The following is a 55,411-nucleotide window of genomic DNA, read 5'->3' on the forward strand; positions in this document are numbered from 1 at the left end:
CCGTAACCAACCCCGCGGCCCCCCCCCCCCCGCCCCCCCCGGCCCCCACCCACCCGCCCCCCGGCGCCACCCCGGCGGGGGGGCGGGGCCCCCGCGGGACGTCCGGGGGGCGCCCCGCCAGAGCCGGGACCTGGTCGTCCTGATGGGTCTGCGAGGTCGCTCGGCTTCTCTTAACGGAAGCTTGACGCCCACGGCGGCCTCATCCGTGGGCCTGTGCGTCACTCTCTGCATACGCTGATGCCGCCGTCCGCGTGATGGCCGGAAACCGCATGCCGAGCCGGACATCTGGAGCACGCCGATGGCCACCACCGAACACCCTCCGCCCAGTCGCCTGCGCGCCTGGATGCTGGAGGGGCTGTCCGACATGGGCAAGGGCCGGCAGCCGGCGCCGCGGCCCGCCGAGCCGGAGCCCGTGCACAAGGGACAGCGCTGGTGGCGGGTGATGTGCCTGACCGGCGTCGACTACTTCTCCACGCTCGGCTACCAGCCGGGCATCGCGGCTCTCGCCGCCGGGCTGCTGTCACCCGTGGCCACCATCGTGCTGATCGTCGTCACGCTGGCGGGCGCGCTGCCGGTGTACCGGCGGGTGGCCGAGGAAAGCCCCCACGGCGAGGGCTCGATCGCCATGCTGGAACGGCTGCTGACCTTCTGGAAGGGCAAGCTGTTCGTCCTGACCCTGCTCGGTTTCGCCGCGACCGACTTCCTGATCACCATCACCCTGTCGGCCGCCGACGCCTCCACCCACCTGGTGGAGAACCCGCATCTGACCGACGCGCTGCACGACAGACAAGTGCTGATCACGCTGGTACTCATCGCTCTGCTCGGCGCGGTGTTCCTCAAGGGCTTCCTGGAGGCGATCGGCGTCGCCGTGACGCTGGTGGGCCTCTACCTGGCGCTCAACGTGGTGGTCGTGGTGACCGGGCTCTGGCACGTGGCCACCGAGGGGCATGTGATCAGCGACTGGTCCACCGCCCTGACCGCCGAGCACGGAAACGTTTTTGCCATGGTGGGCGTGGCCCTGCTGGTCTTCCCCAAGCTGGCGCTCGGCCTCTCCGGCTTCGAGACCGGCGTGGCGGTCATGCCGCACGTCAAGGGCGACCCCAGTGACACCGAGGAGAACCCCGAGGGCCGTATCCGCGGCACGAAGAAGCTGCTGACCACGGCCGCGCTCATCATGAGCGTGTTCCTGATCGCGACCAGCTTCATCACCACGCTGCTCATCCCGGAGAAGGAGTTCCAGTCGGGCGGCGAGGCCAACGGCCGCGCGCTCGCGTATCTGGCGCACGAGTACCTCGGCAGCACCTTCGGCACGGTCTACGACGCGTCCACCATCGCCATCCTGTGGTTCGCCGGCGCCTCCGCCATGGCCGGGCTGCTCAACCTCATGCCCCGCTATCTGCCCCGCTACGGCATGGCCCCGCACTGGGCGCGCGCCGTCCGCCCGATGGTGATCGTCTTCACGCTGGTCGGGTTCCTGGTCACATGGATCTTCGACGCGGACGTCGACGCGCAGGGCGGCGCGTACGCGACCGGCGTCCTGGTCCTCATCAGCTCGGCCGCGATCGCGGTGACCATCGCCGCGCGCAAGGCCGGCCAGCGCAACTGGACCGTCGCCTTCGCCGTGATCTCGGCGGTGTTCCTCTACGTCACCGTCGCGAACGTCATCGAACGCCCGGACGGTGTGAAGATCGGCGCCTGCTTCATCGCCGGCATCATCCTCGTCTCCCTCCTCTCACGCCTCGCCCGCGCCTTCGAACTCCGCGTCACCAGCGTGACCTTGGACGGCATGGCCCAGCGGTTCGTACGGGACATCGCCAGCCGCCGGATCCGGTTCATCGCCAACGAACCCGACAACCGCGACATCACCGAGTACCGCGAGAAGATCGAGCAGATCCGCGCGGACAACGACGTCCCGGCCCAGGAGGACTTCGTGTTCGTCGAGGTCACGGTCCTGGACCCGTCGGAGTTCGAGGCGGGCCTGACCGTACGCGGCGAGGTCCTGCACGGCCGCTACCGCGTCCTCACCCTGGAGTCGTCCTCCGTCCCCAACGCCCTGGCCGCCCTCGTCCTGCACGTCCGCGACACCACCGGCTGCATCCCGCACATCTACTTCGAGTGGACCGAGGGCAACCCCTTCACCAACTTCCTCCGCTTCTTCCTCTTCGGCCAGGGCGAGGTCGCCCCCGTCACCCGCGAGGTCCTCCGCGAGGCGGAACCGGACCGGGCGCGACGGCCGCGGGTACACGTCGGCTGAACCGGCCCGGGCCTGCGGCACCGGCGTACAACTGCCTGAAGCCGGTCAGCCGTTGCGGTACAGAGCGGTGAGCAGTTCGATCGCCGCCTGGGTGGCCGGGTGCGGGTCGTCCCGCCACCAGGCGAGGCGTACGGCGATGGGCTCGGCGTCCCGGACCGGGCGGTAGACGATGCCGGGCCTGGGGTACTGGTGGGCGGTGGACTCCGCCGTCAGGCCGATACAGCGGCCGCTGGAGATCACGGTGAGCCAGTCGTCGACGTCGGACGTCTCCTCGGTCGCCGGGCGGGCGTCCGGCGGCCACAGTTCCGCGGTGGTGGTGCCGGTCCGCCGGTCGATCAGCAGGGTGCGCCCGCCGAGATCCGCGAGCCGGACGGAGCGGCGCCCGGCCAGGGCGTCGTCGGCGGCCAGGGCGCACAGGCGTCGTTCAAGGCCGACGATGGCGGAGTCGAACCGCCGGTCCTCCTCCAACGGCCTGCGCACGACCGCGAGTTCGCAGGCGCCTTCCGCCAGACCGGCGGTGGCGGAGTTGACGCGGACCAGCCGCAGGTCCGTCTCCGGTTGCGTCTTGGCCCAGCGGCGCTGGAAGGCCGACGTGTGGCGGCCGAGCGCCGACCAGGCGTACCCGATCCGCAGACGCGTGTGCCCCGACCTGGCCTCCTGGACCAGATCGGCCACCTCGCCGAGCACCCGCCGGGCGTGGGCCACCACGCGCAGCCCCGCCGGGGTCGGCGCCACCTCGCGCGAGGTGCGGCGCAACAGCCGTACTCCCAGGGCTCGTTCGAGCGAGGCCAGGGTCCGCGACACGGCCGCCTGGGAGACGCCGAGCGCGATGGCCGCGTCGGTGAAGGTGCCCTCGTCGACGATCGCGACGAGACAGCGCAACTGCCGTAGCTCCACATCCATGACTGAAGCGTATAGATAATTCACCAGGTGCATTTTGCGCAATGGTCGCCGTGTCACACGATCGAAGCATGCGAGCCGCTCCCGCACCTGGCACCACCGCCTCCGTACACCCCCCAGCCGCGCCACTGCCCGCGGCGCCCCCGCGCCGGGCGGCGCCGGATCTCCCGGACCCGCAGCCGGCCGGACGCGCACGGCAACTCGCCGGTGTGGCCACGATGATCGGCAGCGGTCTGTCCACCCAGACCGGCGCCGCGATCGGGTCCCTCGCCTTCCCCGTGCTCGGTCCCGTCGGGGTCGTCGCGGTCCGCCAGTACGTCGCCGCGGTCGTCCTGCTGGCCGTCGGCCGACCACAGCTGCGGTCGTTCACCTGGTGGCAGTGGCGGCCGGTGCTGCTCCTTGCCCTGGTGTTCGGGACGATGAACCTGTCCCTCTACAGCGCCATCGACCGCATCGGCCTGGGACTGGCGGTGACCCTGGAGTTCCTGGGCCCGCTCGCCATCGCCCTCTCCGCCGCGCGCCGCCGCGTGGACGTCTGCGCCGCGGTCGTCGCCGCAGCGGGCGTGGTGACGCTGATGCGCCCGCAGCCTTCGACCGACTACATCGGGATGGCCCTGGGCCTGCTCGCCGCCGCCTGCTGGGCGTCGTACATCCTCCTCAACCGGACCGTCGGGCAACGCGTCCCCGGTGCGCAGGGCTCGGCCGCCGCGTCGGGGGTCTCCGCCCTGATGTTCCTGCCGGTCGGCGTCGTCCTGGTGCTCCGGCACCCGCCGACCGCCGAGGCCGTCGGTTACGCCGTCGCCGCCGGGGTGCTCGCCTCGGCGGTGCCGTACCTCACGGACATGTTCACCCTGCGCCGCGTTCCGGCCCAGGCCTTCGGGCTGTTCATGAGCGTCAACCCCGTCCTCGCCGCCGTGGTCGGCTGGATCGGCCTCGGCCAGAACCTGGGCCTGCCGGAGTGGGCGAGCATCGGGGCCATCGTCGCCGCCAACTCCCTCAGCATCGTCACGCGGCGCACCTGACCGGTGCGTGATCCTCACGTGTCGTCCACCGGCCACGACGACCGAAGGAGTACGCGTGTTCGGTCGGAGGCAGAGCCCGCGGACGTCGCACCACCTGCAACTCGAAGCCGGGTAGCCTCTGTTCACGTCAAGCGGAAGCTCGTGGACCACCGGCTCGTGACCCTTCGAGGCAGCGAAGGGGGGCGGAGTGCCGACCGAGGGGAGACAGCCAGATGACGGAGCCGTCGACAGGCGACTTCGATGCCACCGCCGGTGGGGTTGGCGACAGAGTCGGCCGGTATCGGCTGCTCAGAACCCTCGGCGCGGGCGGTATGGGCAGGGTCTGTCTGGCGCGTTCGGAAGGCGGGCGCACGGTCGCGGTCAAGCTCATCAAACCGGAGCTGGCCGCCGAACCCGAGTTCCGCGAGCGCTTCCGGCTGGAGGTGGCGGCGGCGCGCAGGGTGAGCGACCGCTGGACCGCACCGGTCCTCGACGCCGACACCGAGGCCGAGACTCCGTGGGTGGCCACCGGCTACATCGCGGGGCCCTCGCTCGAACACATCGTCTCGCCCGACGGGCACGGGCCGCTGCCCGCCCCGTCCGTACGCACCCTCGCCCATGGACTCGCCTGTGCCCTGCTCGACATTCACGGCGCGGGACTGGTCCACCGGGACCTCAAGCCCTCCAACGTCCTGATCACCATCGACGGCCCCCGGGTCATCGACTTCGGCATCGCGCGGGCGCTGGACGCGGTACCCGGGTCGACGCCGACCAGCTCGGGCGCGCTGGTCGGTTCGCCCCGCTTCATGTCGCCGGAGCAGCTGAGGGACGAGCCGGTGGGCCCGGCCGCCGATGTCTTCTGCATGGGCACGGTACTGGCGTACGCGGCGACCGGGCAGACGCCGTTCGGCGGTGGCGGTTCCGGCGGGGTTCACGCCGTGATGTTCCGTATCGCGCAGGAGGAGCCGGACCTGACGGGGATCGAGGAGCCGGTACGGGGACTGATCGCCGACTGCCTCGCCAAGGATCCGGCTGCCAGGCCGACTCCCCAGGAGGTGGTCGCACGGATGCGACCGGCGACGACCGACACCTCGTCGCCGCCGTGGCTGCCCGCCCGGATCATCGCCGAACTGGGGCGCAGCGCCGTCCAGTTGCTCGACACGGACACGCCGCCGCACGCGAGCGCCATGGCCGCGCCGGCCACCTTCGTGTCGTCGCCCGCACCGGCCGCACCCTCGCCGTCGTCCGCCGCCTCGCTCGTGACCTGGGAGGAACCTCCCGCGTCGGAGCGGTCGGAACGGTCGGAGTGGGGAACCCAGGTCGTGCCGAAGCCGGACCACGGGCGCACGGAGTCGACCCCTTCGCCGGGCCCTCGCCGGGCGGGCAGGGGCCGACGGGCCGCGCTCGCGCTGGCGGCCGCCGCCGTGGTGGCAGGGGGCGCGTACGCCGCGTCGGGCGCCGATCTGCCGCTGCCGTCCGGGGAGTCGGAATCCGACTCTGTCTCCGGCTCCGGTGAGAACGGCGGCGGGACATCCGATGTGCCCAAGGCGTTCGTGGGCATCTGGGCGGGCGAGGTCGAGCGGGACGGGAAGCCGACCGATCAGTTCCGTCGGTTCGTCGTCTCGTCGGGGCAGGTGGGCGAGGTCGTCGCCACCAGCATCAGCCTCGGCAAGGAGTACGAGTGCAAGAGCGACGGCAAACTCGCCGCCGAGCCGTCCGCCGGCGGTACGTCGCTACGGCTGGACACCAAGGTCGTCAGCAGCGTCCCCCCGGGCTCGTGCTCGGCCCTCGGCGACCATGTACTTTCCCGGGCCGACGGTGACTCCCTCCGCTGGGAAGCGGCGGGGCGCACCGCCGAACTGCACAGGATCGAGGGTCCGGAGAAGCTGCCCGAGGACCTGCTCGGCACCTGGCAGCGCCCGCTGGCCAACGGTGGCACGCAGCGAATGACCATCGAACGGACACCGGTGGGCAGCCCGGCCGCCACATTGGTCTCGGACAGCGGCGACGAGCACTGCGAGGCCGACATGGACCTGGTCTCGGTGGGGGACGCTAACGACCCGGCACGCTTCGCACCACCGGCGATCGACCGGTCCGCCTCCTCCGGCCCCTGCCTGCGCGGCGGCTCCTCCACACTGCGCACCGAGGGCGACACACTCGTACGCGAACTGTCCGACGGGCGACGGCTCACGTATACGCGGGTCTGAGGAGTGACCCTGATGGCCGACGCCCATGCATGCCCGGCGTCCGGTCGGCGTGGCTCAACGGCCCACGTCCATGCGCTGCGTGCCGATGACCGACAGCAGTCGCAGCGCCTCCTCGGAGGGTGAGCCGGGGGTGGCTGTGTAGATCACGACCTGCTGGTCCCGGCCGGTGATGTCGAGGGCGTCGCAGTTGACGGTGACCGGGCCGACCAGCGGGTGCTGGAAGGTCTTGCGCAGGGTGGGCTCGGCGCTCACGTCGTGGGAGGACCACAGCCGGGTGAACTCCTCGCTTCCGGCGAGGAGTTCACCAACGAGCCCGGTGAGTTCGGGGTCTTCGGGATAGCGAGCGGCGGTGGCGCGCAGCCGCTGTGTCGCGTTGCGGGCGAAGGCGTCCGCGTCAGACACTCCGTACAGCCGCCGCCCCTGCGGGTGCGGCCCGAGGAAGACACGGCGTACGAGGTTGCGGTCGCGCCGCGGAACGGCGGAGAAGTCCTCCATGAGGGCGGCCGCCAGCTCGTTCCAGGCGATCACCTCGAACGACGCGGAGGTCACGATCGCGGCGGCCCGGGGCAGCCGGCTCAGCAGGTCGAGGATGCTCTGCCGTACCTCGCGCGAGGGCCCGGGCGGCGGGCCGGGCGGTGCGCCGGCCAGGTGGTGGAGGTGGTCGCGCTCGGCGTCCGACAGGCGAAGGGCCCGGGCCAGCCCGGCCAGTACCTCGCGCGACGGGCGCGGGCCGCGGGCCTGCTCCAGGCGCGTGTAGTACTCGGCCGAGATGAAGGCCAGCTGCGCCACCTCCTCGCGGCGCAGTCCCGGCGTGCGGCGGCGCGGCCCGGCGGGCAGCCCCACGTGGGCGGGGGTGATCCGCTCGCGCCTGCTGCGCAGGAAGTCCGCCAGTTCTCGTCTGTCCACACCCCCAGTGTGCGCGGGTGGAGTGGGCCCATCCAGGTACCGCCGGTGCCTGGATGGGCTCCAGGGACCGGCGCAGGCTCGAAGCCATGGACAACACACCCACCACCGACACATCCGCCGCCCCCACCGCTCTTGGCCTGCTGGACGGCAAGGTCGCCTTCATCACCGGCGCCGGTCGCGGTATCGGCGCCGCCGCCGCGCGGCTGTTCGCCCGGGAGGGCGCCCGGGTGCTGCTCGCGGCCCGGACGGAAGCCCAGTTGAAGACGGTGACCGAGGAGGTCCGGGCGGCAGGCGGCGTCGCGGACCACGTCGTGTGCGATCTGGCCGACGCGGCCGCCGTACGCGCCGCCGTGGACCGCGCCGTGGACCTGTACGGCCGGCTCGACGTCGCCTTCAACAACGGCGCGGCGTTCGTACCCCCCGGCCCGATGGACCAGGTGACCGAGGCCGACTTCGATCACCTCTACGCCGTGAACCTCAGGGGCCCGTGGCTGGCCATGGTCGCCGAGATCGCCGCCATCCGGGCCACCGCCCAGGCGGGGGCCATCGTCAACAACTCATCCGTCGGCAGCCTGACGGGCAACCCCCAGCTGCCCGCGTACGGTGCGATGAAGCGAGCGGTCAACAGCCTCACCGAGTCGGCTGCCATCACCTACGGCCCGGAAGGCATCCGCGTCAACGCCATCGCCCCCGGCAACACCCTGACCGAGATGATCCGTACCTGGGAATCGGATTCACCCGGCCTCCAGGAGCGCCTCACGGCGCACACTCCGCTGGGCCGCGCGGCCGACCCCGAAGAGATCGCCCAGGCCGCCGCCTGGCTGCTCAGCGACCGCTCCTCGTTCGTGACCGGCACGGTCCTGCGGGTCGACGGCGGCGCACGAGCCTGAACCGGGGGCGCTGTAAACACAGAGGCTCCGCCTCCGCCACCGCCATCTGTCGTTCGGAGCCTTCAGCAGGTGCGCCGGCCGTTCACCGGAAGGGCCCGGGAGAACGGGCACTAGAGTGAAGGGTCCCTGTCAGAACGGTTCCTGCCAGAAGGATCCGGCCCGGAACCGTCCAGGCGAGAATTGGTGAAGGAGACACGGTGACCCTGCGCGAGAACGATCCGCGGTCCGTCGGCGGCTATCGGATCGAATCGCGGATCGGGACCGGCGGCATGGGCGTCGTCTATCTCGGCAGATCGGCCTCGGGGCGGGCAGTCGCCGTCAAGGTCGTGCACACGAGGTATGCCGACAACGCCGAGTTCCGGGCCAGGTTCCGGCAGGAGATCGTGGCCGCGCGCCGGGTCAGCGGTGCGTTCACCGCGCCGGTCGTGGATGCCGACCCGGACGCGGAACGACCGTGGATGGCAACCGCGTTCGTTCCGGGCCGCACACTCACCGAACGGGTCGCCGAGGCGGGTCCGCTGGATCGGCGGGCGCTGCGCCGCCTCGGCACCGAACTCGCCGAGGCGCTGCGTGAGATCCACCGCGCGGAGGTCGTGCACCGGGACCTCAAGCCGAGCAATGTGCTCCTGCTGGAGGGTGAGGGCGACGACGGGGCCGCGCGCGTCATCGACTTCGGCATCTCGCGTGCGGCCAGCAGTGACGTCCGCACGCAGACGGGCATGGTGATGGGCTCGCCTCCGTTCATGGCACCGGAGCAGTTCAGCCGCCCCCGCGAGGTCGGCCCCGCCGTCGATGTCTTCTCGCTGGGGGCGGTACTCGTGTACGCGGCCACCGGGCGCAGCCCCTTCGAGGCGGAGAACGCCTATCTCGCCGCGTACAACACCGTGCACAGCGAGCCCGACCTGCGCGGGCTGCCGGAGTCGCTGCGCCCGTTGGTCTCGGCCTGTCTGACGAAGGAGCCGGCGGACCGCCCGACGTCGAGCGAGGTGCTGGAGGCGCTGACCAGGCTGCCGGCGGAGCCGACCGACGAGGAGTCCGATTCGGACGAAGCGCCGTCCCGGATCCCGGTGACCGTGCAGCCGGAAACAGGGACGCTGTCGCTCTCGGGCCCGAGACGGAGACCGGCCGAACCGAAGCGCCGTAGAACCTGGCTGTGGACCGCCCTCGTCGGCACGGTCGTCCTCGGCGTGGCTGGGGCGGCTTCGGTCACCGTGCTGAACGACGGCCCTGGAAGCACGGTCGGCCATGCCGACGCGCAGGCGACGCCCCGTGGTTCGGTCCCGGCCGGCTGGAAGCCGTGGCACAACGCGCTGGAGCCGGACGAGGGCAAGGGCGAGCCGACGCCCTTCGGACCGACGTGCGTTCCGGACGCACTCGGCGTCTTCTGCTCCTCTCCGCAGGTCGCCCTGATGCGACTGAGCTCCGCGACGGGCCGGGTGGAATGGACCAAGCCCATGAGCCAGAAGAAGGTCAGCGGTTACACGCTGCGCGAGCCTGTCGTCCATGAGGGTGTGGTGTTCGTCAACAGCTCGGACCGCTCCGAGGGAGTGGACGCCTTCGACGGCAGGACCGGCGCAAGGCTGTGGCATGTGGACGGCCCGGTGGGCGACTTCGCGTACCTGAGCGGAGTGCTGCTCGTACGGCTGGACGAACTCGGGCCTTCCGACACCGCGCGCTTCGCGGCGTACGAGCCGCGCACGGGTGAGGAACTGTGGCAGCGCAAACTGGCTTCCTCGTCGGCGAACCCGTTCCACGAGGGGTCCAAGGGGACCCTCTACGCCGATCTGCGCGACGGCTCCGGCGGCATAGCCCGCCTCGACGCGCGCACCGGCAGGACCCTGGGCAACGTCGAGGCGCCCAAGGGCGATCTGTGGCTGGCCACGGTCCACGACGACAAGGCCTATTACGCGCGCTGGGACGACAACACCGGGCTCTCCGCCGCCTTCTTCGTCCAGGATCTCGGCAGCGGCAAGACGCGCCGAATCGACTTCCCCTGGAGCGTCGAGCCGGAAGCGCCGCCGCTGGTGCACGGCGACACCATGTACATCTTCGACTACGGCAACGAGACCCTGCTCGCCCTCGATCTGAAACGCGGGAAGCCGCTGTGGACCAGCTCGCGTGACCTGCGCGTCTTCAGCGAACCGGCCATCCACGACGGCCGGTTGTACGTGACGATGCCGGACACCAGCATCCTGGCGCTCGACCCACGCACCGGCAAGGAGATCGGGCGTACCACCTCGTCCTTCGACACGAAGAGCCGCTCCTTCGAGGAACTGACACCGAACTCGGTGCCGCCGCTTCTGGTGGGCGGTGTGCTGTACGGGGTCAGCGCGCCGGGGGTCTTCTCGGTCGCCGACGTTTCCTGACCGCCGAGGTCTTCAGGGATCCCGTGCCCGGGAAGCACCGGACCATGCGGTACGAGCAGTCCCGCCCAAGGAGCATCCGGCCCTGCCGCCCATCGCGACCGAGCGACCGAGCGACCGAGCGACCGAGCGACAACGCCCTTGCCCAGCCCCCGGCGCCCACCTAGCCTGAGTTTGTGCCGCTAATAAACAAATCCCGAACGCACAACGACGTGCCGGGCCACAGCAACGACCTCACCCGACTCCGTATCGCCCTCACCACCTTCTTCGCCCTCGACGGCTTCGTCTTCGCCGGGTGGGTCGTCCGCATTCCCGCCATCAAGGAACAGACCGGCGCCTCCGCCGGCACACTGGGGCTCGCCCTCCTCGGCGTCTCCGCGGGAGCCGTCGTCACGATGATGTTCACCGGCCGGCTCTGCCGCCGCTACGGCAGCCACCCCGTCACCGTCGTCTGCGGCATCCTGCTCTCCCTCAGCGTCGCGCTGCCGCCGCTCACCCACTCCACCTGGGCACTCGGTGCGGTCCTGCTGATCTTCGGCGCCGCGTACGGCGGTATCAACGTCGCCTTCAACAGCGCCGCCGTCGACCTGGTGGCCGCGCTGCGGCGGCCGATCATGCCCAGTTTCCACGCGGCCTTCAGCCTGGGCGGAATGATCGGCGCCGGCCTCGGTGGACTGGTCGCGGGCTCGCTGTCGCCGACGCGGCATCTGCTGGGCCTGACCGTGATCGGCCTGCTGGTGACGGCCGTCGCGGGACGCGCCCTGCTGCGGCACGAGTCTCCCGCACCGCGCCCGGCTCCCGGGCAACCCAGAGAGCGCACACCGCGCCGACCGGACTCCCGTACACGCCGGTTGGTCGTCGTCTTCGGTCTGATCGCCCTCTGCACGGCGTACGGAGAGGGAGCCCTGGCCGACTGGGGCACGTTGCACCTGGAGCAGGACCTGGACGCGCACCCGGGCGTCGCGGCCGCGGGTTACTCGTGTTTCGCGCTCGCCATGACGATCGGCCGACTCTGTGGGACCACGCTCCTGGAGCGGCTCGGGCGGACCCGGACGGTGGTCGCGGGCGGCGCCATGGCCGCCGTCGGCATGCTCGTCGGATCGCTCGCCCCCTCCGTGTGGGCGGCCCTGCTCGGCTTCGCCGTCACCGGGATCGGCCTCGCCAACATCTTCCCGATCGCCGTCGAACGGGCCGGCGCCCTGGCCGGCCCCAGCGGCGTCGCCATCGCCTCCACCTTCGGCTACGGCGGCATGCTCCTCGGGCCGCCCGCCATCGGCTTCATGGCCGACTGGTTCTCCCTGCCCATCGCCCTCACCAGCGTGGCGGCCCTGGCCGCGGTGGCCGCCGTCATCGGCTATGGGACACGGCGGGCGACGGCCGGCTGACGGCCCCGTCGGAGCCGCAGCCACAGCAGGGCAGGGCAGGGCACAGTGGTAACCGACGCACCATACGGATCAGGAAAGTTGATGTCATGACCGACAAGCTCACCGTCAGTGTCCTCGGCACCGGGATCATGGGCGCCGCGATGGCCCGTAACCTCGTCCGCGCCGGACACACCGTCCGGGCCTGGAACCGTACCCGCGACAAGGCCGAACCCCTCGCCACCGACGGCGCGCACGTCGTCGACACCCCCGCGGAGGCGGTCGAGGGCGCCGATGTCGTCCTCACCATGCTGTACGACGGCCCCGCCGCGCTGGACGTGATGCGGCAGGCGGCGCCCGCCCTGCGTACCGGCACCGCGTGGGTGCAGTCGACGACCGCCGGGATCGATGCCGTCGGTGAACTGGCCGACTTCGCCCGCGAGAAGGGCCTGGTCTTCTACGACGCGCCCGTTCTCGGCACCCGACAGCCCGCCGAGGCCGGTCAGTTGCTCGTTCTGGCCGCCGGTCCGAGCGACGGCAGGGAAGCCGTCGCACCGGTCTTCGACGCCGTCGGCGCCCGTACGGTGTGGACGGGTGAGGACGGTGCCGCGGGCAGCGCCACCCGTCTCAAGCTGGTGGCCAACAGCTGGGTGCTCGCCGTCACCAACGCGACCGGTGAGGTGCTGGCCCTGGCCAAGGCTCTTGACGTGGACCCGCAGAGCTTCTTCGACGCCATCGCGGGCGGCCCGCTCGACATGGGCTATCTGCACGCCAAGGCGGGGCTCATCCTGAACGACCAGTTTTCGCCGGCCGCCTTCGCCGTGGCCACCGCCGCCAAGGACGCCCGTCTGATCGTCGCGGCGGGCGAACGGCACGGCATCCGTCTCGACGTCGCCGCCGCGAGCGCCGAACGCTTCGCCCGCGCCGCCGCCCAGGGCCACGCCGACGAGGACATGGCCGCCGCCTACTTCGCGAGCTTCGACGAGAAGGAGGCGAACACCGGCGGCTGACCGCGCGGTTGGCCACGCCGACCCAGGCCGAGTCGCGCACGAGGATCCGCCCCGGCGTCGTGGCGATGTCCAAGGCGTCGCGGCGCCGAGGCATCGCAGCCGAGGACGACACACGCCTCACGGCGTTCGCGGGCCTCGACGTCGATACGGACCTCGGCGAGCGTTCGCGTGGCTGGGTGCCGCACTCGGCGTCGTCGACCACGCCTCCCTCCTGAAGCCCGCTCCATCCGGCACACTCCCCTGTATGGAGATTGCCGAGTTCATTCGAAGCCTGGACCGGGAAGGCGGGTTGCTCGCCGAGGCCGCGGCGGAGGCCGGGGCCGGCGCCAAGGTGCCCACCTGTCCGGAGTGGCAGGTGCGGGACCTGTTGCGGCACACCGGGATGGTGCACCGCTGGGCCACGGCGTTCGTAGCCGAGGGGCACACCTCGTACCATCCCGACGGTGGCCTGCCCGAGTTGGACGGTTCGGCCTTGCTGACCTGGTTCCGGGACGGGCACCGCAGGCTCGTCGACACTCTCTCCACCGCCCCTCCCGACGTGGAGTGCTGGAGTTTCATGCCCGCGCCCTCACCACTCGCCTTCTGGGCCCGGCGGCAGGCCCACGAGACGACCGTGCACCGGGTCGATGCGGAGTCCGCCCGCGGCGGCACCCCGACCGCGGTCCCCGTGGACTTCGCGGTCGACGGCATCGACGAACTGCTGCTCGGCTTCCATGCCCGCGGCAGGAGCAGGGTACGGACGGACGAGCCGCGCGTCCTGCGGGTACGGGCCTCGGACTCGGACGCCGTGTGGAGCGTACGGCTGTCGGCCGAACCCCCGGCGGCCGAGCGGGGCGAAGTGGCGGACGCGGACTGCGAGTTGACGGGGACGGCCGCCCAGCTCCACCTGGCGCTGTGGAACCGTGCACCGTTCCCGGGCGTGACGGGAGACTCGTCGATCGCGTCACTGTGGCGGGAGAAGTCCGCGGTCACCTGAAGCTGAACGGCGCGCGCCGACGACAGCAACGAGCGGCCGGCCTCATCGGCGACTCACCCGCCCAGCCACCTCACCCGGCGGAGCCACCCGCCAGCATCCGCCCCAGCACCGCCCGCTGCACCGGCAGCACCTCGCCGTGCAGCGCGCGCCCCTTCGATGTGAGGGCGACCCGAACCCCTCGCCGATCCTCCGGGCACATGCAGCGCTCCACGAGACCGTCCTTCTCCAGGCGCCCGATCAGCCGGGACAGGGCGCTCTGGCTCAGATGAACCCGCTCGGCGATCTCCTGGACGCGGTACGAGAGGTCGCCGTCGTCGCTGGGCGTGGTCGCGGCCAGTACGTCGAGGACCTCGAAGTCGCTTGCGCACAGGCCGTGTTGGTGCAGAGTCCGGTCCAGTTCGCACAGTGTGCGCGCATGCACCGCGAGGATGTCGCGCCACTGGTCCACGAGGCCGCGCTCGGCCTTCTCGACAGCCACCATGGCCCGCACCTTAGCAAAAACCCACTTTTGTTGCATCCACATTAAATGCGCTTGCATTGAATGCATGCGCATGTACTGTCGGCGCATGACCTCTCCGCTCACCACCTCCGCGGCGCCGTCCTCTGCGGTTCGCTGGACGCCTCGCCTGTGGGGCACCCTCCTGGTGCTCTGCGCCGCGATGTTCCTGGACGCGCTGGACGTGTCGATGGTCGGCGTCGCCCTGCCGTCCATCGGTTCCGAACTCGACCTCTCCACCTCGACCCTGCAGTGGATCGTCAGCGGCTACATCCTCGGCTACGGCGGCCTGTTGCTCCTCGGCGGACGCGCCGCCGACCTCCTCGGCCGCCGCCAGGTCTTCCTGGTGGCGCTCGGCGTCTTCGCGCTCGCCTCGCTGCTCGGCGGGCTCGTCGACTCCGGCCCGCTGCTCATCGCCAGCCGGTTCATCAAGGGCCTGAGCGCGGCGTTCACCGCTCCCGCGGGCCTGTCGATCATCACCACGACGTTCCCGGAGGGCCCGCTGCGCAACCGCGCGCTCTCCATCTACGTCACCTGCGCCGCGACCGGTTTCTCGATGGGCCTGGTCCTGTCCGGGCTGCTCACCGAGGCGAGCTGGCGGCTCACCATGCTGCTGCCCGCGCCCATCGCGGTCATCGCCCTGATCGCCGGTCTGAAGCTCATCCCGCGCAGCGAGCGCGACCGCACCCACCGCGGCTACGACATACCGGGCGCCATCATCGGCACCGCCTCGATGCTGCTGCTCGTCTTCACCGTCGTCCAGGCGCCCGAAGTGGGCTGGACCTCGGCCCGTTCGCTGCTGTCGTTCCTCGCGGTGGCCGTCCTGCTGACCGTGTTCGTACGCGTCGAGCAGCGCAGCGCAAGCCCGCTGATCCGGCTCGGCGTACTACGCTCCGGCAACCAGATCCGGGCGCAGCTGGGCGCCATGGCGTTCTTCGGCTCGTACATCAGCTTCCAGTTCCTCGTCACGCTCTACATGCAGTCGCTGCTCGGCTGGTCGGCACTGCACACCGCGCTCGCCTTCCTGCCCGCGGGCGCGCTGGTGGCGCTGTCCTCGACGAAGATGGGCGCGATGGTCGACCGGTTCGGCACGCCGCGGCTCATCGTGGCCGGCTTCGCCCTGATGGTCGTCGGCTACGTGCTGTTCCTGCGGGTCGACCTGGATCCCGTGTACGCGGCGGTGATCCTTCCGTCGATGCTGCTGATCGGCGCGGCCTGCGCGCTGGTCTTCCCCTCGCTCAACATCCAGGCCACCAACGGCGTGGACGACCACGAGCAGGGCATGGTCTCGGGTCTGCTCAACACCTCGGTGCAGGTGGGCGGCGCGATCTTCCTCGCGATCGTGACGGCCGTCGTGACCGCGAACACCTCCGAGAGCTCCTCGCCCCAGGCGGTCCTCGACAGCTACCGTCCCGGCCTCGTCGCCATCACCGCGATCGCCGTGGTGGGCCTGCTCATCACGGCCACCGGACTGCGCGGGCAGCGGACGCGGCGGACGACGGTCCTGGTCGCCAAGTCCGAGGACGTGCGGGAGGACGAGCGGGTGCGGGAGGACGAGCAGGTGCAGGGGAACGCGCGGGTGTCGGCCCGCGACTGACACCTTCCATCGCGGCGACGCGCCCCCTGAGGGCGTCCTTCCCTCGGTCCCTCGCGACGACGTGCGCCCGGCGGGCTTCCTTGCCCCGCCGGGCGCGCCTTTCCTTGCCCCGCCGGGCGCTCCCCTGTGAGACTGCCGGTATGGGACAGACCAGGGGGCGGCGGACTCAGTCCGAGCGGGACGAGATGACCGTCGAGATCGGATACGCGTTGTTCAGTGCCGCGTTCGCCGCTGCGGTGGCGTTCGGGGCCGTGGCCGGACCGGCACTGCTCTTCGACCTGCCCGTCACCGTCGAGAAGGTCCAGCTCGCGGCCGGTACCTCACTCGCGGCCGTGCTCTTCGTCTTCCGGGTGGCCAGTGTGCTGGTCCGTTTCCGGCAGGCGGCTCAGCCCAGCCAGCCCGGCCGCACCAGCCCCGACTCGTAGGCGAGCACGACCAGTTGGGCCCGGTCGCGGGCGCCCAACTTCACCATGGTCCGGCTGACGTGGGTCTTCGCGGTCAGCGGGCTGACGACCAGCCGGCGCGCGATCTCGTCGTTCGACAGCCCGATGCCGACCAGCGCCATCACCTCCCGCTCCCGCTCGGTGAGTTCGGCGAGCGCGCCGACGGCCGCGGGCTCCTTGGAGCGCGCGGCGAACTCGGCGATCAGCCGACGGGTCACGCCCGGTGACAGCAGCGCGTCGCCCTCGACCACCGCCCGCACGGCTCGCAGGAGTTCCTCCGGTTCGGTGTCCTTGACGAGGAAGCCGGACGCTCCGGAGCGGATGGCCTCGAAGACGTACTCGTCCAGCTCGAAGGTGGTGAGCATGACGACCCTGACGTCGTTCAGGCCGTCGTCGTCGGTGATGCGGCGGGTCGCGGCGAGGCCGTCGAGCAGGGGCATGCGGATGTCCATCAGGACGACGTCCGGCCGCAGTTCACGCACCGCGCGCAGCGCCTCCTCACCGTCGGCGGCCTCTCCGGCCACCTCGATGTCCGGCTGGGCGTCGAGGAGCGCCTTGAAGCCGGCGCGGACCAGTGACTGGTCGTCGGCGAGCAGTACGCGGATCACCGGTCCTCCTTGAGCTTGAGGGATTTCCCGGTCCCGGCCGATGTCCCGGCCGATGTCCCGGCCGATGTCCCGGCCGATGTTCCGGTCGACGTCCCTGACGACATTCCGCCGGTCTGCGTTCCGGTCTGTGTCCCTGACGTCCCGTGCGAGTTGTTGAGCGGCAGCAGGGCCAGCACCCGGAAGCCTCCCTCCTCGCGCGGTCCGGCCTCGATGGTGCCACCCAGGGCCGCGGCCCGCTCCCGCATTCCGGCCAGCCCGTTGCCGCTGCCGCCCGCGTCCTCGCCGGTCGCGGGTCCGTCGTCGTCGATACGGAGCGTCAACGCGTCGCGCGCGTAATCGACCCGCACGCGCGCGTGCCGCGATCCGGAGTGCCGTACGACGTTGGTCAGTGCCTCCTGGATGACGCGGAAGGCGGCGAGGTCGGCACCGGGCGGCAGGGTCCTGCGCTCGCCCCCGCTCTCGACGTCGACCGTCAGTCCGGCGCCCGCCGCCTGCTCGACGAGTTCGGGGAGCCGGTCGAGGCCGGGCGCCGGCGCGCGCGGCGCGTCTCCGGGTGTACGAAGCGTGTCGAGCACCTGGCGCACCTCCCCCAGCGCCTCCTTGCTCGCGGCCTTGATCGTGGTGAGCGCGGTGCGTGCCTGTTCGGGGTCTGAGTCGAGCAGCGCGAGGCCGACACCCGCCTGGACGTTGATGACGGAGATGCTGTGCGCCAGGACGTCGTGCAGTTCCCGGGCGATCCGCAGCCGCTCCTCGTCGGCACGCCGCTTGGCCGCCTGCCTGCGTTCCGCCCGGTCGCGATCCCACTGTTCACGGCGTACGCGGGCGAGTTCGGAGACCGCGAGGATGGCGATCATCCAGGCGGCGATGGCGACCTCCTCGCCCCACGAGGAGACCGGGTCGCCCTTCGGCGGCAGCCACCGGTAGAGCCAGTGACCCACCAGGAGATGGACCACCCACAGCGTGCCGAGCGCGGTCCAGGCCTCCCAGCGCCGCCCCGCTACGATCGCGCTGAAGCAGGCGAGCGCGACCGTGAGGAAGATCGGCCCGTAGGGATATCCGGCGCTGAAGTAGACGAGGGCCGTGGCCGCCGTGCCGAACACCACGGCCACGGGATACCGCTGCCGCCACAGAAGCAGAGCGGCGCCCCCGAAGAGGAGGAGCCGCGCGAGGACGTCGAGATCTTCCCGATCCGGCTGTTGCTCCGCGGCGAAGTTGCTGCCGACGAGGACGAACACGGTGAGGAGCAGCGTCGAACGCCACGGCCAACCCGGACGGCCGCCGCCCTCATCCTCCTGGTCGCGGCGGCTCCACCACGGGGGTCCTTGCCACCGGCGACGCGGCGGGCCGCCCCCGGCCCAGGGGGGTCCGCCCCACCGGCGTGTGCGCTGCTCTTCCATGCCTGCCACGCTAGACGCCACGGGTCGCCGAAGGCGTCAGCCGAGCGTGGTGATCACACGTACTCCCGGCGGAGTACCCGCTCCGGCTCGGGCTCGGCGGCCTCCCTGATCCCGAAGGGGCGCAACGGCTTCGGCGCCCACCGGTTCGCGCGCCCCGCGAGCCGCACGGTCACCGGCAGCGGGACCACCCGGATGAGGGTCGCGTCGACGAGGATCATCAGGGCCGCGCCGATGCCGAGCTCCTCGGAGTACGTCCATGAGCTGGTCCGGCTCGTCGCCGCGCACCCGCTGCGGGAACGGCTCGTGGAGCTGCGGATGCCCGCGCTGTACCGGACGGGCCGTTCCTGGGACGCGTTGGCCGCCTGCGAGGCCGCACGGCAGCAGCGGCTCGCCGAGGCGCTGTGCGCTGGGCGCGGACCCGGGGCCGCCGCTCCGGTCACTGCACGCGCGGACGCTCCGTCAGGATCCCGCCCTGCCGCCCCGGCCGCCCGTACCGGTGTCCTGTGGGAACACGAGGCCCACACCATGGCCGAGTCGGTCGACGGCGTGCCGGAAGAACGTCGCCCGGTCCTCAACGACTCGGTTGAACTGCCCGAACAGCTCGAAGCTGACGAGCCCGTAGAGCTGCGCCCATGCCGCGACGAGCGCGGTGACCACCGCGGGCGGCAGGTCCGGGGCCAGGTCATGGGCCAACCTCCGCGCCTCGGGCCCGAGTTCGGCGGGCAGCGGGGGGAGGGCGACACCGGCACCCTGGTGCGCGTCACGGACGATGCCGATGAGGAGCAGCGCGACACGGGACGCCGGCGGCACGGTGGTGTCGGGGGCGGTGTATCCGGGCACGGGCGAGCCGTAGATCAGCGCGTACTCGTGCGGGTGCCCCAGTGCCCACTCGCGCACCGCCTCGCACACCGCGGTCCAACGGTGGATCGGTCCGGTGTCGGCCACCTTGGCGTGCGCCGCCTCGGCGGCGGCGCCGAGCGAGTCGTAGGCATCGATGATGAGCGCGGTCAGCAGGTCGTCGCGGCTGGGGAAGTAGCGGTACAGCGCGGAGGAGACCATGCCGAGCTCGCGGGCCACTGCCCGCAGGGAGAGCTTGGCCGCGCCGTCCTCGGCGAGTTGTCTGCGCGCCTCGTCCTTGATGGCCGCGGTGACCTCGATCCGGGCTCGGGCGCGGGCTCCTCTGGCGGTACTCATGCGCACCAGTGTTCCATATTTTCAGAGCAGTGCACACAAACGAGAGCGGTGCACTCGCTGGAGAACGGCGCACTCAAACAAGATCGGCGCACGCAAAGGTGAGCAGCAAACCATTACGAGAGCACCGCTCTTGCTTTGGATCACCGATCTCGTGCACACTGATCTCAAGCGAGAGCAGTGCTCACACTTTCCGCTTCCAGGAGGAAGTCACCATGGCCACGTCCACGCACGTGAAGAAGCCCGGCTGGTTCACCGTGAACGTCCTCAACCGGACCATCGCCTGGACGACCCGCCGCGGACTCAGCGTCTGGGGCTCCCGGGTCCTGGCCGTCCGCGGTCGCAAGAGCGGCGAGTGGCGCACCACCCCCGTCAACCTGCTGACCGTGGACGGCGTGCAGTACCTCGTCGCCCCGCGCGGCCACGTCCAGTGGACGCACAACATGCGGGCCGCGGGCGGCGGCGAGCTTCACCTCGGCAAGAAGGTGGACGTGTTCACCGCGGTGGAGGTCGCCGACGACGACAAGGTCCCGCTGCTGCGCGCCTACCTCAAGCGCTGGAAGGCCGAGGTCGGCGTGTTCTTCAACGGTGTCGGCCCCGACTCGTCCAACGAGGAGCTGCGGCGCATCGCCCCCGACCACCCGGTCTTCCGGATCACGGTCGAGAGCTGAGCCCGCAGCCCCACCTTGAAAGCCCCTGAGGCCCCCTGAGGCCCCCTGAGGCCCCTGAAGCCCTCGGCAGCCCGCTGAAAGCCCCAGACCCTGGAGCTCCGGGTCCCCTCAGGTCACCGGTCGAGCGCGGTCAGGGCACGCCCCGCCATCGGATGCGTACGCACGATCTCGCCCAGCGAGGTGGAGCCGCGGGTGATGCCCGCGAACGCCTTCCAGGCGGGCCGGAAACCGGTGAGCGCGGCGTGGAACATGCCGGGCCGCCGCTGGAAGAGCGTGAGCATGCGCTTGCCGATGCTCATCTCGACGCCGAGACCCGCCTTGATCGCGAAGGCGTAGTTCAGCGCCTGCCGTCGCGCGTCCACCGCGTCGTGCGCCTCCGCGATCCGCACCGCCCACTCCCCCGCGATCCGCCCCGAGCGCAAAGCGAAGGAGATGCCCTCGCGGGTCCACGGCTCCAGGAGCCCCGCCGCGTCCCCGCACACCAACACCCGCCCCCGCGACAGCGGCGAGTCGTCCGCGCGGCAGCGCGTCAGATGCCCGGACGAGATGCTCGGCTCGAAACCGGCGAGGCCGAGCCGGGCGATGAAGTCCTCCAAGTACCGCTTGGTGGCGGCGCCTTCACCGCGTGCCGAGATGACACCGACGGTGAGTGTGTCGCCCTTGGGGAACACCCAGCCGTAACTGCCGGGAAGGGGGCCCCAGTCGATGAGGACCCGCCCCTTCCAGTCCTCCGCGACCGTCTCCGGCACCGGGATCTCCACCTCCAGGCCCAGGTCGACCTGGTCGAGCTTCACCCCGACGTGTGCCCCTATCCGGCTGGCGCTGCCGTCCGCGCCGACCACGGCCCGGGCCAGCACCGTCTCGCCGTCCTGGAGGACGACGGCCACCGTGCGCCGGTCGGGGACGGCCGAGCCGTGCTGCTCCACCCGCGAGACCGTGACGCCCGTACGCAGTTCGGCGCCCGCCTTCTGGGCGTGCTCGACGAGCTGCTGGTCGAACTCGGGCCGGTTGATGAGCCCGAAGAGCATCTGCTTGGAGCGACGGGTGCGCGTGAACCTGCCGTCGAGCGAGAACGTGACCGCGTGCACCCGGTCCTGGAACGGCAGCTCGAAGCCGGGCGGCAGCGCGTCACGGGTCGGTCCGATGATGCCGCCGCCGCACGTTTTGTAACGGGGCAGCTCCGCTTTCTCCAGCAACAGGACGCGGCGCCCCGCGACCGCTGCCGCATAGGCTGCCGAAGCGCCCGCCGGCCCCGCGCCCACCACGACGACGTCCCACACCCGCTGTGCGTCGTCCGAAGAGTTCTCGCTGCTCACGATGGTCTGCTGCTCCGATCCAGCCGCCTGCCGCACCTACTCCACGCATCCTACGGCGACGTCCGACGAGGACCGCTGTGGGAGGATCTGCAGCGAATGCAGCGCGCACACCCGTATGCGCGCATCGCAGACGTACCCAGCCGTACAACGTCGCACCCACGAGGAGCGTGCCCATGTCGTCGAATCCGGTCGCCGAGACCGTCGCCTCGTTGATGCCGAGGGCGAGGGCGGAGCTCACCGAGCTGGTGGCCTTCAAGTCGGTGGCGGACTTCGACCAGTTCCCCAGGAGCGAGAGCGAGGGCGCCGCGAACTGGGTGGCCGACGCGCTGCGCGCCGAGGGCTTCCAGGACGTCGCACTGCTCGACACCCCCGACGGCACACAGTCGGTGTACGGCAGCCTGCCGGGCCCCGAAGGCTCGAAGACGGTCCTCCTGTACGCGCACTACGACGTGCAGCCGCCGCTCGACGAGACCGGCTGGGCGACCCCGCCCTTCGTGCTGACGGAGCGGGACGGCCGCTGGTACGGGCGCGGGGCGGCCGACTGCAAGGGCGGCCTGGTCATGCACCTGCTGGCGCTGCGCGCGCTCAAGGCCAACGGCGGCGTCCCGGTCAACGTCAAGGTGATCGCGGAGGGTTCGGAGGAGCAGGGCACGGGCGGCCTGGAGCGGTACGCGGAGGAGCACCCCGAGCTGCTGGCCGCCGACACGATCATCATCGGCGACGCGGGCAACTTCCGCGTCGGCGTCCCCACGGTGACGACCGCCTTGCGCGGTATGACGCTCGTCCGCGTCCGGGTCGACACCCTCGAAGGCAACCTGCACTCCGGCCAGTTCGGCGGCGCCGCCCCCGACGCGCTGAGCGCGCTGATCCGCGTACTGGACTCACTGCGCGCCGAGGACGGCTCGACGACGGTCGACGGGCTCACCGGCACCTCGCGCTGGAACGGCCTGCAGTACGACGAGGCGCAGTTCCGCAAGGACGCGAAGGTGCTCGACGGTGTGGATCTGATCGGTTCGGGGACGGTCGCCGACCGCATCTGGGCGCGGCCGGCCGTGACCGTGCTGGGCATCGACTGCCCGCCGGTGGTCGGCGCCACCCCGTCCGTGCAGGCGGGCGCCCGCGCGCTGGTCAGCCTGCGGGTGCCGCCGGGCGTGGACACGGTCGAGGCGACCAAGCTGCTCCAGGCCCATCTGGAGGCGCACACCCCGTGGGGCGCGCGCGTGCAGCTGGAGCAGATCGGCCAGGGCCAGCCGTTCCGCGCCGACACGACCAGTCCCGCGTACGCGGCGATGGCGCGGGCGATGAGCGACGCGTACGACGGGGCGGAGATGCAGTACGCCGGTCAGGGCGGCTCCATCCCGCTGTGCAACACCCTGGCCTCGCTCTATCCGCAGGCGGAGATCCTGCTCATCGGGCTCAGCGAGCCGGAGGCACAGATCCACGCCGTGAACGAGAGCGTGTCGCCCGAGGAGCTGGAGCGGCTGTCCGTCGCCGAGGCGCTGTTCCTGCGCAACTACGCGGCGAACTGAACGAGTCGGTCCGGCGGGCGTGCCCCACAGCACAACCGGGGCACGCCCGCCGCCCCTCGTACACCCCACGGCCGTTCGCCCTCGGCCGTCGCCGGGACAGCTACCCCGTGGGCACCCCGGCCTCCAGGTACAGCGCGGCGCCCCGCTCCCGGGCGCGCAGTGCCCAGCGCAGGCGCTCGTAGCGGACGGGCGGGAGCAGTCCCGCCGCCTCCTCCTCGGTGACGAAGCGCCAGGCGCGCAGTTCGGGGCCCGGCAGCAGCATCCTCCGGGCCTCGTCGCTGTCGAGCCGGCCGCCGTCGTAGAGGAGGCGCAGTCCGCCGTAGGCGGGGGGTACCGGGGGCTCCCAGTCGACGACCAACAGGCTGGGTACGTCGACGAGTTGGATGCCCGTCTCCTCGGCGACCTCGCGGATGCCCGCGCGCGCGGGTGCCTCGCCGGACTCGACGACACCGCCTGGGAACTCCCAGCCGGCCTTGTAGGTCGGGTCGACGAGCAGCACCCGGTCCTGCTCGTCGAAGAGAAGTACGCCCGCGGCGACGGTCTCCGAGGTGGGCTCGGGGGTCTGCACGATGTCGCAGACGGGGACGGTCCCGCTGCCCACGGCCTCGGCGATGCGCACGGCGGCCTCGTATGGGGTGAGCGCGCTGGTGTCGACCGGGTGGGCGTCGGCGGTGAGCCAGCCGGCGAGGGCGGCGTGATAGGGCTCGATGTGGTCGTACGACCACTGCCGCACCCGTATCTCCCCGTCCGGGAGGTCGGGCGGGACTTCCCGGACGGCTATTCGCTCGCGCAGGATCGTTTCCGCCGGAGCGAGGAGCACATGGCGAACCGCGATCCTGCGGGAGGCGAGTCCGCCGAAGATCTCGTCCCGGTAGTCCTGGCGGAGCAGTGTCATGGGGACCACGAGTACGCCCCCGAGTTCGGCGAGCATCGCGGCCGCGGTGTCGACCACGAGCCGTCGCCAGATCGGCAGGTCCTGGAAGTCGCCGACCTCGGCGAGGCGCTTGGCGGGCAGGAGCTGCGTCAGCTCGGCGCCGATGAACTCGGGGTCGAAGAGTGTGCTGTTCGGGATCAGGTCGATCAGTTCCCGTGCGGTGGTGGTCTTCCCCGCACCGAACGCACCGTTGATCCAAACGATCACGGTTCCCCCTCTGCTGTTGGCCCCCTGAGGCTTGCCCGCTCCACCCTGCCACGGAAACCAGGCCCTGAAGAGGTCGCGTTCGACGGGTCGGACGCATGCGAAAGCCCGGCCCACGACGGGCCGGGCTGATGGTCGGGACACTCCTGACTCGTGAGTCAGCCCCGCTGGTCCTGGGGCTTGTCGTCCGCGGCCAGACTGCCGTCGCTGATCGTCTGGTCGAGGCTGCTGATCGTGTCCTGTACGTCGAGGCTGCCGAGGGCGTCGCCACCCTCCGCGGAGTGGGACGGCGTGACGGCCGCGACCACGAATCCGGCGGCGAGGGAGGCGATGGCGAGCATGCTGCGCTTCTTCATGCCCGGTTCAACTGCCTACCCGCCCAGGGGTCACGGTCCACCTTTCCCGCGCCTCGCGATAGGGCAGCACCACGCAAGGGATCCCGCCAGAACATCCGATGTCCCATTCCACTCGCGGACACGACCAGCCTCTCAACCATGACCGTGCCGCGCCCCCTCCCGCGAGGAGCAACCCAACACAAACGCACGCGAGGCCTGGGTCCCACTACCCAGTTGAAGCATCACCTAGGGTTTTGACGGGATATCGAACAAACACCGCCACTCCTCTTCCACCACAGTGAGACAGGTCCTACCGTAAACGCGCACAGATGACGCGGACATGCAGACATCCAACCTTTCGCGAGTACGGAGGACGTAACGATGCGTCACTTTCTCACCCGCACGACTCGCCGAAGAGTGGTCGGAGCGCTCACCGCAGGGCTGCTCGGCACCTTGGGGCTGACCGGGCCCGCCCCGGCCGCCGACGCTGGAACACCGGCCGCGACTCCGGCGGCACCGGCAGCACCCGCCCTGGACGACGGCCTCGCCCTCACCCCGCCCATGGGCTTCAACAACTGGAACTCCACGCACTGCCGCGCGGAGTTCAACGAGGAGATGGTCAAGGGCATCGCGGACATCTTCGTCGCCAAGGGGCTCAAGGAGGCCGGGTACGAGTACGTCAACCTGGACGACTGCTGGGCGCTGCCGGCCCGTGACGCGAACGGGAAGCTGGTGCCCGACCCGGTCCGCTTCCCGGGCGGGATCAAGGCGGTCGCGGACTACGTACATTCCAAGGGGCTCAAGCTCGGCATCTACACGAGCGCGGGCACCAAGACGTGCAACAGCGCGGGTTTCCCGGGCGCGCTCGGCCACGAGTACAGCGACGCCCAGCAGTTCGCGGACTGGGGTGTCGACTACCTGAAGTACGACAACTGCAACAACCAGGGCGTGGACGCCAAACTGCGCTACACGACGATGCGTGACGCCCTCAAGGCCGCCTCCCAGTCGACCGGCCGCCCCATCGTCTACAGCATCTGCGAATGGGGCCAGAACAAGCCCTGGGAGTGGGCGGCCGACGTCGGCCAGCTGTGGCGCACGACCGGGGACATCAGCGACAACTGGGGCTCGATGCTCTCGATCATGAAGCAGAACCTGCCGCTCACTCAGTACGCGGGCCCCGGGCGCTGGAACGACCCCGACATGCTGGAGGTCGGCAACGGCGGCATGACGGACACGGAGTACCGCACGCACTTCTCGATGTGGTCGATCATGGCCGCGCCGCTGCTCATCGGCTCGGACCTGCGCTCCGTCCCCGAGGAGACCTTCGACATCCTCGGCAACAAGGAGGTCATCGCGGTCGACCAGGACCCGCTCGGCAAGCAGGGCTCGGTGCTCTCCTCGGAGGGCGGCCGCTGGGTCGTCGCCAAGGAGATGAAGGACGGCAGCCGCACGGTCGCCCTCTTCAACGAGACCGCCGGCGCCCAGCGCATCGCCACGACCGCGAAGGCCGTCGGACTGCCCGAGGCGAACGCCTACACACTGCGCGACCTGTGGAAGCACAAGAGCTACAACACGGCAGGCACGATCTCGGCGACCGTCCCGGCCCACGGCACGGTCCTCGTACGCGTCTCGGCGGACGGCCGCTGGGCCAAGAACCCGCCCGCCGTCGAACTCGGCCTGGACGGCAGCACGTTGATCGAGGCGGGCAGGCCGACGGCCTTGACGACCTCGGTCACCGACCTGGGCCGCACACCCGCGAAGCGCGTCTCCGTCTCCCTGACCGGCCCCGAGGGCTGGAGGGTGAAGGCCAGGTCGACGACCACCACCGGCTCCCTCCCGACCGGCAGGGCACTGCGCACCAAATGGGCGGTGACCGCACCCGCCGGCACGCCCACGGGGTCGTACGAGCTGACGCTGAAGGCGACTTACCGCTCGCCGGGCGGGGTGCGGGCCGAGAGCGCGCTGCCACTGACGGCGTCCGTCGTGGTGGCCCCGCCCTCGGGCGCCTCGAATCCCGGTGATCTCCCCTGGCTGTCAACGACCAACGGCTGGGGCCCCGTCGAGCGCAACACCAGCAACGGCGAGAGCGGGGCGGGCGACGGCAGTCCGCTCACGATCAACGGCGTCGTGTACGCCACTGGGCTCGGCGTCCATGCGCAGAGCGCCGTCGAGTACTACACGGGCCGGGCCTGCGAGACCGTCACGGCGCAGGTCGGTGTGGACGACGAGGAGGGCACCGAAGGGTCCGTCGCCTTCGAGATCTGGGCCGACGGCACGAAGGTGGCCTCGACCGGCGTCCTGACCAACGCCCAGCCGGCGCAGGCCCTTTCGGCCGACGTGAGCGGCGCCCAGGTGATCCGCCTCGTGGTCACGGACGGCGGCGACGGAATCACCTCGGACCACGGCGACTGGGCAGACACCCGACTCACCTGCTGACAGCGGCCCACCCCGCCGCGGGCCGGTGGGGGCCACCACTCAGCTTCCCCGCGCCCCTGAGACACCAGGGGCGCGGGGAACTGCGCGACCGGCCCCCACCGGCCCGCACAACACAACGCTCGGCGCGGCAAGCCTCACCGGCCCGCACACACAACGCCCGGATCGAACCGCCACCCACGTCACAGCCACCCACGTCACAGAGGGCGGCTCAGCCGCCGATCACCGCCGTGGTGGCGCTCGGCCTACGGCTGAGCGCAGCCGCCGCCGCGCCCACGAGCCCGGCGTCCGTACCCATCTGCGCCGGAGTCACGGTGAGCCGCTGCACGAACGACAACGTGGCGTAGTCGCGCAGCGCGGCACGCAGCGGCGCGAACAGGACGTCACCCGCCTTCCCCACTCCCCCGCCGATCACCGCGATGTCGATCTCCACCAGCGTCGCGGTCGCCGCGATACCGGCGGCCAGGGCCTGGGCGGCACGCTCGAAGGACGCCACCGCGACGGGATCGCCGGCGCGGGCGGCGGCGGCAACGGCGGCCGCGGAGGTGTCGCCCTCGGCCCCCGGCTGCCAGCCGCCCTCGATGGCGCGGCGCGCGATGTTCGGGCCGCTCGCGATGCGCTCGACGCAGCCGCGGGAGCCGCACGGGCAGGGGTCGCCGTCGAGCTCCACGCTGATGTGGCCGATGTGACCGGCGTTGCCGGTGGGTCCGGGGTGCAGTTGTCCGCCCAGGACGAGGCCGCCTCCGACGCCGGTCGAGACGACCATGCAGAGCGCGTTGTCGTGTCCGCGGGCCGCACCCTGCCAGTGCTCGGCCGCGGTGATCGCCACGCCGTCGCCGATCAGCTCGACGGGCAGCCCTGCCGTGGCGGCCCGGACGCGCTCGACCAGGGGGTAGTCGCGCCAGCCGGGCACGTTCACGGGGCTCACGGTGCCCGCGGAGGCGTCCACCGGGCCCGCGCTGCCGATGCCGATGGCCGTGGCACGGCTCCACAGCGGCGAGACGGTCAGTTCGCCGAGCACGGCGTCGACGGCCGCCATGACGGTCTCGCCGCCCTCCTGCGCGGGCGTCGGCCGCTGGGCGCGCAGCAGGATCCGGCCGTGGCCGTCCACCAGCGCTCCGGCGATCTTGGTGCCGCCGATGTCGAGCGCGGCCACGAGGTCGGTGTGCATCAGTGTCTGATCTCCCGTTTGGATCCCATTTGGACCATGAGAAAAGGGCAGGCCGGTCTCGCAGTGAGGAAGGGTAGGCCGAAGATTGCGATGGACAGTCTCTCCCGCATCTGACAACGTTGTCCAGGCTCTATGCTCGACGCCACACCCCGATCTGGTGACCAACCGAGCATCCTCAGGACCGACGCAGCCCCATGGACTACAGGACAGGACAGCGCATCGTGGCCGAGACCGCCCGCCGAACCGAGAGCCGCTACGGCAACCGTCCCACGATGAAGGACGTCGCGGCGCGTGCCGGAGTCGGCCTCAAGACGGTATCGCGTGTAGTCAACGGCGAGCCAGGAGTCACCCCCGACACCGAACGCCGCGTGCAGGAGGCGATCGACGCGCTGGGCTTCCGGCGCAACGACAGCGCGCGGGTGCTCCGCAAGGGGCGTACGGCGAGCATCGGTCTCGTACTGGAGGATCTGGCGGACCCGTTCTACGGCCCGCTGAGCCGGGCGGTCGAGGAGGTGGCCCGCGCCCATGGCGCCCTGTTGATCAACGGCTCCAGCGCCGAGGACCCGGACCGCGAGCAGGAGCTGGTCCTCGCGCTGTGCGCGCGCCGCGTGGACGGGCTCGTGATCATCCCGGCCGGTGACGACCACCGCTATCTGGAGCCCGAGATAAAGGCGGGTGTCGCCACGGTCTTCGTGGACCGCCCCGCCGGACAGATCGACGCGGACGTCGTGCTCTCCGACAGCTTCGGCGGTGCGCGCGACGGCGTCGCCCACCTCATCGCGCACGGCCACCGCCGGATCGGGTTCATCGGTGACATGCCGCGCATCCACACCTCCGCCGAGCGTCTGCGCGGCTACCGCGTCGCCATGGAGGACGCCGGCATTCCGGTCGAGGACACCTGGATGTCCCTGGGTGTCACCGACCCGCAGCGGGTGCGCAAGGCTGCCGAGGACATGCTCTCCGGCCCCTCCCCCGTCACCGCGATCTTCGCGGGCAACAACCGGGTGACGGTCACGGCCGTGCGTGTCATCGCCGAGGGCTCCCGTCCCGTGGCCCTGGTCGGCTTCGACGACATCGAGCTCGCCGATCTCCTCCAGCCCGGGGTCACCGTCGTCGCCCAGGACGCGGCGCAGATCGGACGTACGGCCGCGGAGCGCCTGTTCCGTCAGCTCGACGGCTCGCTCCTCCTTCCCGAGCGCATCGAGCTCCCGACGCGTCTGATCACCCGCGGCTCGGGCGAACTGCCGCCCTCGGGCTGACACATGACGGCCCGCGACCCATACACCGACCGCACGCTGGAAGCTCTCGGCCTGGCCGAGGCGCCGCGCGACCATCCGCTGGCCTATCCGGGCGCCTGGACCGGGGAATCGGGGCTCCTGGACGGGGACCGGCTGCTGCCCCTCACCAGCCACACCTTCCCTGGCCGCGTCCCGGTCCTCGCGGTCGGCTCCAACGCCTGCCCCGCCCAACTCCGGCACAAGATGCGGGAGTACGAGCTGTCGTCCCCCATCCCGCTGGTGAAGGCGCGGGTCACCGGGCTGGAGGTGGGCGTCTCGGCGCACGTCAGCGCGATGGGGTACGTGTCCGCGTCGCCCTTTCACGCACCTGGGCACACCCGTGAGCTGTTCCTCACCTGGCTGGACCCGGCGCAGCTCGCGGCGGTCGACGCGAGCGAGGGTGTCACGGCACCGGCGGGGGCGTACGACCGTGTGTCGCTGCCCGCCGCCGACGTCCGGATCGAGCTGGAGTCGGGCGCCACGCTCGACGGCGCCCACCTCTACGTCAACCGGCGCGGAGTCCTCCACGACGGTACGGGGACGCCGCTCAGGCATCCCGGCGAGCGGCCGCTGCTCACCGGACTCCTTGCCCGGTCACCGCGGTTGCGGGACCTGTTCGGCGCCACGCCCGAAGAGTTCTGTGCCCGGGCGCGCAACGATCTGCGGCTGTGCACCGCGGGCACCCGGCTGTTCGCCGAGGAGGGGTGGACGACAGCCTCCGGACTGGAGAAGTACCTGCCCGGTCAGCAGACCGGCAGCCCCGGAACCGGTGCGTCGTTGTCGCCGCCCTGGATGTAGACGTCGCTGACGAAGACGTTCGTGTTGCCGCTGTCGTCGTCGGTCTTCGCCCACCAGACGTTCGTCCACTCGCCGTAGGTCTCGCGGCGGCCGAGGTTCTGCTGGCAGTAGAAGTAGTTGGTGCCCGCGTTGAGGGTGCCGGCCTCGGCGCCGCCCGCGGTGTAGGACTTGGCCGTCTTCCAGACCTCGCAGTTGTACTTGCCGCCGCCGGTGGCGTGGCAGACCGGGGCGGGGCTGGATTCCTCGCCTCCGCCGGTCGTGCCGCCGTCCGAACCGCCGCCCGTGGTACCACCGCCCTCGCTGGGCCTGGGCGAGGCGGCCGGTGCCTTGTCCGTGGGTTTGGCGTCCTCGGTGCGCTCCGGCTTCTCGCTCGGTGTCGCGGATTCTTTCTTGTCGCCCTGTTCCGTGGGCTTGGTGTCGTCCGACAGGTCGATCGAGCCGCGGCTCGCGCCCGCGGACGGGGTGGCATCGCCGCCCTGGGAGGCCCGTGGCCCGGCGGTGGGCTTGGACTCGTCGGAGCCGTTCATGAGGGCGACGGTGACGCCGGTCGCGGCCAGCACGACGGTGACCGCGGCGGCGGCGAGAAGGACCCGGCCCTTACGGCGCCGGGGGCCGGCCGGATCGGCGGGCCGAGTCATCGACTCGGGCGGCCCGAAGCCCGGCCCGGTGGTCATCGGGGGCGGTGCGGAGGAACCCATGGCCGACGGCATGCCGTGGCCGCCTGCCTGCTGGGCACCGGGCGCGGTCTGGCCCGCGTCCGGGAATCCGGGCCCGGACCTGCTCCCCGCCGAGGCGGACGCAGATACAGCTGCCGAGGCGCCCGTCCCGCCCGTCGCCGAAGCCGCGGACCCCGGCCGGCCTTCTCCGGGGGATCCGGGCCCGGACCCGCCGACGCCCGCGGCGCCGAATGCGGCTTCTGCCATATCCGTACCCGTACCTGCACCCGAACCCGTGGCCCCGGCCCCGCTCGGTTCAGGGGCGCCGAAGCCTGCCTGGCCCGTCGCCGGAACGCCGGGCGCGGAGCCACCGAATGAGCCGGCGTCCGCCCTGCCCTCGCCCGCGGGCCCGAAGCCCGCGCCGGCCGATTCCGGCGGGCCGAAGCCCGGCGGCACCGCCGGCACGCTCCGCTCGGTCGCCTCGCGCGGCCGGGGCGTGGGCGGGCGCAGGCCGGTGGTCGCCGAGTCCGGGCCGGTGGTGGCGTCCGCCACCGCTTGCAACAGGTGGCTCGCTTCGTCGGCGCCCGGGCGGGACTCCGGCTGCTTGTGCATCAGCTGCTGCAGGACAGGGCCGAGCGGTCCGGCACGCCGCGGCTCCGGCAGCGGTTCGACCACGATCGCCGTGAGCGTGGACCAGGTCGACGTACGCCGGAACGGCGAGGCTCCCTCGACGGCCGCGTACAACGTGGCACCCAGGGCCCAGATGTCGGAGGCTGGGCCCGGTTCGTGGCCCTGGGCCCGCTCGGGTGCCAAGTAGTCCAGGGAGCCGACCAGTTCGCCGCTGCGGGTGAGATGGGTGGCGGAGCCGTCGCCCGGGTCCTCCATCGTGGCGATGCCGAAGTCGGTGAGGACGACCCTGCCGGAGCGGTCGAGCAGGATGTTGCCGGGCTTCACGTCACGGTGGAGCACTCCGGCGCGGTGGGCCGCGGAGAGCGCGTCCATGACCTTCGCGCCGATCCCGGCCACCTCGCGTGCGTCGAGGGTGCCGCGCTCGCGCAGGACGTCGTCCAGGGACGGTCCGTCCACCAGCTCCATGACGATCAGTGGCCGGCCGTCGACCTCGGCCACGTCGTGCACGGCGACGACTCCGGGGTGGCGCACGCGGGCCGCCGCGCGCGCCTCGCGCTGCATGCGCAGCCCCAGGTCGGCCAGTTCGGGCGCGCCCGCGTCCGAGTACGTACGCAGTTCCTTGACCGCGACCTCGCGGCCCAGGACCTCGTCGAGCGCCCGCCAGACGACGCCCATGCCGCCGCGGCCCAGCTGGGCGACGACGCGGTAGCGTCCGACGAGGAGCCGGCCGATCCCGTCGGGCTGGTCGGGCCCGTCCGGCCGGTCCTTCGCCTCTGGTTGTTGGTTCTCCCCCGAAGACACCGCTGCCCCGTTCCTGAGTCACACCAATGATTGGCGTCCACACTACGGGGCGGAAGTGACAGCCGATGCGGGACGCTGTCGCTGTGACTTGGTCGGTACGTGCGGGGTGCCCCGGCCGCTTCTTGGAGACGCTCTACTTGGCCGAGATCGTCAGGTCCGCGCGCCTCGGGGCCGCGAATGCCTCCAGGTCGGTGCGGGTCAGGCCGGCCGCGCGGGCCACCTCGGCGATGTCGAGGGCGCCGCAGTCCAGGCCGCGCAGGAGGTAGCCGCTGAGGGCCTTGGCGGTGGCGGGCTCGTCCATGACGTCGCCGCCGGCGTGGTTGGCGTACCGGGCGAGACGTCCCGCGGCCTGCTCGAAGCCCTCCCGGTAGAAGGCGAACACGGCCGCGTAGCGCGTGGGGATGTGGCCGGGGTGCATGTCCCAGCCCTGGTAGTAGGCGCGGGCGAGCGCGCGGCGGGTGAGGCCGTAGTGCAGCCGCCAGGCGTCGTGGACCTTACGCGTCGGGCCGACCGGCAGGACGTTCGTGGAGCCGTCCGAGACGCGGACTCCGGTGCCCGCGGCCGCGACCTGCATGATCGCCTTGGCGTGGTCGGCGGCCGGATGGTCGCTGGCCTGGTAGGCGGCGGAGACGCCGAGGCAGGCGCTGTAGTCGAAGGTGCCGTAGTGCAGGCCCGTGGCCCGCCCCTCCGCCGCCTGGATCATGCGGGCGACGGTCGCGGTGCCGTCGGTGGCGAGGATGGACTGGCTGGTCTCGATCTGGATCTCGAAGCCGATCCGGCCCCGCTCCAGGCCGCGCGCCTTCTCGAACTCCTCCAGGAGCCGCACCATGGCCGTGACCTGCTCGGCATAGGTCACCTTGGGAAGGGTCAGCACGAGCCCGTCGGGCAGGCCGCCCGCCTCCATCAGGCCGGTCAGGAAGACGTCGAGGGTGCGGATGCCCCGGTCGCGGACCGGCGACTCCATGCACTTCATGCGGATGCCCATGTACGGGGCCGCCGTGCCGTTCTCGTACGCCTCCGAGACCAGCCGTGCCGTGCGGGCCGCCGCCTCGTCCTCCTCGGCGTCCGGGCGCGGGCCGTAGCCGTCCTCGAAGTCGACGCGGAGGTCTTCGACGGGCTCGCGCTCCAGCTTGGCGCGTACGCGGTCGTAGACGGGCGCGGCGAGGTCGTCGGAGAGGCCGAGGACCTCGGCGAAGGAGGCGGCGTCGGGCGCGTGTTCGTCGAGGGCGGCCAGTGCCCGGTCGCCCCAGGAGCGGATGGTGTCGGCGGCGAAGACGTCACCGGGGACGTACACGGTGTGGACGGGCTGGCGGGTGCCGGGGTCGCCGGGGTAGCGGCGCTCCAGCTCGGCGTCGACCGGGACGAGGGAGGCGCTGATCTCCTCGCCGACCGCGCCCGCGAGGCTCGTCGCCACTTTCTCCTGCTGGCCCTGACCCATTCCACGCCCTCCTGTTTTCCGCTCCACGGAATCAAATATCCGTAGAGCGAAGTTATCCGCGGACCTTCCCGCCGGTCAACACCCTCCGGCCTCCCAGGCCGCTCCCAGGGCTTCCACCCTGACCACCTCCGATGTCCGGTCGGGCCACATCGGCATCCCTTCCGTGGCCATCGTCGGATTCCTTCCCTGGCCACCCGGGTTCCCCACCGCGATCGCCCCTGAATTCCCTCAGGGGCCGTCCCTGGGACTTCCTTCGGGGTCCACCCCGGGATCTCGACATGTTCACGCCGAGCTTCGAGACTGCGATGCGCACGACGCGTCCGCTGTCCGCTGTCCGCAGCAGAACCGGTGTCCCCCACAGGAACCGGCATCCGCCACAGAAGGAGCCACCCGTGCGCCATCGCAGTCGAGTCACGCGCCGCCTGGGCCTCAAGACCGCTCTCGCAGCGGCGGTCACACTGCCTCTGTCCAGTACAGCACTGTCGACCACACCAGCCGCCGCGGCGAACCGAACGGTACCGAGCCTCCGGCTGGAGGTCATGTCGTTCAATCTGCGTTACGCGAGCACGCTCGAACCCAACAGCTGGGCCGTCCGCCGCCCCGTGATGCGCGAACTGCTGAACGTGGAGCAGCCGCACGTCATGGGCGTCCAGGAGGGTCTCTACCAGCAGGTGCGCGACATCGAGACCGACCTCGGACCGCACTACGACTGGATCGGCACGGGCCGCGCGGGCGGCAGCCGCGACGAGTTCATGGCGGTCTTCTACGACACCCGCAGACTCGCCCCGGTCGAGTACGACCACTTCTGGCTCTCCGACACCCCCAACGTGATCGGTTCGAACACCTGGGGCGGCGGGTCCATACGCATGGTCACCTGGGTCCGCTTCCGTGATCTGGGCGACGGGGAGCGGCAGTTCTACTTCCTCAACACCCACCTCGACAACGCGAGCCAGAACGCACGCGCGCGTGCCGCGTCCCTGATCGCCCTGCGGATCGCCGGGCTCGACCGGACCCGGCCGCTCGTGGTGACCGGCGACTTCAACGTCGCCGCCCACAAGAACCCGGTCTACGACACGATGCTGGCCGCCGCACTCGTCGACACCTGGGACACGGCGGCCGAGCGGAGCAGGCTGTACGCCACCTTCCACGGCTACCGACCCCTGACCCCGGACGGCGACCGCATCGACTGGATCCTCGCCTCGCCCGGTGTGACCTCGCACCGGGCGTCGATCAACACCTTCTCCGTGGACGGACAGTTCCCGAGCGACCATCTGCCCGTACAGGCGTCCCTGAGCCTGGCATGAGGCGAGGCCCCGGCGACCGTGACGGTCACCGGGGCCTCGTGGGTCACCAGGCACCCGCGAACTTCCCGCGAGGTACCCGTCATGCCGATCAGCCCTTGCGGGTGTTGATCTCCTCGGTGAGCTGCGGGACGACCTCGAAGAGGTCGCCGACCACGCCGTAGTCGACCAGGTCGAAGATCGGCGCCTCGGCGTCCTTGTTGACCGCGACGATCGTCTTCGAGGTCTGCATACCGGCGCGGTGCTGGATCGCGCCGGAGATGCCGGAGGCGATGTACAGCTGCGGCGACACGGACTTGCCGGTCTGGCCGACCTGGTTGGTGTGCGGGTACCAGCCGGCGTCCACCGCGGCACGCGAGGCACCCACGGCCGCGCCGAGCGAGTCGGCGAGGGCCTCGATGATCCCGAAGTTCTCGGCGCCGTTGACCCCGCGGCCGCCGGAGACCACGATCGCGGCCTCGGTCAGCTCGGGGCGGCCGGTCGACTCGCGCGGCGTACGGCCGGTGACCTTGGTGCCGGTCGCCTTGTCCGAGAACGTGACCGCGAGGGCCTCGACGGCACCGGCGGCCGGGGCGGCCTCGACAGCGGCGCTGTTGGGCTTGACCGTGATGACCGGGGTGCCCTTGGAGATGCGGGACTTGGTGGTGAAGGAGGCGGCGAACGCGGACTGCGTGGCCACCGGGCCCTCGTCACCGGCCTCCAGGTCGACGGCGTCGGTGATGATGCCCGAGCCGATACGGACCGCGAGACGGGCGGCGATCTCCTTGCCCTCGGCGGAGGACGGCACGAGCACAGCGGCCGGGGAGACGGCCTCGTACGCGGCCTGCAGCGCGTCCACCTTCGGGACGACCAGGTAGTCGGCGTACTCCGCGGCGTCGTGCGTGAGGACCTTGACCGCGCCGTGCTCGGCGAGCGCGGCGGCGGTGTCGGCGGCGCCGGGGCCCAGCGCGACGGCGACGGGCTCGCCGATGCGGCGGGCCAGCGTCAGCAGCTCCAGGGTGGGCTTGCGGACGGCGCCGTCCACGTGGTCGACGTAGACGAGAACTTCAGCCATGGGAATGCTCTCCTGCTTGCGAAAGATGAGGGGCGGTCGGCGAAGGGACGTTCAGCGAGCCTCGAACGGGCTCTAGATGAACTTCTGGCCCGCGAGGAACTCGGCGAGCTGCTTGCCGCCCTCGCCCTCGTCCTTGACGATCGTGCCGGCGGTGCGTGCCGGGCGCTCGGTCGCGGCGTCGACCTTGGTCCAGGAGCCTTCGAGACCGACCTCGTCCGTCTCGATCTCCAGGTCCTCCAGGTCCCAGGACTGAACCGGCTTCTTCTTGGCGGCCATGATGCCCTTGAAGGACGGGTAACGCGCCTCGCCCGACTGGTCGGTGACCGACACGACGGCCGGCAGGGAGGCCTCCAGCTGCTCGGAGGCGGTGTCGCCGTCGCGGCGGCCCTTGACGACTCCGTCCTCGACGGAGACCTCGGAGAGCAGCGTGACCTGCGGGACGCCCAGCCGCTCGGCGAGCAGCGCCGGGACGACACCGGCGGTGCCGTCGGTGGACGCCATGCCGGAGATGACCAGGTCGTAGCCGGCCTTCTCGATGGCCTTGGCCAGCACGAGCGACGTACCGATGATGTCGGTGCCGTGCAGGTCGTCGTCCTCGACGTGGATCGCCTTGTCGGCGCCCATGGACAGCGCCTTGCGCAGGGCGTCCTTGGCGTCCTCGGGGCCGACGGTCAGCACGGTGATCTCCGCGTCGTCCGCCTCGTCGGCGATCTGCAGGGCCTGCTCGACCGCGTACTCGTCGAGCTCCGACAGCAGGCCGTCCACGTCGTCACGGTCGACGGTCAGGTCATCGGCGAAGTGCCGGTCGCCAGTGGCGTCGGGCACGTACTTAACAGTGACAACGATCCTCAAGCTCACGCCGGCTCTCCTACTGCATCGTCTTTTTCTGGGCTGCCTGCTTATGGGCAGCATAGGCGCCTGAAGCGGCCGTTCCCGGTGGGGGCGACCCGCGCTCCGAGCGAAATATTACTCGCCAGTACGCACATCTACGCTCCCGCAGGTCGTTCCCTCTAAGCAAGCGCTTTGAACTGTGACCTTCGCAACGCAGCGTAATCGGAACTCGACGCTCCCGCAGGCGAGGTGGGCCGTACGGCCCGACGCGTCATTCCCGCAGCCCCTTGAAGTCGCCCTGGTGGTACAGCAGTGGGCGGCCGGCTCCCGCGGGGTCCCCGAGGACCACCTCGGCCAGCACGATGCGGTGGTCCCCGGCCGGCACGCGGGCGACGACCCGGCAGACGAGCCAGGCGAGGACGTCGTCGAGTACGGGGACGCCCTCGGGGCCCTCTCGCCAGGCGGTGGGCGTGCCGAAGCGGTCGGCGCCGCTGCGGGCGAAGGTGGCCGCGAGTTCCCGCTGGTGCTCGCCGAGTATGTGGACGCCGACGTGGTCCCTCTCGGCGATCGCCGGCCAGCTGGACGCGCCGGTGCCGACGCCGAAGGAGACCAGCGGGGGCTCGGCGGACACCGAGGTGAGCGAGGTGGCGGTGAAGCCCACCGGACCCTCACCGCCCTGGGCCGTGATCACGGCGACTCCGGCCGCGTGCCGCCGGAAGACGGAGCGCAGGAGGTCCGGGGAGGCGAGTTCGGGAGAGGTGAGTCGAGGGGTTCCGAGATCGGGCGTGGCCGTCATGGAGTTGTCCTTCTGCGGGAGGCGACGAGCAGGTCCTGGGCTGGTCAACGGCCCGGACAGGGCGCGCTCGCGCAGCGGGCGGGAGCCGCGGTCCGAGGGCGTTCGCGCTCGACGAGAAGGAGTTCCAGGGGCATACGGTCAGGCTGACGATAGGTGGTGCGTGCAGTCAAGTACGTCCCAGCAGATGGGAGATGCGTCACCGGCGGCCTCCAGCCTCGTCCAGCCTCACGGGTCAGTGTGTTCCGACCGCCTCGCCGAGCGCGGCGATCACGTCCGCCTTGCGCGGCTGCCCGGTCGCGCGCCGGACCACGCGTCCGGCCGCGTCGAGGACGAGCACGGTCGGCGTCTTGAGGATGTCGAGTTCCCGTACGAGGTCGAGGTGGTCCTCGGCGTCGATCTCGACGTGTGTCACGCCCGGGACCATGCCGGCGACCTCGCCGAGGACCCTGCGGGTCGACCTGCATGGTGCACAGAAGGCGCTGGAGAACTGGACGAGCGTGGCGCGCTCACCGAGGTCCTCGCCCAACTCGGCCGCTCCCAGCCGCTTTCCGTCGTCCCGCCCGCGCACTCTGACTCTCCCGCCCCGCCGTCGGTTCAGCACTCCGAAGGCGCTCGCCGCCACGAGCACCACCACGCACACCACGAATCCGGCCATCTTCGGCTTCAGCATTCATGAGACTGCAAAGATTCCCGCGCGAGCGGATCGTTTTCCATGCGGAATGCTTGATCCATGGACATCGATGCAAGAGGGCCGCGTTTCGGAGCGGCCGTGACGACCGTCGTACTGGCGGTCGTACTGATCACCGGCAGCGCCTGGCTGCTGGCCTGGCAGACGCTGGCGTTCGCGCTCGGCGCCGCCGGTGGCGTTGCGCGTTCCCCGTACGGCCGGCTGTTCCGCGAGGCGGTGCGTCCCCGGATCGGGCCGCCGACGGAGTTCGAGGCGCCGGAGCCGCCGCGGTTCGCGCAGGCGGTCGGGTTCGCGTTCGCGGCGCTGGGATTGATCGGCTTCGGAGTGGGGCCCGAGTGGCTGGGACTCGCGGCGACGGGGGCGGCGCTCGCGGCGGCGTTTCTGAACGCTGCGTTCGGGTACTGCCTCGGGTGCGAGATGTACCTGCTCGTACGTCGGCTCACGGTTCGCGCAGAGTAAAGGCGGCTTAAAACCCCGAGGTGGATCAAGGGATGACGTGACGAGGATCTCGCCCTGGGGCGGCACGAGGACTGGCCACTCGTCCGTTCTTGGGGCACGATCTGCGCAATGCCGTAAACCTACGGCAGCGTAACTTCCCGCCGGGAGCCCCCTTCCCAGGCAGACCAGAGAGAAGGGTCCACTCCGTCCATGGCTGAGCTTGCCTACCGTCCCGCCATCGGTCTCGCCCAGACGTTGTTCAAGGCCTGGGACCTGAAGATCGACCTCAAGGGAACGGAGAACATCCCGCGCTCCGGCGGTGCGGTGCTGGTCAGCAATCACATCAGCTATCTCGACTTCATCTTCGACGGTCTGGCCGCCCTGCCGCAGAAGCGACTGGTCCGCTTCATGGCGAAGGAGTCGGTGTTCCGGCACAAGATCTCCGGCCCGCTGATGCGCAACATGAAGCACATCCCGGTGGACCGCAAGAACGGCGAGGCGGCGTACGCCCACGCGCTGGACTCGTTGCGCTCCGGCGAGATCGTCGGCGTCTTCCCCGAGGCCACGATCTCCCAGTCGTTCACGCTGAAGAGCTTCAAGTCGGGTGCCGCTCGCATGGCCCAGGAGGCCGGCGTCCCGCTGATCCCGATGGCGGTGTGGGGCACGCAGCGGCTGTGGACCAAGGGCCACCCGCGCCACTTCAAGCGCAGCCACATCCCGATCACCATCCGTGTCGGCGAGGCCATAGAGGCCTCGCGCGACAAGTACGCGGGCGCGATCACCCGCCAGTTGCGCGAGCGTGTGCAGGAACTCCTGGAAGCCGCGCAGCGCGCCTACCCCGTACGCCCCAAGGGCCCGGACGACACATGGTGGATGCCGGCCCATCTCGGCGGCACGGCCCCGACCCCCGAAGAGGTCAAGGCCTCCGAGGCCCGCTGAGCGGCCACTCGTACCTAGCCGCTACCGAGGCGCATGGACGGTGATCCGCGCCCCTGGGCTGAACTTCTCCAGCAGTTCGACGAGTTCCGCTCCCGCGGCCTCCACGTCTGCCACCGGCATCGGTGCGAGGCTCTCCAGGAGGAAGACCGCCGAGGTCGACTCCTCCGTGAGGCGGGTGCGCGGCCCCTGGCGCCAGTTCCAGCGGCGGCAGGTCACGCCCCTCTCGTCGCACCACACCACCTCACCCGTGTCGGGGTGCTCGACGGTCTCCTCCCCCGCCGTGACGGTCACGAAGTCCTCGTCGCCCGTGGCGCGCACGAGACGCATCCCGCCCTGGATGTGGTCGAGGTCCTCCCCGCCGACCGGGATCAGATGGGCGACGCTGATCGCGTTGTAGACGTCGACCAGCACGTTGATCCGGGGCAGCCCGGCGTCCGAGAGGGCCCGCTTCGCCAGCGCCTCCGCCGAGTTGCGCGTACGCGACGGCTTGGAGCCGAACGCAGTGTAGACCGCGCGCCAGGCGGCCATGTGCGGGTCCTCGTGCGGGGCGCGTCCGTCGAGGCGGGCGGCGAGACGGCGGGCCGCGTCGTCGAGGAGTTCCGAGGTGCCGTCCGTACTGGGTCCGTTGACGAGTCCGTACGCCTCGACGGTGAGGTGCGTGAAACCGGGCGCGAGGGCGCGTACCTCGTCGGACACGTTGAGCGGGAGGGTCATCGTCTGCCTTGCCTGTCCTGCCTCAGAGTGCGGTGGGGAGCGTCTTCCACAGCTGCGGGCGGTCGGGGGCTGCCTTGAGGGCGCTCAGGACGACCGGATGCGGTTCAGCGTACAGCACCGGGTAGTCCAGCTCATTGGACTGTGGATCGACGGGAAAGGCCAGCCGTTCGCCGTCGAGCGAGAACTGGGCGTCCACGCCCGGCTTGTTGCCGCGGCAGTCCTGCCGGTGCCAGGCCCCGTTGAAACGCACGGCGACCAGACCGTGCACGACATGCCCGCTCCCGTCGTCATGGAGAAGCGACTGGTAGCAGAACGCGGTGGGGATGTCCTCGGCCCGCAGGAGTGCGGCGAGCGCGTGCGCCTTGGCGTGGCAGATGCCGGTGCGCAGTTCCAGGACGTCCGAGGCACGCCAGGTGACGCGCGGGTCGCCGGCGTCCTGGGAGTGCGGGACGGTGTCACGCACGAACTCGTACGCGGCGCGCGCATAGTCATACGAGTCTGCCACCCCCTCGGCGAGGCGTGCGGCCGTCTCCCGCACGAGTGGATGGTGGTGGTCGATCGCCTTGTCAGCGGCCAAGTACGCGGACAAGTCGGGGGTGTTCTGGATCAGCTCCATGCCAGCAGAGCATAGGAATGCGACCACCCGAGAGTCAATAACTTTTCGGATACCCGCATATCTATGCACGCCATGCTGGTTCGCTAGCGGGCCATTTCCTCCTTGAGCGCCGCCACGAAGCCGTCGACGTCGTCCTCGGTCGTGTCGAAGGCGCACATCCAGCGGACGTCACCCGCGGCCTCGTCCCAGAAGTAGAAGCGGTAGCGCTTCTGCAGGCGCTCGCTCACGTCGTGGGGCAGCCGGGCGAAGACGGCGTTGGCCTGCACGGGGTGGAGGATCTCGACGCCGTGCACCGCGCGCACGCCCTCGGCGAGGCGCTGGGCCATCTCGTTCGAGTGGCGGGCGTTGCGCAGCCACAGGTCCTTGGCGAGCAGTGCCTCCAACTGCACCGAGACGAAGCGCATCTTGGAGGCGAGCTGCATCGACAGCTTGCGCAGGTGCTTCATGTGGCTGACGGCGTCCTGGTTCAGGACGACCACGGCCTCGCCGAACAGCGCGCCGTTCTTCGTGCCGCCGAAGGAGAGGACGTCCACGCCGACCGCGTTGGTGAACGCCCGCATCGGGACGTCCAGCGAGGCTGCCGCGTTGGCTATCCGGGCGCCGTCGAGATGCACCTTCATGCCGTGCTGGTGGGCGTGCTCGCAGATCGCGCGCACCTCGTCGGGCGTGTAGACGGTGCCCAGCTCGGTGTTCTGGGTGATCGAGACGACCTGCGGCATCGCACGGTGCTCGTCGTCCCAGCCGTACGCCTGCCGGTCGATCAGCTCGGGGGTGAGCTTGCCGTCGGGCGTGGGCACCGTGAGCAGCTTGAGCCCACCCATGCGCTCGGGGGCGCCGCCCTCGTCGACGTTGATGTGCGCGCTCTCCGCGCAGATCACCGCGCCCCAGCGGTCCGTGAGCGCCTGGAGCGCGGTGACGTTCGCGCCCGTGCCGTTGAAGACGGGGAACGCCTCGGCACTCGCGCCGAAGTGGCCCCGGATCACCTGCTGGAGGTGGTCGGTGTAGTCGTCCTCGCCGTACGCGATCTGGTGCCCGCCGTTGGCCAGGGCCAGGGCGGCGAGCACCTCGGGGTGGGCCCCCGCGTAGTTGTCGCTTGCGAATCCGCGGATCTCCGGGTCGTGACGACGCCGCACAGCTGTATAGGGGGGCTGCGGAGGGTTCACCGCTTCTCGGTCAGCCACAGACGCTTTCCGTTCACTTCGGAGGCAGGCCGCTCCCAGACACCGGTGATGGCCTCGGCCAGCTCCTTGACGTCCGTGAAGCCCGCGAACTTCGCGTTCGGGCGCTCGGCGCGCATCGCGTCGTGCACCAACGCCTTCACCACCAGGATGGCAGCCGCGGACGTCGCCCCGTCCGCCCCCTCGGAGACTCCGGCCTTGCGGAAGAAGTCGGCCATGGCCAGCGTCCAGGCCTCGGCCGCGGCCTTGGCGGCGGAGTAGGCGGCGTTGCCCGCGGTCGGCTTGCTGGCGCCCGCGGCGCTGATCAGGACGTACCGGCCGCGGTCGCTGCGCTGCAGTGCCTCGTGGAAGGCGAGGGAGGTGTGCTGCACGGTGCGGATGAGCAGCATCTCCAGGAGGTCCCAGTCGTCGAGGACCGTCTTCGTGAACGTCTCGCTGCCGCGCCAGCCGCCCACGAGGTGGACCAGACCGTCGACCCGCCCGAAGTCCTTCTCGATGCGGGCGGCCCACTCATGGCTGGACTGCAGGTCGAGCAGGTCGACCGTGTCGCCGACGACCGTCGAGCCGCCGTGCGCGTACCGGGCCGCGTCCACCGCCTCCGCGAGCCGCTCGGGATCGTTGTCCGCGCCGACGACGGTCGCTCCCGCCTCGGCGAGCCGCAGGAGCGCCGCCCTTCCGGCGGGTCCGCCCGCGCCGGCCACCGCGATCACCGCACCGCTGAGAGCCCCATTCCCCATGATCTTCGCCTCCTGAGCAGTGATATTGACGCGGTCGCTCACGCGGCCACCCGCTCGGCACTCTCCGCCGTGATGCCCTTGGTGGAGGCGATCACGTTCTTCAGCTTCTTGGAGAGGGCCTCATAGAACATGCTCAGGGGAAACTCGTCCGGAAGCACGTCGTCCACGAGCTTTCGCGGCGGCTGGTTCAGATCGAGGGCGTCCGGGCCCTTGGCCCAGCGGGATCCCGGGTGCGGGGCGAGGTACTGGGACACCATGTCGTACGCGGCGAACCAGTGGACCAGTTTCGGGCGGTCGATGCCGTCGCGGTACAGCTTCTCGATCTCTGCGCAGAGCTGGTTGGTGACCTGCGGGGCGCGCTGCCAGTCGATGTGCAGCTTGTTGTCCGTCCAGCGGACGACGTCGTGCTTGTGCAGGTAGGCGAAGAGCAGCTGGCCGCCGAGCCCGTCGTAGTTGCGGACGCGGTCGCCGGTCACGGGGAAGCGGAACAGGCGGTCGAACAGCACCGCGTACTGCACGTCACGGCCCTGCGGGAAGCCGTCGGCCTCCAGCTTCACGGCCTCCTTGAAGGCGGTGAGGTCGCAGCGCAGCTCCTCCAGGCCGTACATCCAGAACGGCTGGCGCTGCTTGATCATGAAGGGGTCGAAGGGCAGGTCGCCGTGGCTGTGGGTGCGGTCGTGGACCATGTCCCACAGGACGAAGGCCTGCTCGCAGCGCGCCTGGTCGCCGACCATCTCGCGGATGTCGTCGGGCAGTTCGAGGCCGAGCGTGTCGACGGCGGCCTCGGTGACCTTGCGGAAGCGGGCGGCCTCGCGGTCGCAGAAGATGCCTCCCCAGCTGAACCGCTCGGGTGCCTCGCGCACGGCGATGGTCTCCGGGAAGAGGACGGCCGAGTTGGTGTCGTAGCCGGCTGTGAAGTCCTCGAACGTGATGCCGCAGAACAGCGGGTTGTCGTAGCGGGTGCGCTCCAGATCGGCGAGCCACTCGGGCCAGACCATGCGCAGGACGACCGCTTCGAAGTTGCGGTTCGGGTTCCCGTTCTGGGTGTACATCGGGAAGACGACCAGGTGCTGGAGACCGTCCTCGCGGTGCGCGGCGGGCTGGAAGGCCAGCAGGGAGTCGAGGAAGTCGGGGACCTGGAAGCCGCCCTCGGCCCAGCGGTGCAGGTCCTTGACCAGCGCCTCGTGGTAGGCGGCGTCGTGCGGAAGGAGCAGGGAGAGCTCCTCGACCGCGTCGATGACATGGCGCACGGCGAGACCGGCGTCGGCCTGGTCCGGGGCGTCCTCGGCGTCGAAGTCGACCGAACCGTCCTTGGACTGCCATGGCCGGATCCGCTCCACGGCATCCTTGAGCACGGGCCAGGCCGGGTGCTCCACCACCCTGTCCCGGGGAGGAACCTGCTCCTCCGTACCCACCTGCACAAGAATTTCCGTCATGACCCATCCTCCACGGGAGAACCTCGCGTATGGACACCGTATGCGTGCAGGCTTCCCCGCCACAAGTGGAGACTCGGGAGATTATCCTGCCTCCACCCATCTTCACCGCTCTTTTTCCTGCCGGACATCACAGGGACGAATACTTCCGCCGATTACGGGGTAGCCGTCGAAGTTCGGTCAACCCGCTCGGGACTCGCCCACGCAGGAGTGAGGCGGGAGGGGCCGCACGGCCTGTTCTCGCCGCTGGAAGGCCCCATTCCCCGTTGTCGGAGCGGGTTCAACGCCGGGCCGGGCCATTAGGCTGCGGCCTTGCCGCGTGGGCACGGGACCGCAGCACGCGGCAGCCGAGCCGCCGTCGACGGAAGCGGAGTCAGCCTTGAACTTTCTCACCATCGGGCACCGCGGAATCATGGGTGTCGAACCCGAGAACACCCTCCGCTCCTTCATCGCCGCCCAGCAGGCCGGCCTGGACCTGATCGAACTCGATCTGCATCTGAGCAAGGACGGCGCGCTCGTCGTCATGCACGACGCCGACGTGGACCGTACGACCGACGGTTCGGGGCCGATCGCCGAGAAGACCCTCGCGGAGCTGCGGGCGCTGGACGCGGGCCGCGGTGAGCGCGTCCCGGTCTTCGAGGAGGTTCTGGACGCCCTCACGGCCCCGCTGCAGGCCGAGATCAAGGACGTGGCGGCGGCCCGGGCGCTGGCGGAGGTCATGAACCGGCGCGACCTGGTCGGCAGGGTCGAGGTCCTGTCGTTCCACGACGAGGCCATCGCCGAGATCGCGCGGCTCGTCCCCGGCGTCCGTACGGCACTGGTCGCCAGCCGCTATGGCATCGATGTCGTCGAGCGGGCCACCGCGGTCGGCGCCACGAGTCTCGTCCTGAACATCCGCCGCCTGACCCTGGAGGTCGTGGAGCACGCCCGCAAGGCGGACCTGCGGATCATCGGCTGGGTCGTGAACACCCAGGACCAGCTGCGCCTCGTACGCGCCCTGGAACTGGACGGCGCGACCACCGACTATCCGGAGATCAAACGCACCGGCCGTTTCACGGCGTAACGGCCGGGCCGCACGGGCGTAACGATCATGCGAGCGGCTTGATCATGCGAGCGGCTTCACCAGGAGCTCGAACCGCAGGTCGTCGCGCTGCGGGATGCCGAACCGCTCGTCGCCGTACGGGAAGGGAGTCATCTCTCCCGTACGGCGGTAGCCGCGCCTCTCGTACCAGGCGATGAGGTCCTCGCGCACGGAGATCACGGTCATGTGCATCTCCTTGACGGCCCAGGTCTCCCGGGCGAACCGCTCCGCCTCGGCGATGATCACCTTGCCGAGACCGGCTCCCTGGAGTGCGGGACTGACCGCGAACATGCCGAAGTAGGCATGGTCACCGCGGTGTTCGAGCTGGCAGCAGGCGACCACCGTGCCGTCGCGCTCGACCGTCAGCAGGCGGCTGTCCGGTGACTTGATGACCGCGCGCACACCCTCCGGGTCGGTCCGCTGGCCCTCCAGGATGTCCGCCTCGGTGGTCCACCCGGTGCGGCTGGAGTCCCCCCGGTAGGCCGACTCGATCAGCACGACGAGGGCGTCCACGTCGGCGTCGGTGGCGTCGCGGAACGTCAGTCCGGTGGCGGCGGTGTCCATGGAGCGGTTCTCCGATCTCGGGCGCGGCTCGGGCACCGCCGAGCGTAACCCTCCTACTAGGCTCCGGACGCATGGTGCATGTACTGAGCAGCCGGACCTTGCTGCGCCCCACCGACCCCGAGCGCTCCCGCGCCTTCTACGGCGAGAAGCTGGGCCTGCCCGTCTACCGCGAGTTCGGTACGGGTCCCGAGCGCGGCACCGTCTACTTCCTCGGCGGCGGCTTCCTGGAGGTCGCGGGCCGCTCCGAGGAACCCCCCTCCCCCGCCGTCAAGTTGTGGCTCCAGGTCGCGGACGTCTCGGCGGCGTACGAGGAACTCGTGGCCGCGGGCGTCGAGGTTCGCCGGCCGCCGGTGAAGGAGCCGTGGGGGCTGATCGAGATGTGGCTCACGGATCCGGACGGAACCGAGATCGTGGTGGTGGAGGTACCTGCGGACCATCCGCTGCGGTACCGGCCCTGAGCGGACGGCTCCGGCGGGACTCCTGGGCATATGGCCCCGGCGGGTGTTCCCTGGTACTTGGGGGCGGCGATCGGACTCGCTTCGTTCCATGGACCGAGCACCACGGGGGGTGACCGCCATGCGCCGGACGACCGCCGCGGCGGGCAGCGCACTGTTCTTCGTGCTGACGCCCGGCACCGTCGCGGGGCTCCTGCCCTGGTGGCTCACCGGCTGGCGGCAGGGCGAGGCGTATCCCATGCCGGTGCGGTGGGCGGGGGCGCTTCTGCTCGCCGTCGGCGGCGCGGTGCTCCTCCACGCGTTCGCCCGCTTCGTCGTGGAGGGCCTCGGTACCCCGGCTCCGGTCGCGCCCACGGAGCGCCTGGTGGTCGGCGGGCTCTACCGGTACGTCCGCAACCCGATGTACCTGGCGGTGCTGGCCGCCATCGCCGGCGAGGCGCTGCTCCTCTCCCGGCCCGTCCTCCTGGCCTACGGGGCCGCGGTGGCCGTCGCGGTCACCGCGTTCGTCCACTGGTACGAGGAGCCCGCGCTCGCACGCAGGTACGGCGCGCGGTACGAGGCGTATCGGCGGTCGGTACGCGCCTGGCTGCCACACGCGACCAGGCGGTTCTGAGGCAACCTCCCGACATCCTCCTCGCGCAAGGGCGGCAGGAGCGGCTCGTACGAGGACCGGTCGAAGCAGGAGCTGTACGAGCAGGCGAAGAAGGCCGGCGTCGAGGGGCGCTCGTCGATGTCGAAGGACGAGCCGATCAAGGCTCTGCGGACCGCTGACTGCCGAACGGCCGAACCGCTCCTGACCAGGCTCTGGCGACACCTGGGGCGAGCGCGTGATCTCGTGGTCTCTGAGGCCCGCGGACGAGGGCCCATGTACGCGCCGAGGAGTTGTGGCGGCTCATCCGGGCAGAACGCTCCTCATGACACCGCGACTCTCCGTGACAGCCCGCACCGCGGGGCCCGGCGTCCTGCCGCCCCTTCGTCCGATCCCTCTCGGTGGCACGGGTCCCCAGGATGTCGTCGTCGACCATGAAGGCCGCGTGGTCACGGGCGTGGCCGACGGCCGCATTCTCCGCGTCCGGCCGCGCGGTCCCGCCCGGGTGGAGCAGATCGCCCGGACGGGAGGGCGTCCGCTGGGGCTCGAAGTCCTGCCGGACGGGCGGCTGTTGGTGTGCGACGCGGAGCGCGGGCTGCTGCGCGTCACGCCGGAGTCCGATTCCGTGGCCGGGCCCTCCACCGTCCCTTCTCCTTCTTCCGCGGGGAGGGTCGAGGTGCTGGTCGACCGTGTGGCGGGTGAGCCGTTGGGGTTCTGCGGCAACGCGGTCGCGGCGGCGGACGGCACGGTGTACTTCACGGCCTCCAGCAGGCGTTTCGGGCTTCACGAGTGGCTCGGCGACCTGTTGGAGCGGACGGTGACGGGGCGGCTGCTGCGGCTACCGCCCGGCGGTGGCGAGCCCGAGGTCCTGCTGGACGACCTGGACTTCGCGAACGGAGTCGTGCTGGCCGAGGACGAGTCCTGGGTCGCCGTGGCCGAGACCGGTGCGTACCGCCTCACCAGGCTGTGGTTGTCCGGGCCGCGGACCGGCCAGCGCGACACCCTGGTCGAGAACCTCCCCGGCTTCCCGGGCAACCTCTCGCGCGGCACTGACGGCACGGTGTGGGTCGCCCTGGCGGGCCCGCGGCAGCGGACTCTCGACTGGCTGCGCCGGGCGCCCGCAGGCGTGCGAAAGGCGGCTTGGCAGGCGGCCCGGCCCCTGCCGCTGCCGGTCCGTCCTCACCCCGTCACCCGCGTGCTGGGCATCGGCCCCGGCGGCCGGGTCCGCCACGACCTCAGGCGGCGCGGGACGGGCTACCGGATGGTGACCAGCGCGTACGAGCACGACGGCATGCTGATTCTGGGCAGCCTGGTCGAGAAGGGGATCGTCGTGTGCGAGCTGCCTGGGCGCTCGTGAGGATCATGGAACGGAACATGGGGGCGGGCCGCCCGGGTCTCTCAGTGGTGGCCGAGCCCGCCGCTGCCGAAGCCGCCGCTGCTGTTGCGGCCCCAGATCGGTCGTGTCTGGTCCTTGGCGCGGCGCGAGGAGACGTTGCCGTGCAGCTCGTGCGGGGTGAGGACCCTGCCGTTGTGCGGCATCTCGTCGGGTTCGCGCATCTCGCTGACCTCGTGCACCGCGCCTGTCGCGGGCAGCTGGGGATGGTCCTCGGGGCGCGGCGGACCCGGTTCCTGGGCGCGTACTCGCATCCCCCACCACACCGCGACGACCAGCATCGCCGTGATCAGAAGTCCCACCACGAAGGGTGCCGAACCGGCCACGACTTCGTGGGGGATGGCTATCTCCCTGCCGAAGGTGTCCATAAAGGCATAGTACCCACCCATTACCGATCAAACAGGGGCCGACCTTTGTTCCCGCGACGGTGTGCCGAGGGCCGCCATGGGTACGGGGAGGGGATGCGTATGGGTGTACTGGACGTCGGCTCGAACACGGTAAGACTCGTCATCGCGGAGACGGACGGAGCCGTGCCGCTTCCCGTGCACACGGCCAAGCGCCGGCTGAGGCTCTCCGACCATGTCGAGCGGGGTGGCCACCTGCCGGAGGAACAGGTGAACCGGCTGGTGGAGGCGGTGGCGGAGGCCCGGGTGGAAGGCAGGCGGTGGGGGGTGACCCAGCCCTTCGCCTTCGCCACGGCGATCGTGCGGGACGCCCCGAACCGCCCCGAGATCCTTGAGCGGGTCGCCGCGGAGGCGGGAGTGCCGCTGCATGTGCTGCCCGGCGAGGTCGAGGCGGAGCTGACCTTCCTGGCGGCGCGGCGCTGGATGGGGTGGCGCGCGGGGCCGCTGGCCATGCTCGACATCGGGGGCGGCACGCTGGAGGTGGCGTTCGGCCGGAGCAAGCTGCCGGACTTCGCGATCTCGCTGCCGCTGGGAGCCAGCCGGCTGACCCGCGAGTTCTTCCGCGGCCAGGACCCACCGTCGCTTCGCCGGGCCAAGCTGCTGCGCCGGCATGTACGCCATCAGTTGCGTGACGTCGCGGCCCGTATCCGCTGGGAGGCGCCTCGTACGACGGTCGCCACCTCGCGCACGCTCCAGCAGCTGGGCCGGCTGTGCGGCGCGGCCCCGGGCCGGTCCGGGCCCTTCACCCCGCGCGGCATCACCCGTACCGACCTGCGCGTGGCCGTCGAGCGGCTGTCGGTGCTGCCCGCCGCCGATCGTGGCCTCCTGCCGGGCATCTCCCCCGCGCGGGCCGGCCAGTCCCTGGCCGGGGCGATCGTCGCGCACACCACGATGAAGCTGATGGGCATCGAGGAGATGACCCTCTGCCCCTGGGCGCTGCGCGAAGGGGTCCTGCTGCGCTGCATCGAGGACGGCAACGCCGACTGGTGGGACGGTACGGCCCCCAGCCTCCGCGATCAGGACGCCGTACCGCCGCGGGTACTCCGCCCCGTCGGGGAAGTGGACATGGGCGCCACGGTGTCCGCCGCCGCGTCGTCCGCTCAACTCCCCGCCCGATCGGGGCAGTTCACCTGACGCCGGGTGCCGGCGGGCAGGTCCCGCCGGCACCGGGTGAGCCAGGACTCGGTGCCCCGCGTCCTAGGACACCGTGCAGGCCGTTCCGTTGAGGGTGAAGGCGGTGGGTGCGGTGTTGGCGCCCGACCAGGAGCCGTTGAAGCCGAAGGTGACCGAGGCACCGGGCGCGATCGCCGCGTTGTAGGTGGCGTCGGCCGCGGAGACGGCGGAGCCGGACTGGGTGACGGTCGCGTTCCACGCCTGCGTCACGCTCTGCCCGGCCGACCAACTCCACGCCAGCGTCCAGCCGTTGACGGCGGCCGTGCTCGTGTTCTTGATGGTCACCTGGCCGGTGAAGCCGTTGTTCCACTGGCTCTGCACGGCGTACGTCACCGCGCAGGCGCCCGCCGGCGGATTCGTACCGCCGTCGGTCCAGCCCAGCGCCTCGGCGATGCCGTAGTAGGCGGGCTTCGGCTGGAGGTTCTCGTCGTACGGGGTCGCCGCGCCGTAGCCGGGGAACACGTCGGGGATCCACGAGTCGGAGTCGGTGAAGCCCCAGACGGTGACGCCCTCGCAGCGCGACACGGCGACGCAGGCGCCGGTGACGGCCTTGTACTCGGCCTTCTGCTGGGCGAGTTGGGCGCTGGTCGGCGGGACCGTCGTCCGGATGTCGAGCTCGGTGATCGCGACGTCCACGCCGAGGTCGGCGAAGCGCTGGATGTTGGTCTGCAGCGTCGACGGCACCTGGCCGAGGATCAGATGGGCCTGCAGTCCGACGCCGTCGATCGGAACTCCCTGCTCCTTGAGGGACTTGACCAGGTTGTAGAGGGCTGTGCTCTTCGCGTTGACACCCTCGACGTTGTAGTCGTTGACGTACAGCTTCGCGGCCGGGTCGGCGGCGCGGGCCGCCCGCAGCGCGTCGGCGATGTACGAGTCGCCGATCGCCGTCTGGAAGACCGACTGACGGCGGGTGCCGTCCTCGTTGAACGGCTCGTTGACCACGTCCCAGTGGTCGATGCGGCCCTTGTAACGGCCCGCCTCGGTGGCGACGTGGTCGGTCATGACGGTGCGCAGGCTGTCGGCGGTCCAGCTGCCGTTACTGACCCAGTCCGGCAACTGGCTGTGCCAGACCAGGGTGTGGCCGCGGACCTTCTGCGCGTGCGCCTCGGCGTAGTTCACGACGGCGTCGGCGCCCGACCAGTTGAAGCTGCCGCGGGTCGGTTCGACCGAGCCCCACTTCATCTCGTTGCCCGGCGTGATCGAGTCGAACTGCTCACCGACGATCGTGCCGTACGTGCCGGTCAGCTTGGAGGCTGTGACGGCCGTCCCGTAGTAGCTGCCCTTGGCGGCTGCGAGGTCCCTCAACACGGGTGCGGCGGCGGCCTGTTGACCCGAGCCGTCGGCGTGCCCCGACCCGTCGGCCGTGTGACCGGAGACGGCTCCCCCGATCACGAGCGACGCCGCGGCCAGGGTCACCGACGCGGCTCTGCGTAAGCTCTGGAGCTCCATGGACGTCCCTCTCATGATGGCTTCACGTCGCTCCCGGAATTTCCGGAAGACTTCTGCAAAGTTTCGAGAGTGCGTCCGGAACGGTAGAGGCGTACGTGGTGACCGTCAACGGAGGTGGGGCAGTTGGCCGAGGAGGGCACCGGGGACGGGGAGACGCGGGAGGGCCGGGGCAAGGTCACGATCACGGAGATCGCCCGGAAGGCCGGCGTCTCCGTACCGACCGTGTCGCGGGTGGTCAACGGCCGGTCGGACGTGGCACCCGGGACCCGCGCCCGGGTCGAGGACCTGCTGCACCGGCACGGCTACCGCAGGCGGCCGGCCGCCGCCTCCCGCACCCGCGCCGCGCTGCTCGACCTGGTCTTCAACGACCTCGACAGCCCCTGGGCCGTGGAGATCATCCGCGGTGTGGAGGAGGTCGCGCACGCCGCGGGCATCGGCACGGTCGTCTCGGCGATCCACAACCGCTCCGGCGACGCTCGCCAGTGGATGACGAATCTGCGGGCACGCGCCTCGGACGGCGTCGTCCTGGTCACCTCCGTCCTGGAACCGGTGCTGCACGAGGAACTGCGCCGCCTCGGCGTACCACTCGTGGTGATCGACCCGGCGGGCTCCCCCGCGCTGGACGTGCCGACGGTCGGGGCGACGAACTGGGCGGGCGGGATGGCCGCCACCGAGCACCTGCTGCGGCTCGGCCATCGCAGGATCGGGTTCGTCGCGGGTCCGCCCCGGCTGCTCTGCTCCCGGGCCCGGCTCGACGGCTACCGCGCGGCCCTGGACCGGGCCGGGATCCCCGTCGACCGGTCGCTGATCGTGCCCGGCGACTTCTACCAGGAGTCCGGCTTCACGGGCTGCAACGCCCTTCTCGACCTCGCCGAGCCGCCCACCGCGCTCTTCGCCGCGAGCGACCAGATGGCGATGGGCGCGGTGGAGGCACTTCGGCGACGGGGACTTCGCGTCCCGGAGGACATGAGCGTGGTGGGTTTCGACGACCTTCCGGAAGTCCGCTGGTCGGCTCCCCCGCTCACCACGGTCCGCCAGCCCCTCGCCGAGATGGGCAAACTCGCGGTCCGTACGGTCCTGAAGCTCACCCGGGGCGAGGAACTCGACTCGCCCCGGGTGGAGTTGGCCACCGAACTCGTCGTGCGGTCCAGCACGGCCCCGGCGCCGACGACGGCCGGGCACGGCGGCGGATGAGGGTGCGGGTGCGGCTGCCCTACGGAAGGTGCTCCCACCCACGGTCCGTACGGGTCAGCTCGTGGAACCCGGCGCCGGTCAGCCGGGCGATCGATTCCACGGCGCTCGAGGCCTCGTACGCGAAGAGCCTGTGCACCCCTGAGAGCCGGAGCCAGTGGGCGGCCTGGGCGAGGAGCCAGTTCTCCAGGCCGTCCACCGGGTGCTCGATGTGGAGGTTGCCGATGTCGGCGAGGCCGCCGCTGCGTGTGTGACGTTCGGGGCGGTCCAGGGCGGTGTCGATCTCGATGAAGCCGAGTACGCGCCCGTCGGCGTGGGCCGAGAAGCGGGTGCCGCACTCGCCGAGCGTGCGGTCGACGGAGACTCCCGGCAGGGGCGTGAACGACGGCAGATCGGCCACGTCGGCGATCAGGATGACCTCGGTGTCGCCCGTGTGCCGGAACCCGGCCCGTTCGTAGGCGGCGCGGATGTGGGGCCAGGGCCACGGCAGTCCGTAGACGACGGGCGCGGGCAGGGATCCGTCGGCGTAGCGGAGGCGGACGTTCCAGCGGGCCAGCTGGGCCAGACAGGCCGCCATCAGCAGGTCGGAGGCCTGGTCCGAGTCCGGCCAGAAGGAGGCGGGCGGATGACAGACGAACCAGTCGATCGCGCCGGCGTCCCGGAAGCTCTCACCGACCTCGGGGTCGGCTCGGTAGCGCAGGAGATGCGCGCCGGCCACCACGTACCGGCGCTGCTCGGCGACGAGCGTGATCCGCTCGGCCACCCATGGGTCGGTGATGAACTCGTCCGGCTGCCGTGTCATACCGCTGAGCACGGTGTTCACGGAGACGGAGACACCGGGGACGACAGCGGCGACATGCGCGTTGACGAGTTCGGTGAGCTGGTCGCGGTCGTCGCGGTGGAAGGGACGCACCGTGAGCGCGGGCATGCGGAGACCTCCGGATCGGTGTACATGAGGAGGCCGCCATGCGGTGCGGTACGCGGGCGAGAGTACGCCTCACCGAGTGGTCCCGCCATGCGGTTTTCCGTCGGCTCGCCGGGGCAGGTGGCCGGGACTAGCGTGCGAGGAGGAGCCCGTCGCGCTCCTGACGTGCTTCTGTCCGAGAGTCGGAAAGCCCGAAAGCCGGAAAGAAGGTCGGCCATGAAACTGGACAAGCCTGTGCCCGGCGGGCCCTGCTGGACCGAGTTGGGGACCAGTGACCTGGAGGCGGCCAAGCGGTTCTACGCCGATGTCTTCGGCTGGCGCCCGGAAACGGATCCGCGCGCGGAGGCGGGCGGCTACACGCTCGCGCACCTCGGCGACGCGTCGGTGGCCGCCCTCACCCCGCTGTTCCAGGAGTCGCAGCCGGTCGCCTGGAACGTGTCGTTCGCGGTACCCGACGCGGACGCGGCCGTGCGGGCGGTACGGGACGCGGACGGCGCGGTCGTCCTGGAGCCGATGGACGTCTTCGACCTGGGCCGCTTCGCGGTGGTGGCCGACCCGGGCGGCGCGGTGTTCCAGCTCTGGCAGGCGCGCTCCTTCGCCGGTGCCGGTCTGTTCAACGCCCCCGGCGCGCTCGGCTGGGTCGAGCTGATGACACGTACTCCCGGCCTGGTCACCGCCTTCTACACGACGGTGTTCGGCTGGACCGTCAACGCCTCGGAGCACTACACGCAGTGGGGCATCGACGGCGCCGACTTCGGCGGCATGGTGGAGATGGGCGACAAGTTCCCGCACGAGGTGCCCTCGCACTGGCTGCCGTACTTCGCCGTCGAGGACGTCGAGGCCACCGCCGAGGCGAGTTCGCAGGCGCACGGCGGCGTCCTCATGGAACCCACGTCGGTCCCGGAGGGCCCACGCATCGCGGTGCTCCGGGACCCGCAGGGCGCGGTCTTCGGCATCTACAGGGCGGCCGACGAGGGCTAGGAAGCCGGCCGATCCTGGGCAGGGGATCAGAAGGCCAGAGGGCAGGGGCGGTGGTGTGTCAGCCGCGCGGGGCTCGCAGCCGGCCCTCCAGCTGGACCAGCAACTCGCCCAGCAGCGCGGCGAGTTCACGCTGTCCGGTGCCGTCGACCCCGGACAGGACCGCGGTCTCGTACGAGAGCTGCTCGGGCAGGATGGAGTCGACCAGGTCGCGTCCGGCGTCCGTGAGGCGCACATGGGCGACGCGTCGGTCGCGGGTGTCGCCCCTGCGCTCGACCAGGCCACGCTCGGTCAGCTGCTTGAGCCGCTTGGTGACGGCGGCGCCGGAGGAGAAGGTCTCGCGCGCCAGCTCGCCGGGGGTCAGTTCGAGGCCGGTGCGGCGCAGGGCGCCGAGGAGGTCGAACTCGGGGCGGGTGAGTCCGGCGTGTCGCAGGGGCGCGTCCTCGGCCTGCTGGAGGAGCGCGGCACAGCGGTTGATGCGGCCGATGATCTCCATGGGGCCGGTGTCGAGGTCGGGGTGGACCGTCCGCCACTGCCGTACCACCGCGGCGAGGGTGTCCCCCGCGGCCGCCCCTCCATGGACCGCGCCCTCTCTGCCCGCCGTCCGCCCGTTCGCTGCCGTCATGCCGGTGTGCCCTCCAGAGCGTGCAGTCCCTGCCGTCGTACCGCAGACGCGAGCGTACGGTGTCCG

General features: G+C 71.1%; 53 protein-coding genes and 1 pseudogene (1 of these 54 cut by a window edge). 27 read left to right on the forward strand and 27 right to left on the reverse strand.

From position 1 onward, the window contains the following. Positions 1-298: 298 nt before the first annotated feature. Positions 299-2,254, forward strand: a complete 1,956-nt coding sequence (locus tag ACH4YP_RS38175) for an amino acid transporter (protein WP_398495574.1) — start codon at positions 299-301, stop codon at positions 2,252-2,254. Between the two features lie 45 nt (positions 2,255-2,299). On the opposite strand, the gene ACH4YP_RS38180 is transcribed toward ACH4YP_RS38175, so the two are convergent. Continuing rightward, the gene (locus ACH4YP_RS38180) at positions 2,300-3,157 is read right to left on the reverse strand and encodes a LysR family transcriptional regulator (protein WP_361060629.1); all 858 of its coding nucleotides are present in this window, start codon (positions 3,155-3,157) and stop codon (positions 2,300-2,302) included. A gap of 68 nt (positions 3,158-3,225) precedes the next feature. Between ACH4YP_RS38180 and ACH4YP_RS38185 the strand changes: the two genes are divergently transcribed. Together ACH4YP_RS38185 and ACH4YP_RS38190 are read left to right on the forward strand one after the other, a co-directional pair. Next, a complete protein-coding gene (locus tag ACH4YP_RS38185; protein ID WP_398495576.1) occupies positions 3,226-4,176 on the forward strand; it encodes an EamA family transporter in 951 nt (316 codons plus the stop codon). Between the two features lie 212 nt (positions 4,177-4,388). After that, positions 4,389-6,362, forward strand: a complete 1,974-nt coding sequence (locus ACH4YP_RS38190) for a serine/threonine-protein kinase (RefSeq protein ID WP_398495578.1) — start codon at positions 4,389-4,391, stop codon at positions 6,360-6,362. Positions 6,363-6,416: 54 nt separating this feature from the next. Here the strand turns inward: ACH4YP_RS38190 and ACH4YP_RS38195 are convergent, their stop codons facing one another. Beyond that, positions 6,417-7,268, reverse strand: a complete 852-nt coding sequence (locus ACH4YP_RS38195; protein WP_361060635.1) for a helix-turn-helix transcriptional regulator — start codon at positions 7,266-7,268, stop codon at positions 6,417-6,419. Between the two features lie 86 nt (positions 7,269-7,354). Here ACH4YP_RS38195 and ACH4YP_RS38200 point away from each other — a divergent pair, with 86 nt between their 5' ends. The 6 genes from ACH4YP_RS38200 to ACH4YP_RS38225 all read left to right on the forward strand — a co-directional run bounded on the left by ACH4YP_RS38200 (position 7,355) and on the right by ACH4YP_RS38225 (position 13,868). After that, positions 7,355-8,158 (forward strand): SDR family NAD(P)-dependent oxidoreductase, encoded by an 804-nt coding sequence (locus ACH4YP_RS38200; protein WP_398495580.1) that lies wholly within the window; start codon positions 7,355-7,357, stop codon positions 8,156-8,158. 197 nt (positions 8,159-8,355) lie between these two features. Next, positions 8,356-10,524 (forward strand): PQQ-binding-like beta-propeller repeat protein, encoded by a 2,169-nt coding sequence (locus ACH4YP_RS38205; RefSeq protein ID WP_398495582.1) that lies wholly within the window; start codon positions 8,356-8,358, stop codon positions 10,522-10,524. A gap of 209 nt (positions 10,525-10,733) precedes the next feature. After that, positions 10,734-11,906, forward strand: coding sequence for an MFS transporter (locus ACH4YP_RS38210; protein WP_398495584.1), 1,173 nt, complete (start codon positions 10,734-10,736; stop codon positions 11,904-11,906). Between the two features lie 86 nt (positions 11,907-11,992). Beyond that, the gene (locus tag ACH4YP_RS38215; protein WP_361060643.1) at positions 11,993-12,892 is read left to right on the forward strand and encodes an NAD(P)-dependent oxidoreductase; all 900 of its coding nucleotides are present in this window, start codon (positions 11,993-11,995) and stop codon (positions 12,890-12,892) included. Positions 12,893-12,900: 8 nt separating this feature from the next. Next, complete coding sequence (locus ACH4YP_RS38220; protein ID WP_361060645.1) at positions 12,901-13,107, forward strand: hypothetical protein; 207 nt, start codon at positions 12,901-12,903, stop codon at positions 13,105-13,107. 29 nt (positions 13,108-13,136) lie between these two features. Beyond that, positions 13,137-13,868 (forward strand): maleylpyruvate isomerase family mycothiol-dependent enzyme, encoded by a 732-nt coding sequence (locus ACH4YP_RS38225; protein WP_361060647.1) that lies wholly within the window; start codon positions 13,137-13,139, stop codon positions 13,866-13,868. Positions 13,869-13,938: 70 nt separating this feature from the next. Here the strand turns inward: ACH4YP_RS38225 and ACH4YP_RS38230 are convergent, their stop codons facing one another. Beyond that, positions 13,939-14,349: a MarR family winged helix-turn-helix transcriptional regulator gene (locus ACH4YP_RS38230; protein WP_398495586.1), complete on the reverse strand. Its 411-nt coding sequence runs from the start codon at positions 14,347-14,349 to the stop codon at positions 13,939-13,941. Positions 14,350-14,434: 85 nt separating this feature from the next. Here ACH4YP_RS38230 and ACH4YP_RS38235 point away from each other — a divergent pair, with 85 nt between their 5' ends. Together ACH4YP_RS38235 and ACH4YP_RS38240 are read left to right on the forward strand one after the other, a co-directional pair. Beyond that, positions 14,435-15,961, forward strand: coding sequence for an MFS transporter (locus tag ACH4YP_RS38235; protein WP_398495588.1), 1,527 nt, complete (start codon positions 14,435-14,437; stop codon positions 15,959-15,961). Between the two features lie 140 nt (positions 15,962-16,101). Further along, positions 16,102-16,386 carry a DUF6332 family protein gene (locus tag ACH4YP_RS38240; RefSeq protein WP_361060653.1) on the forward strand — a complete coding sequence of 95 codons (285 nt, stop codon included), beginning with the start codon at positions 16,102-16,104 and terminating at the stop codon, positions 16,384-16,386. Here ACH4YP_RS38240 and ACH4YP_RS38245 read toward each other — a convergent pair. Beyond that, positions 16,347-17,012, reverse strand: a complete 666-nt coding sequence (locus tag ACH4YP_RS38245) for a response regulator transcription factor (protein WP_361060655.1) — start codon at positions 17,010-17,012, stop codon at positions 16,347-16,349. The two genes, ACH4YP_RS38240 and ACH4YP_RS38245, sit on opposite strands and share 40 nt — an antisense overlap. Further along, entirely contained in the window at positions 17,009-18,409 is a 1,401-nt protein-coding gene (locus tag ACH4YP_RS38250) for a sensor histidine kinase (protein WP_398495590.1), read from the reverse strand. The genes ACH4YP_RS38245 and ACH4YP_RS38250 overlap by 4 nt, the downstream gene beginning before the upstream one ends. A gap of 231 nt (positions 18,410-18,640) precedes the next feature. Between ACH4YP_RS38250 and ACH4YP_RS38255 the strand changes: the two are divergent. Continuing rightward, positions 18,641-18,757 (forward strand): annotated as a pseudogene (locus ACH4YP_RS38255) (BTAD domain-containing putative transcriptional regulator); the annotation flags it as partial. Between the two features lie 111 nt (positions 18,758-18,868). On the opposite strand, the gene ACH4YP_RS38260 reads toward ACH4YP_RS38255, so the two are convergent. After that, on the reverse strand, positions 18,869-19,603 hold the full coding sequence (locus tag ACH4YP_RS38260) for a TetR/AcrR family transcriptional regulator (protein WP_398495592.1): 735 nt from the start codon (positions 19,601-19,603) through the stop codon (positions 18,869-18,871). 212 nt (positions 19,604-19,815) lie between these two features. Between ACH4YP_RS38260 and ACH4YP_RS38265 the strand changes: the two genes are divergently transcribed. Continuing rightward, positions 19,816-20,271, forward strand: a complete 456-nt coding sequence (locus tag ACH4YP_RS38265; protein WP_398495594.1) for a nitroreductase family deazaflavin-dependent oxidoreductase — start codon at positions 19,816-19,818, stop codon at positions 20,269-20,271. 113 nt (positions 20,272-20,384) lie between these two features. On the opposite strand, the gene ACH4YP_RS38270 is transcribed toward ACH4YP_RS38265, so the two are convergent. After that, the gene (locus tag ACH4YP_RS38270; protein ID WP_361060665.1) at positions 20,385-21,587 is read right to left on the reverse strand and encodes a geranylgeranyl reductase family protein; all 1,203 of its coding nucleotides are present in this window, start codon (positions 21,585-21,587) and stop codon (positions 20,385-20,387) included. Positions 21,588-21,760: 173 nt separating this feature from the next. On the opposite strand from ACH4YP_RS38270, the gene ACH4YP_RS38275 reads away from it, so the two are divergent. Beyond that, positions 21,761-23,116: a dipeptidase gene (locus ACH4YP_RS38275; RefSeq protein WP_398495596.1), complete on the forward strand. Its 1,356-nt coding sequence runs from the start codon at positions 21,761-21,763 to the stop codon at positions 23,114-23,116. A 100-nt stretch (positions 23,117-23,216) separates the two neighbouring features. On the opposite strand, the gene ACH4YP_RS38280 is transcribed toward ACH4YP_RS38275, so the two are convergent. Then, entirely contained in the window at positions 23,217-24,257 is a 1,041-nt protein-coding gene (locus ACH4YP_RS38280) for an NUDIX domain-containing protein (RefSeq protein WP_361060669.1), read from the reverse strand. Between the two features lie 155 nt (positions 24,258-24,412). After that, positions 24,413-24,610, reverse strand: coding sequence for a hypothetical protein (locus ACH4YP_RS38285; protein WP_361060671.1), 198 nt, complete (start codon positions 24,608-24,610; stop codon positions 24,413-24,415). Between the two features lie 360 nt (positions 24,611-24,970). Here ACH4YP_RS38285 and ACH4YP_RS38290 point away from each other — a divergent pair, with 360 nt between their 5' ends. Next, positions 24,971-27,025 (forward strand): NPCBM/NEW2 domain-containing protein, encoded by a 2,055-nt coding sequence (locus ACH4YP_RS38290; RefSeq protein ID WP_398495598.1) that lies wholly within the window; start codon positions 24,971-24,973, stop codon positions 27,023-27,025. A 208-nt stretch (positions 27,026-27,233) separates the two neighbouring features. On the opposite strand, the gene ACH4YP_RS38295 is transcribed toward ACH4YP_RS38290, so the two are convergent. Next, entirely contained in the window at positions 27,234-28,193 is a 960-nt protein-coding gene (locus tag ACH4YP_RS38295; RefSeq protein WP_398495599.1) for an ROK family protein, read from the reverse strand. A gap of 194 nt (positions 28,194-28,387) precedes the next feature. Between ACH4YP_RS38295 and ACH4YP_RS38300 the strand changes: the two genes are divergently transcribed. Both ACH4YP_RS38300 and ACH4YP_RS38305 read left to right on the forward strand, forming a co-directional pair. After that, the gene (locus ACH4YP_RS38300) at positions 28,388-29,452 is read left to right on the forward strand and encodes a LacI family DNA-binding transcriptional regulator (protein WP_398495601.1); all 1,065 of its coding nucleotides are present in this window, start codon (positions 28,388-28,390) and stop codon (positions 29,450-29,452) included. Between the two features lie 3 nt (positions 29,453-29,455). Then, entirely contained in the window at positions 29,456-30,268 is an 813-nt protein-coding gene (locus ACH4YP_RS38305) for a hypothetical protein (RefSeq protein WP_398495603.1), read from the forward strand. On the opposite strand, the gene ACH4YP_RS38310 is transcribed toward ACH4YP_RS38305, so the two are convergent. Together ACH4YP_RS38310 and ACH4YP_RS38315 are read right to left on the reverse strand one after the other, a co-directional pair. Beyond that, positions 30,214-32,355, reverse strand: a complete 2,142-nt coding sequence (locus tag ACH4YP_RS38310; RefSeq protein ID WP_398495604.1) for a protein kinase — start codon at positions 32,353-32,355, stop codon at positions 30,214-30,216. The genes ACH4YP_RS38305 and ACH4YP_RS38310 overlap by 55 nt on opposite strands. Before the next feature lie 133 nt (positions 32,356-32,488). Further along, complete coding sequence (locus ACH4YP_RS38315; RefSeq protein ID WP_398495606.1) at positions 32,489-33,793, reverse strand: DUF6986 family protein; 1,305 nt, start codon at positions 33,791-33,793, stop codon at positions 32,489-32,491. Between the two features lie 392 nt (positions 33,794-34,185). Here ACH4YP_RS38315 and ACH4YP_RS38320 point away from each other — a divergent pair, with 392 nt between their 5' ends. Further along, the gene (locus ACH4YP_RS38320; protein ID WP_361072560.1) at positions 34,186-35,097 is read left to right on the forward strand and encodes an endonuclease/exonuclease/phosphatase family protein; all 912 of its coding nucleotides are present in this window, start codon (positions 34,186-34,188) and stop codon (positions 35,095-35,097) included. A gap of 88 nt (positions 35,098-35,185) precedes the next feature. Here the strand turns inward: ACH4YP_RS38320 and ACH4YP_RS38325 are convergent, their stop codons facing one another. From ACH4YP_RS38325 to ACH4YP_RS38340, 4 genes are all read right to left on the reverse strand, one after another. After that, the gene (locus ACH4YP_RS38325; protein WP_359936008.1) at positions 35,186-36,148 is read right to left on the reverse strand and encodes an electron transfer flavoprotein subunit alpha/FixB family protein; all 963 of its coding nucleotides are present in this window, start codon (positions 36,146-36,148) and stop codon (positions 35,186-35,188) included. Positions 36,149-36,220: 72 nt separating this feature from the next. After that, positions 36,221-37,006 (reverse strand): electron transfer flavoprotein subunit beta/FixA family protein, encoded by a 786-nt coding sequence (locus tag ACH4YP_RS38330; RefSeq protein WP_361063214.1) that lies wholly within the window; start codon positions 37,004-37,006, stop codon positions 36,221-36,223. Positions 37,007-37,250: 244 nt separating this feature from the next. Continuing rightward, complete coding sequence (locus tag ACH4YP_RS38335; RefSeq protein ID WP_361063211.1) at positions 37,251-37,775, reverse strand: flavin reductase family protein; 525 nt, start codon at positions 37,773-37,775, stop codon at positions 37,251-37,253. Positions 37,776-38,007: 232 nt separating this feature from the next. Then, entirely contained in the window at positions 38,008-38,430 is a 423-nt protein-coding gene (locus ACH4YP_RS38340; RefSeq protein WP_398495776.1) for a TlpA family protein disulfide reductase, read from the reverse strand. A gap of 75 nt (positions 38,431-38,505) precedes the next feature. Between ACH4YP_RS38340 and ACH4YP_RS38345 the strand changes: the two genes are divergently transcribed. Continuing rightward, positions 38,506-38,922: a DUF4395 domain-containing protein gene (locus ACH4YP_RS38345; RefSeq protein ID WP_398495609.1), complete on the forward strand. Its 417-nt coding sequence runs from the start codon at positions 38,506-38,508 to the stop codon at positions 38,920-38,922. Between the two features lie 189 nt (positions 38,923-39,111). Further along, positions 39,112-39,840: a lysophospholipid acyltransferase family protein gene (locus ACH4YP_RS38350; protein WP_361063205.1), complete on the forward strand. Its 729-nt coding sequence runs from the start codon at positions 39,112-39,114 to the stop codon at positions 39,838-39,840. A 21-nt stretch (positions 39,841-39,861) separates the two neighbouring features. Here ACH4YP_RS38350 and ACH4YP_RS38355 read toward each other — a convergent pair whose 3' ends face one another. The 5 genes from ACH4YP_RS38355 to ACH4YP_RS38375 form a co-directional block, all read right to left on the reverse strand. After that, entirely contained in the window at positions 39,862-40,554 is a 693-nt protein-coding gene (locus ACH4YP_RS38355; RefSeq protein WP_361063203.1) for a phenylalanine--tRNA ligase beta subunit-related protein, read from the reverse strand. Between the two features lie 22 nt (positions 40,555-40,576). After that, entirely contained in the window at positions 40,577-41,170 is a 594-nt protein-coding gene (locus ACH4YP_RS38360) for a transglutaminase domain-containing protein (protein ID WP_398495611.1), read from the reverse strand. An 83-nt stretch (positions 41,171-41,253) separates the two neighbouring features. Continuing rightward, positions 41,254-42,333: a threonine aldolase family protein gene (locus tag ACH4YP_RS38365; RefSeq protein WP_398495778.1), complete on the reverse strand. Its 1,080-nt coding sequence runs from the start codon at positions 42,331-42,333 to the stop codon at positions 41,254-41,256. Then, entirely contained in the window at positions 42,330-43,085 is a 756-nt protein-coding gene (locus tag ACH4YP_RS38370) for an SDR family oxidoreductase (RefSeq protein ID WP_361063195.1), read from the reverse strand. The genes ACH4YP_RS38365 and ACH4YP_RS38370 overlap by 4 nt, the downstream gene beginning before the upstream one ends. A gap of 38 nt (positions 43,086-43,123) precedes the next feature. Then, positions 43,124-44,521: a DUF6421 family protein gene (locus ACH4YP_RS38375; protein ID WP_398495613.1), complete on the reverse strand. Its 1,398-nt coding sequence runs from the start codon at positions 44,519-44,521 to the stop codon at positions 43,124-43,126. A gap of 376 nt (positions 44,522-44,897) precedes the next feature. On the opposite strand from ACH4YP_RS38375, the gene ACH4YP_RS38380 reads away from it, so the two are divergent. After that, a complete protein-coding gene (locus tag ACH4YP_RS38380; RefSeq protein ID WP_361063190.1) occupies positions 44,898-45,581 on the forward strand; it encodes a glycerophosphodiester phosphodiesterase family protein in 684 nt (227 codons plus the stop codon). A gap of 42 nt (positions 45,582-45,623) precedes the next feature. Here the strand turns inward: ACH4YP_RS38380 and ACH4YP_RS38385 are convergent, their stop codons facing one another. After that, a complete protein-coding gene (locus tag ACH4YP_RS38385) occupies positions 45,624-46,163 on the reverse strand; it encodes a GNAT family N-acetyltransferase (RefSeq protein WP_361063187.1) in 540 nt (179 codons plus the stop codon). Positions 46,164-46,234: 71 nt separating this feature from the next. On the opposite strand from ACH4YP_RS38385, the gene ACH4YP_RS38390 reads away from it, so the two are divergent. The 3 genes from ACH4YP_RS38390 to ACH4YP_RS38400 all read left to right on the forward strand — a co-directional run bounded on the left by ACH4YP_RS38390 (position 46,235) and on the right by ACH4YP_RS38400 (position 48,564). Next, positions 46,235-46,621 carry a VOC family protein gene (locus tag ACH4YP_RS38390; protein WP_361063184.1) on the forward strand — a complete coding sequence of 129 codons (387 nt, stop codon included), beginning with the start codon at positions 46,235-46,237 and terminating at the stop codon, positions 46,619-46,621. Between the two features lie 118 nt (positions 46,622-46,739). After that, positions 46,740-47,231, forward strand: coding sequence for an isoprenylcysteine carboxylmethyltransferase family protein (locus tag ACH4YP_RS38395; protein WP_361063182.1), 492 nt, complete (start codon positions 46,740-46,742; stop codon positions 47,229-47,231). A gap of 301 nt (positions 47,232-47,532) precedes the next feature. After that, on the forward strand, positions 47,533-48,564 hold the full coding sequence (locus tag ACH4YP_RS38400) for an SMP-30/gluconolactonase/LRE family protein (protein WP_398495617.1): 1,032 nt from the start codon (positions 47,533-47,535) through the stop codon (positions 48,562-48,564). Between the two features lie 41 nt (positions 48,565-48,605). Here ACH4YP_RS38400 and ACH4YP_RS38405 read toward each other — a convergent pair whose 3' ends face one another. Then, positions 48,606-48,968 (reverse strand): DUF6479 family protein, encoded by a 363-nt coding sequence (locus ACH4YP_RS38405; RefSeq protein ID WP_361063176.1) that lies wholly within the window; start codon positions 48,966-48,968, stop codon positions 48,606-48,608. Between the two features lie 93 nt (positions 48,969-49,061). Here ACH4YP_RS38405 and ACH4YP_RS38410 point away from each other — a divergent pair, with 93 nt between their 5' ends. Next, positions 49,062-50,138 carry a Ppx/GppA family phosphatase gene (locus tag ACH4YP_RS38410; protein ID WP_398495619.1) on the forward strand — a complete coding sequence of 359 codons (1,077 nt, stop codon included), beginning with the start codon at positions 49,062-49,064 and terminating at the stop codon, positions 50,136-50,138. 63 nt (positions 50,139-50,201) lie between these two features. Here ACH4YP_RS38410 and ACH4YP_RS38415 read toward each other — a convergent pair whose 3' ends face one another. After that, the gene (locus ACH4YP_RS38415) at positions 50,202-51,626 is read right to left on the reverse strand and encodes an endo-1,4-beta-xylanase (RefSeq protein ID WP_398495621.1); all 1,425 of its coding nucleotides are present in this window, start codon (positions 51,624-51,626) and stop codon (positions 50,202-50,204) included. A 114-nt stretch (positions 51,627-51,740) separates the two neighbouring features. On the opposite strand from ACH4YP_RS38415, the gene ACH4YP_RS38420 reads away from it, so the two are divergent. Next, a complete protein-coding gene (locus ACH4YP_RS38420) occupies positions 51,741-52,820 on the forward strand; it encodes a LacI family DNA-binding transcriptional regulator (RefSeq protein ID WP_361063167.1) in 1,080 nt (359 codons plus the stop codon). 19 nt (positions 52,821-52,839) lie between these two features. Here ACH4YP_RS38420 and ACH4YP_RS38425 read toward each other — a convergent pair whose 3' ends face one another. Then, entirely contained in the window at positions 52,840-53,745 is a 906-nt protein-coding gene (locus ACH4YP_RS38425) for an N-acetyltransferase (protein ID WP_361063164.1), read from the reverse strand. A gap of 213 nt (positions 53,746-53,958) precedes the next feature. Between ACH4YP_RS38425 and ACH4YP_RS38430 the strand changes: the two genes are divergently transcribed. Next, positions 53,959-54,723, forward strand: coding sequence for a VOC family protein (locus ACH4YP_RS38430; protein ID WP_361063161.1), 765 nt, complete (start codon positions 53,959-53,961; stop codon positions 54,721-54,723). A 58-nt stretch (positions 54,724-54,781) separates the two neighbouring features. Here the strand turns inward: ACH4YP_RS38430 and ACH4YP_RS38435 are convergent, their stop codons facing one another. Next, complete coding sequence (locus ACH4YP_RS38435; RefSeq protein WP_398495624.1) at positions 54,782-55,345, reverse strand: MarR family winged helix-turn-helix transcriptional regulator; 564 nt, start codon at positions 55,343-55,345, stop codon at positions 54,782-54,784. Then, on the reverse strand, positions 55,342-55,411 hold the end of the coding sequence (locus tag ACH4YP_RS38440) for an FUSC family protein (protein WP_398495626.1). 1,607 nt of this gene lie beyond the right edge of the window; 70 of the gene's 1,677 nt are visible here — the last part of the coding sequence; the start codon falls outside the window, past its right edge — the gene reads right to left on this strand; its stop codon occupies positions 55,342-55,344. Before ACH4YP_RS38440 ends, ACH4YP_RS38435 begins: the two co-directional genes overlap by 4 nt.

Origin of the sequence: Streptomyces sp. NPDC020747 (assembly GCF_044334695.1) — a bacterium.
Classification (GTDB): Bacteria; Actinomycetota; Actinomycetes; order Streptomycetales; family Streptomycetaceae; genus Streptomyces.

Bases quoted from the DNA above. Each gene is read 5' to 3' on its own strand.
- ACH4YP_RS38405 (WP_361063176.1), bottom strand. From the start codon at position 48,968: ATGGACACCTTCGGCAGGGAGATAGCCATCCCCCACGAAGTCGTGGCC.
- ACH4YP_RS38265 (WP_398495594.1), top strand. From the start codon at position 19,816: ATGGCCACGTCCACGCACGTGAAGAAGCCCGGCTGGTTCACCGTGAAC.
- ACH4YP_RS38360 (WP_398495611.1), bottom strand. From the start codon at position 41,170: ATGGAGCTGATCCAGAACACCCCCGACTTGTCCGCGTACTTGGCCGCT.
- ACH4YP_RS38250 (WP_398495590.1), bottom strand. From the start codon at position 18,409: ATGGAAGAGCAGCGCACACGCCGGTGGGGCGGACCCCCCTGGGCCGGG.
- ACH4YP_RS38315 (WP_398495606.1), bottom strand. From the start codon at position 33,793: ATGGGTCAGGGCCAGCAGGAGAAAGTGGCGACGAGCCTCGCGGGCGCG.
- ACH4YP_RS38385 (WP_361063187.1), bottom strand. From the start codon at position 46,163: ATGGACACCGCCGCCACCGGACTGACGTTCCGCGACGCCACCGACGCC.
- ACH4YP_RS38355 (WP_361063203.1), bottom strand. From the start codon at position 40,554: ATGACCCTCCCGCTCAACGTGTCCGACGAGGTACGCGCCCTCGCGCCC.
- ACH4YP_RS38400 (WP_398495617.1), top strand. From the start codon at position 47,533: ATGACACCGCGACTCTCCGTGACAGCCCGCACCGCGGGGCCCGGCGTC.
- ACH4YP_RS38430 (WP_361063161.1), top strand. From the start codon at position 53,959: ATGAAACTGGACAAGCCTGTGCCCGGCGGGCCCTGCTGGACCGAGTTG.
- ACH4YP_RS38435 (WP_398495624.1), bottom strand. From the start codon at position 55,345: ATGACGGCAGCGAACGGGCGGACGGCGGGCAGAGAGGGCGCGGTCCAT.
- ACH4YP_RS38260 (WP_398495592.1), bottom strand. From the start codon at position 19,603: ATGAGTACCGCCAGAGGAGCCCGCGCCCGAGCCCGGATCGAGGTCACC.
- ACH4YP_RS38390 (WP_361063184.1), top strand. From the start codon at position 46,235: ATGGTGCATGTACTGAGCAGCCGGACCTTGCTGCGCCCCACCGACCCC.
- ACH4YP_RS38240 (WP_361060653.1), top strand. From the start codon at position 16,102: ATGGGACAGACCAGGGGGCGGCGGACTCAGTCCGAGCGGGACGAGATG.
- ACH4YP_RS38190 (WP_398495578.1), top strand. From the start codon at position 4,389: ATGACGGAGCCGTCGACAGGCGACTTCGATGCCACCGCCGGTGGGGTT.
- ACH4YP_RS38200 (WP_398495580.1), top strand. From the start codon at position 7,355: ATGGACAACACACCCACCACCGACACATCCGCCGCCCCCACCGCTCTT.
- ACH4YP_RS38300 (WP_398495601.1), top strand. From the start codon at position 28,388: ATGGACTACAGGACAGGACAGCGCATCGTGGCCGAGACCGCCCGCCGA.
- ACH4YP_RS38285 (WP_361060671.1), bottom strand. From the start codon at position 24,610: ATGAAGAAGCGCAGCATGCTCGCCATCGCCTCCCTCGCCGCCGGATTC.
- ACH4YP_RS38180 (WP_361060629.1), bottom strand. From the start codon at position 3,157: ATGGATGTGGAGCTACGGCAGTTGCGCTGTCTCGTCGCGATCGTCGAC.
- ACH4YP_RS38350 (WP_361063205.1), top strand. From the start codon at position 39,112: ATGGCTGAGCTTGCCTACCGTCCCGCCATCGGTCTCGCCCAGACGTTG.
- ACH4YP_RS38290 (WP_398495598.1), top strand. From the start codon at position 24,971: ATGCGTCACTTTCTCACCCGCACGACTCGCCGAAGAGTGGTCGGAGCG.
- ACH4YP_RS38370 (WP_361063195.1), bottom strand. From the start codon at position 43,085: ATGGGGAATGGGGCTCTCAGCGGTGCGGTGATCGCGGTGGCCGGCGCG.
- ACH4YP_RS38295 (WP_398495599.1), bottom strand. From the start codon at position 28,193: ATGCACACCGACCTCGTGGCCGCGCTCGACATCGGCGGCACCAAGATC.
- ACH4YP_RS38305 (WP_398495603.1), top strand. From the start codon at position 29,456: ATGACGGCCCGCGACCCATACACCGACCGCACGCTGGAAGCTCTCGGC.
- ACH4YP_RS38335 (WP_361063211.1), bottom strand. From the start codon at position 37,775: ATGACGGCCACGCCCGATCTCGGAACCCCTCGACTCACCTCTCCCGAA.
- ACH4YP_RS38175 (WP_398495574.1), top strand. From the start codon at position 299: ATGGCCACCACCGAACACCCTCCGCCCAGTCGCCTGCGCGCCTGGATG.
- ACH4YP_RS38395 (WP_361063182.1), top strand. From the start codon at position 46,740: ATGCGCCGGACGACCGCCGCGGCGGGCAGCGCACTGTTCTTCGTGCTG.
- ACH4YP_RS38215 (WP_361060643.1), top strand. From the start codon at position 11,993: ATGACCGACAAGCTCACCGTCAGTGTCCTCGGCACCGGGATCATGGGC.
- ACH4YP_RS38230 (WP_398495586.1), bottom strand. From the start codon at position 14,349: ATGGTGGCTGTCGAGAAGGCCGAGCGCGGCCTCGTGGACCAGTGGCGC.
- ACH4YP_RS38185 (WP_398495576.1), top strand. From the start codon at position 3,226: ATGCGAGCCGCTCCCGCACCTGGCACCACCGCCTCCGTACACCCCCCA.
- ACH4YP_RS38410 (WP_398495619.1), top strand. From the start codon at position 49,062: ATGCGTATGGGTGTACTGGACGTCGGCTCGAACACGGTAAGACTCGTC.
- ACH4YP_RS38235 (WP_398495588.1), top strand. From the start codon at position 14,435: ATGACCTCTCCGCTCACCACCTCCGCGGCGCCGTCCTCTGCGGTTCGC.
- ACH4YP_RS38275 (WP_398495596.1), top strand. From the start codon at position 21,761: ATGTCGTCGAATCCGGTCGCCGAGACCGTCGCCTCGTTGATGCCGAGG.
- ACH4YP_RS38425 (WP_361063164.1), bottom strand. From the start codon at position 53,745: ATGCCCGCGCTCACGGTGCGTCCCTTCCACCGCGACGACCGCGACCAG.
- ACH4YP_RS38340 (WP_398495776.1), bottom strand. From the start codon at position 38,430: ATGGCCGGATTCGTGGTGTGCGTGGTGGTGCTCGTGGCGGCGAGCGCC.
- ACH4YP_RS38225 (WP_361060647.1), top strand. From the start codon at position 13,137: ATGGAGATTGCCGAGTTCATTCGAAGCCTGGACCGGGAAGGCGGGTTG.
- ACH4YP_RS38415 (WP_398495621.1), bottom strand. From the start codon at position 51,626: ATGGAGCTCCAGAGCTTACGCAGAGCCGCGTCGGTGACCCTGGCCGCG.
- ACH4YP_RS38345 (WP_398495609.1), top strand. From the start codon at position 38,506: ATGGACATCGATGCAAGAGGGCCGCGTTTCGGAGCGGCCGTGACGACC.
- ACH4YP_RS38375 (WP_398495613.1), bottom strand. From the start codon at position 44,521: ATGACGGAAATTCTTGTGCAGGTGGGTACGGAGGAGCAGGTTCCTCCC.
- ACH4YP_RS38325 (WP_359936008.1), bottom strand. From the start codon at position 36,148: ATGGCTGAAGTTCTCGTCTACGTCGACCACGTGGACGGCGCCGTCCGC.